This window comes from Haloterrigena alkaliphila, from assembly GCF_017352155.2.
Taxonomy (GTDB): Archaea; Halobacteriota; Halobacteria; order Halobacteriales; family Natrialbaceae; genus Haloterrigena; species Haloterrigena alkaliphila.
This window is the reverse complement of sequence record NZ_CP071462.1, coordinates 1,117,943-1,173,374: the sequence shown is the minus strand read 5'-3', so window position 1 is coordinate 1,173,374 and position 55,432 is coordinate 1,117,943. Positions and strand designations below refer to the sequence as shown.

The 55,432-nt window shown below is 63.0% G+C and carries 54 protein-coding genes, 1 tRNA gene, 2 pseudogenes and 1 CRISPR repeat array (1 of these 58 only partly in view); of the genes and pseudogenes, 21 read left to right on the top strand and 36 right to left on the bottom strand.

All coding sequences use genetic code 11. From position 1 onward, the window contains the following. From J0X25_RS24590 to J0X25_RS24580, 3 genes and pseudogenes are all read right to left on the bottom strand, one after another. Positions 1-76, bottom strand: the start of a protein-coding gene (locus J0X25_RS24590) for a winged helix-turn-helix domain-containing protein (protein WP_207290186.1). 263 nt of this gene lie to the left of the window's left edge; the window shows 76 of its 339 coding nt (coding positions 1-76); the start codon lies at positions 74-76; its stop codon lies beyond the left edge, outside the window. A gap of 513 nt (positions 77-589) precedes the next feature. Beyond that, complete coding sequence (locus J0X25_RS24585) at positions 590-1,276, bottom strand: hypothetical protein (RefSeq protein ID WP_225896766.1); 687 nt, start codon at positions 1,274-1,276, stop codon at positions 590-592. 171 nt (positions 1,277-1,447) lie between these two features. Beyond that, positions 1,448-1,645: pseudogene (locus J0X25_RS24580) on the bottom strand (HNH endonuclease); the annotation flags it as partial. Between the two features lie 207 nt (positions 1,646-1,852). Between J0X25_RS24580 and J0X25_RS24575 the strand changes: the two are divergent. Beyond that, entirely contained in the window at positions 1,853-2,665 is an 813-nt protein-coding gene (locus tag J0X25_RS24575) for a recombinase family protein (RefSeq protein ID WP_207290184.1), read from the top strand. Positions 2,666-4,769: 2,104 nt separating this feature from the next. Here J0X25_RS24575 and cas2 read toward each other — a convergent pair. The 6 genes and pseudogenes from cas2 to cas6 all read right to left on the bottom strand — a co-directional run bounded on the left by cas2 (position 4,770) and on the right by cas6 (position 13,348). Then, positions 4,770-5,041: pseudogene (gene cas2 / locus J0X25_RS39895) on the bottom strand (CRISPR-associated endonuclease Cas2). 331 nt (positions 5,042-5,372) lie between these two features. Beyond that, positions 5,373-7,604 (bottom strand): type I-D CRISPR-associated helicase Cas3', encoded by a 2,232-nt coding sequence (gene cas3, locus J0X25_RS24565; RefSeq protein WP_207290183.1) that lies wholly within the window; start codon positions 7,602-7,604, stop codon positions 5,373-5,375. Continuing rightward, positions 7,605-8,321 carry a type I-D CRISPR-associated protein Cas5/Csc1 gene (gene cas5d, locus J0X25_RS24560; RefSeq protein WP_207290182.1) on the bottom strand — a complete coding sequence of 239 codons (717 nt, stop codon included), beginning with the start codon at positions 8,319-8,321 and terminating at the stop codon, positions 7,605-7,607. Between the two features lie 2 nt (positions 8,322-8,323). After that, positions 8,324-9,319 (bottom strand): type I-D CRISPR-associated protein Cas7/Csc2, encoded by a 996-nt coding sequence (cas7d, locus tag J0X25_RS24555; protein ID WP_207290181.1) that lies wholly within the window; start codon positions 9,317-9,319, stop codon positions 8,324-8,326. 1 nt (position 9,320) lies between these two features. Next, positions 9,321-12,617, bottom strand: a complete 3,297-nt coding sequence (gene cas10d / locus J0X25_RS24550) for a type I-D CRISPR-associated protein Cas10d/Csc3 (protein WP_207290180.1) — start codon at positions 12,615-12,617, stop codon at positions 9,321-9,323. Further along, entirely contained in the window at positions 12,614-13,348 is a 735-nt protein-coding gene (gene cas6, locus J0X25_RS24545; RefSeq protein WP_225896733.1) for a CRISPR system precrRNA processing endoribonuclease RAMP protein Cas6, read from the bottom strand. Before cas6 ends, cas10d begins: the two co-directional genes overlap by 4 nt. A gap of 286 nt (positions 13,349-13,634) precedes the next feature. Between cas6 and csa3 the strand changes: the two genes are divergently transcribed. Beyond that, positions 13,635-14,270 (top strand): CRISPR-associated CARF protein Csa3, encoded by a 636-nt coding sequence (gene csa3 / locus J0X25_RS24540; RefSeq protein WP_207290178.1) that lies wholly within the window; start codon positions 13,635-13,637, stop codon positions 14,268-14,270. Between the two features lie 475 nt (positions 14,271-14,745). After that, a CRISPR array of direct repeats spans positions 14,746-15,289; the repeat unit is 37 nt. A gap of 2,527 nt (positions 15,290-17,816) precedes the next feature. Here csa3 and J0X25_RS24535 read toward each other — a convergent pair. Continuing rightward, positions 17,817-18,113, bottom strand: coding sequence for a hypothetical protein (locus J0X25_RS24535; RefSeq protein ID WP_207290177.1), 297 nt, complete (start codon positions 18,111-18,113; stop codon positions 17,817-17,819). 769 nt (positions 18,114-18,882) lie between these two features. After that, complete coding sequence (locus J0X25_RS24530; RefSeq protein ID WP_207290176.1) at positions 18,883-19,605, bottom strand: DUF8102 family protein; 723 nt, start codon at positions 19,603-19,605, stop codon at positions 18,883-18,885. Positions 19,606-20,489: 884 nt separating this feature from the next. Between J0X25_RS24530 and J0X25_RS24525 the strand changes: the two genes are divergently transcribed. Next, a complete protein-coding gene (locus J0X25_RS24525) occupies positions 20,490-20,657 on the top strand; it encodes a hypothetical protein (RefSeq protein ID WP_226776993.1) in 168 nt (55 codons plus the stop codon). Position 20,658: 1 nt separating this feature from the next. On the opposite strand, the gene J0X25_RS24520 is transcribed toward J0X25_RS24525, so the two are convergent. From J0X25_RS24520 to J0X25_RS24505, 4 genes are all read right to left on the bottom strand, one after another. Continuing rightward, positions 20,659-21,987 (bottom strand): tyrosine-type recombinase/integrase, encoded by a 1,329-nt coding sequence (locus tag J0X25_RS24520; RefSeq protein ID WP_207290174.1) that lies wholly within the window; start codon positions 21,985-21,987, stop codon positions 20,659-20,661. Between the two features lie 469 nt (positions 21,988-22,456). Further along, positions 22,457-22,530 (bottom strand) — tRNA-Lys (locus J0X25_RS24515). Positions 22,531-22,637: 107 nt separating this feature from the next. Then, entirely contained in the window at positions 22,638-23,333 is a 696-nt protein-coding gene (locus J0X25_RS24510) for a DUF7119 family protein (protein WP_207290173.1), read from the bottom strand. Between the two features lie 52 nt (positions 23,334-23,385). Then, positions 23,386-23,532 carry a hypothetical protein gene (locus tag J0X25_RS24505; RefSeq protein ID WP_207290172.1) on the bottom strand — a complete coding sequence of 49 codons (147 nt, stop codon included), beginning with the start codon at positions 23,530-23,532 and terminating at the stop codon, positions 23,386-23,388. 718 nt (positions 23,533-24,250) lie between these two features. On the opposite strand from J0X25_RS24505, the gene J0X25_RS24500 reads away from it, so the two are divergent. From J0X25_RS24500 to J0X25_RS24460, 9 genes are all read left to right on the top strand, one after another. Further along, the gene (locus J0X25_RS24500; RefSeq protein ID WP_207290171.1) at positions 24,251-24,538 is read left to right on the top strand and encodes a DUF6360 family protein; all 288 of its coding nucleotides are present in this window, start codon (positions 24,251-24,253) and stop codon (positions 24,536-24,538) included. Between the two features lie 114 nt (positions 24,539-24,652). Next, on the top strand, positions 24,653-25,147 hold the full coding sequence (locus tag J0X25_RS24495) for a DUF892 family protein (RefSeq protein ID WP_207290170.1): 495 nt from the start codon (positions 24,653-24,655) through the stop codon (positions 25,145-25,147). A 137-nt stretch (positions 25,148-25,284) separates the two neighbouring features. After that, positions 25,285-25,764, top strand: coding sequence for a ribosomal protein S18-alanine N-acetyltransferase (gene rimI / locus J0X25_RS24490; protein WP_207290169.1), 480 nt, complete (start codon positions 25,285-25,287; stop codon positions 25,762-25,764). Between the two features lie 99 nt (positions 25,765-25,863). Then, complete coding sequence (locus J0X25_RS24485; protein WP_207290168.1) at positions 25,864-26,295, top strand: DUF5810 domain-containing protein; 432 nt, start codon at positions 25,864-25,866, stop codon at positions 26,293-26,295. Between the two features lie 20 nt (positions 26,296-26,315). Then, on the top strand, positions 26,316-26,726 hold the full coding sequence (locus J0X25_RS24480; protein WP_207290167.1) for a DUF5809 family protein: 411 nt from the start codon (positions 26,316-26,318) through the stop codon (positions 26,724-26,726). Between the two features lie 38 nt (positions 26,727-26,764). Beyond that, positions 26,765-27,040 (top strand): AbrB/MazE/SpoVT family DNA-binding domain-containing protein, encoded by a 276-nt coding sequence (locus tag J0X25_RS39975; protein WP_207290166.1) that lies wholly within the window; start codon positions 26,765-26,767, stop codon positions 27,038-27,040. A 2-nt stretch (positions 27,041-27,042) separates the two neighbouring features. Beyond that, positions 27,043-27,471 (top strand): type II toxin-antitoxin system VapC family toxin, encoded by a 429-nt coding sequence (locus J0X25_RS24470; protein ID WP_207290165.1) that lies wholly within the window; start codon positions 27,043-27,045, stop codon positions 27,469-27,471. Between the two features lie 61 nt (positions 27,472-27,532). After that, positions 27,533-28,165: an NUDIX hydrolase gene (locus J0X25_RS24465; RefSeq protein WP_207290164.1), complete on the top strand. Its 633-nt coding sequence runs from the start codon at positions 27,533-27,535 to the stop codon at positions 28,163-28,165. A gap of 106 nt (positions 28,166-28,271) precedes the next feature. Next, positions 28,272-28,637 (top strand): rhodanese-like domain-containing protein, encoded by a 366-nt coding sequence (locus J0X25_RS24460; protein WP_207290163.1) that lies wholly within the window; start codon positions 28,272-28,274, stop codon positions 28,635-28,637. Positions 28,638-29,065: 428 nt separating this feature from the next. On the opposite strand, the gene yciH is transcribed toward J0X25_RS24460, so the two are convergent. From yciH to J0X25_RS24430, 6 genes are all read right to left on the bottom strand, one after another. Next, on the bottom strand, positions 29,066-29,359 hold the full coding sequence (yciH, locus tag J0X25_RS24455) for a stress response translation initiation inhibitor YciH (RefSeq protein WP_005553381.1): 294 nt from the start codon (positions 29,357-29,359) through the stop codon (positions 29,066-29,068). A gap of 152 nt (positions 29,360-29,511) precedes the next feature. After that, positions 29,512-31,839, bottom strand: a complete 2,328-nt coding sequence (locus J0X25_RS24450) for a transglutaminase TgpA family protein (protein WP_207290162.1) — start codon at positions 31,837-31,839, stop codon at positions 29,512-29,514. Beyond that, on the bottom strand, positions 31,836-32,984 hold the full coding sequence (locus tag J0X25_RS24445) for a DUF58 domain-containing protein (protein WP_207290161.1): 1,149 nt from the start codon (positions 32,982-32,984) through the stop codon (positions 31,836-31,838). Before J0X25_RS24445 ends, J0X25_RS24450 begins: the two co-directional genes overlap by 4 nt. 2 nt (positions 32,985-32,986) lie before the next feature. After that, positions 32,987-33,961 carry an AAA family ATPase gene (locus J0X25_RS24440; protein WP_207290160.1) on the bottom strand — a complete coding sequence of 325 codons (975 nt, stop codon included), beginning with the start codon at positions 33,959-33,961 and terminating at the stop codon, positions 32,987-32,989. Between the two features lie 237 nt (positions 33,962-34,198). Then, on the bottom strand, positions 34,199-34,393 hold the full coding sequence (locus J0X25_RS24435) for a cold-shock protein (protein WP_207290159.1): 195 nt from the start codon (positions 34,391-34,393) through the stop codon (positions 34,199-34,201). A gap of 96 nt (positions 34,394-34,489) precedes the next feature. Continuing rightward, positions 34,490-34,876 carry a DUF7573 domain-containing protein gene (locus tag J0X25_RS24430; protein ID WP_207290955.1) on the bottom strand — a complete coding sequence of 129 codons (387 nt, stop codon included), beginning with the start codon at positions 34,874-34,876 and terminating at the stop codon, positions 34,490-34,492. A gap of 124 nt (positions 34,877-35,000) precedes the next feature. Between J0X25_RS24430 and J0X25_RS24425 the strand changes: the two genes are divergently transcribed. Next, the gene (locus J0X25_RS24425; RefSeq protein WP_207290158.1) at positions 35,001-35,201 is read left to right on the top strand and encodes a DUF8024 family protein; all 201 of its coding nucleotides are present in this window, start codon (positions 35,001-35,003) and stop codon (positions 35,199-35,201) included. Positions 35,202-35,226: 25 nt separating this feature from the next. On the opposite strand, the gene J0X25_RS24420 is transcribed toward J0X25_RS24425, so the two are convergent. The 3 genes from J0X25_RS24420 to J0X25_RS24410 all read right to left on the bottom strand — a co-directional run bounded on the left by J0X25_RS24420 (position 35,227) and on the right by J0X25_RS24410 (position 38,057). After that, positions 35,227-36,261 carry a 5,10-methylenetetrahydromethanopterin reductase gene (locus J0X25_RS24420; RefSeq protein WP_207290157.1) on the bottom strand — a complete coding sequence of 345 codons (1,035 nt, stop codon included), beginning with the start codon at positions 36,259-36,261 and terminating at the stop codon, positions 35,227-35,229. A 180-nt stretch (positions 36,262-36,441) separates the two neighbouring features. After that, the gene (locus J0X25_RS24415) at positions 36,442-37,254 is read right to left on the bottom strand and encodes a methyltransferase domain-containing protein (RefSeq protein ID WP_207290156.1); all 813 of its coding nucleotides are present in this window, start codon (positions 37,252-37,254) and stop codon (positions 36,442-36,444) included. Between the two features lie 32 nt (positions 37,255-37,286). Further along, entirely contained in the window at positions 37,287-38,057 is a 771-nt protein-coding gene (locus J0X25_RS24410) for a coenzyme F420-0:L-glutamate ligase (RefSeq protein WP_207290155.1), read from the bottom strand. A 141-nt stretch (positions 38,058-38,198) separates the two neighbouring features. Between J0X25_RS24410 and J0X25_RS24405 the strand changes: the two genes are divergently transcribed. Then, on the top strand, positions 38,199-38,570 hold the full coding sequence (locus J0X25_RS24405) for a helix-turn-helix domain-containing protein (protein WP_207290154.1): 372 nt from the start codon (positions 38,199-38,201) through the stop codon (positions 38,568-38,570). Further along, positions 38,567-38,791: a hypothetical protein gene (locus J0X25_RS24400; RefSeq protein ID WP_225896732.1), complete on the top strand. Its 225-nt coding sequence runs from the start codon at positions 38,567-38,569 to the stop codon at positions 38,789-38,791. Before J0X25_RS24405 ends, J0X25_RS24400 begins: the two co-directional genes overlap by 4 nt. 210 nt (positions 38,792-39,001) lie before the next feature. On the opposite strand, the gene J0X25_RS24395 is transcribed toward J0X25_RS24400, so the two are convergent. The 6 genes from J0X25_RS24395 to J0X25_RS24370 form a co-directional block, all read right to left on the bottom strand. Then, positions 39,002-39,754 (bottom strand): maleate cis-trans isomerase family protein, encoded by a 753-nt coding sequence (locus J0X25_RS24395; RefSeq protein ID WP_207290153.1) that lies wholly within the window; start codon positions 39,752-39,754, stop codon positions 39,002-39,004. A 3-nt stretch (positions 39,755-39,757) separates the two neighbouring features. Further along, on the bottom strand, positions 39,758-41,392 hold the full coding sequence (locus J0X25_RS24390; protein WP_207290152.1) for a hydantoinase B/oxoprolinase family protein: 1,635 nt from the start codon (positions 41,390-41,392) through the stop codon (positions 39,758-39,760). Further along, positions 41,389-43,527, bottom strand: a complete 2,139-nt coding sequence (locus J0X25_RS24385; protein WP_207290151.1) for a hydantoinase/oxoprolinase family protein — start codon at positions 43,525-43,527, stop codon at positions 41,389-41,391. Before J0X25_RS24385 ends, J0X25_RS24390 begins: the two co-directional genes overlap by 4 nt. Positions 43,528-43,531: 4 nt before the next feature. Then, the gene (locus tag J0X25_RS24380) at positions 43,532-44,737 is read right to left on the bottom strand and encodes an Nramp family divalent metal transporter (RefSeq protein ID WP_207290150.1); all 1,206 of its coding nucleotides are present in this window, start codon (positions 44,735-44,737) and stop codon (positions 43,532-43,534) included. A 214-nt stretch (positions 44,738-44,951) separates the two neighbouring features. Beyond that, positions 44,952-45,494 carry a ribbon-helix-helix protein, CopG family gene (locus tag J0X25_RS24375; RefSeq protein ID WP_207290149.1) on the bottom strand — a complete coding sequence of 181 codons (543 nt, stop codon included), beginning with the start codon at positions 45,492-45,494 and terminating at the stop codon, positions 44,952-44,954. Positions 45,495-45,602: 108 nt separating this feature from the next. Then, entirely contained in the window at positions 45,603-46,157 is a 555-nt protein-coding gene (locus J0X25_RS24370; RefSeq protein WP_207290148.1) for a metallophosphoesterase family protein, read from the bottom strand. A 174-nt stretch (positions 46,158-46,331) separates the two neighbouring features. Here J0X25_RS24370 and J0X25_RS24365 point away from each other — a divergent pair, with 174 nt between their 5' ends. Next, complete coding sequence (locus J0X25_RS24365) at positions 46,332-47,735, top strand: eIF2B alpha/beta/delta subunit family protein (protein ID WP_207290147.1); 1,404 nt, start codon at positions 46,332-46,334, stop codon at positions 47,733-47,735. A 156-nt stretch (positions 47,736-47,891) separates the two neighbouring features. On the opposite strand, the gene J0X25_RS24360 is transcribed toward J0X25_RS24365, so the two are convergent. Beyond that, the gene (locus J0X25_RS24360; protein ID WP_207290146.1) at positions 47,892-48,035 is read right to left on the bottom strand and encodes a hypothetical protein; all 144 of its coding nucleotides are present in this window, start codon (positions 48,033-48,035) and stop codon (positions 47,892-47,894) included. Positions 48,036-48,110: 75 nt separating this feature from the next. Here J0X25_RS24360 and ddh point away from each other — a divergent pair, with 75 nt between their 5' ends. Beyond that, entirely contained in the window at positions 48,111-49,040 is a 930-nt protein-coding gene (gene ddh / locus J0X25_RS24355) for a D-2-hydroxyacid dehydrogenase (RefSeq protein WP_207290145.1), read from the top strand. Between the two features lie 2 nt (positions 49,041-49,042). Beyond that, entirely contained in the window at positions 49,043-49,579 is a 537-nt protein-coding gene (locus tag J0X25_RS24350; protein WP_207290144.1) for a GNAT family N-acetyltransferase, read from the top strand. Positions 49,580-49,864: 285 nt separating this feature from the next. Here J0X25_RS24350 and engB read toward each other — a convergent pair whose 3' ends face one another. After that, complete coding sequence (engB, locus tag J0X25_RS24345; RefSeq protein WP_207290143.1) at positions 49,865-50,482, bottom strand: GTP-binding protein EngB; 618 nt, start codon at positions 50,480-50,482, stop codon at positions 49,865-49,867. A 173-nt stretch (positions 50,483-50,655) separates the two neighbouring features. On the opposite strand from engB, the gene J0X25_RS24340 reads away from it, so the two are divergent. Together J0X25_RS24340 and arlG are read left to right on the top strand one after the other, a co-directional pair. After that, positions 50,656-51,948: a TIGR00341 family protein gene (locus tag J0X25_RS24340; RefSeq protein WP_207290142.1), complete on the top strand. Its 1,293-nt coding sequence runs from the start codon at positions 50,656-50,658 to the stop codon at positions 51,946-51,948. Positions 51,949-52,065: 117 nt separating this feature from the next. Then, entirely contained in the window at positions 52,066-52,509 is a 444-nt protein-coding gene (gene arlG / locus J0X25_RS24335) for an archaellum stator protein ArlG (protein ID WP_207290141.1), read from the top strand. A gap of 45 nt (positions 52,510-52,554) precedes the next feature. Here the strand turns inward: arlG and J0X25_RS24330 are convergent, their stop codons facing one another. Both J0X25_RS24330 and J0X25_RS24325 read right to left on the bottom strand, forming a co-directional pair. Beyond that, entirely contained in the window at positions 52,555-52,878 is a 324-nt protein-coding gene (locus tag J0X25_RS24330) for a DUF7533 family protein (RefSeq protein WP_207290140.1), read from the bottom strand. Positions 52,879-52,914: 36 nt separating this feature from the next. Next, positions 52,915-53,910 (bottom strand): NOG1 family protein, encoded by a 996-nt coding sequence (locus J0X25_RS24325; RefSeq protein ID WP_207290139.1) that lies wholly within the window; start codon positions 53,908-53,910, stop codon positions 52,915-52,917. A gap of 160 nt (positions 53,911-54,070) precedes the next feature. Between J0X25_RS24325 and J0X25_RS24320 the strand changes: the two genes are divergently transcribed. Next, positions 54,071-54,475, top strand: a complete 405-nt coding sequence (locus tag J0X25_RS24320) for a DUF5518 domain-containing protein (protein WP_207290138.1) — start codon at positions 54,071-54,073, stop codon at positions 54,473-54,475. Positions 54,476-54,517: 42 nt separating this feature from the next. Here J0X25_RS24320 and J0X25_RS24315 read toward each other — a convergent pair whose 3' ends face one another. Further along, the gene (locus J0X25_RS24315; RefSeq protein ID WP_207290137.1) at positions 54,518-54,865 is read right to left on the bottom strand and encodes a four-helix bundle copper-binding protein; all 348 of its coding nucleotides are present in this window, start codon (positions 54,863-54,865) and stop codon (positions 54,518-54,520) included. A 121-nt stretch (positions 54,866-54,986) separates the two neighbouring features. Then, on the bottom strand, positions 54,987-55,136 hold the full coding sequence (locus J0X25_RS24310) for a hypothetical protein (RefSeq protein WP_207290136.1): 150 nt from the start codon (positions 55,134-55,136) through the stop codon (positions 54,987-54,989). Positions 55,137-55,432 lie beyond the last annotated feature (296 nt).

Genomic DNA, 55,432 nt, shown 5'->3' with positions numbered 1-55,432 from the left:
CAAATAGAAATGCGACGATTTGTTCCTCATTGGTGAGGGTGTTTATCTGACGGTATGATTCAATGTCAATTGGCATACAAAGCTACAGATCTGACCTGATCACATTGTAATAAGTATTCTAATACGGGTTATGTTTCTATTTCGTATTAGAAAACCCTCCAGATATCTATCCATATGCCAAAATTGCTAGAGTCCAGTGATCGTAGCAGGCATGCCAGCGGTGGCCTTGGAGTACTGCAGCCGGTTGTTCACTGCCGGCAGTCGTGTTGACGTATCGATCGTTTGCGGCAGGCGATCCATCAAGTGTTCACCGGCTTCGTCGACCTCGGGTATTTCTACGGGCACGAGACGAAAAACGGTGTTGCAAACGAATACCGTGTCCGGAACAACCCTAGCGTTGGTGGGGTGGAACTTTTCAAGTCATGCTTCCTAGAGAGTCAGCTAGAACAACGCTGCTCTAAACCAATACTATACGTGGTCTAATCGGGCGGACACAGATGATCGGCGAAAGTGTTAGGTGTGAATCCGGTTTGCTACTCTGTTAGATTAGGAAACTCCAAGATCACGGGTAAAACAGGTGAAAAAGCTCTTAGGTAAAGTCTCGTTGTAACTCCTCAATATTTGTGTCTACGAGTTCCGCCTTCTGCTCCCAATCCAAATTTTCGAATTGCGCTGCGCTCTCACGGCAGATTTCATCCCACTCTCCTTTCGATTTTTTCTCCCCTTCCAATTCACCACGGTGCATTGCCCATTTTTTCCGGCGCTTCTCCCACCTTGCGTTGCAGAATAGGCAAAGTACCTCCCCTTTATCGTTCTCTAGGACGGTTCTCCCTTTCCCACAATTAGGGCAATGATCCCACGGGGCCGTGATATTCCTACCCGCGTTATACGCCATTGCTGCGGTAACTTCTAACCCGACCTCGTTAAATTCGTATCTATATTTATCGAACCTCTCGAATTTATTATCTAACTTCTCTTCATCGATAGCGGCAGATTTGCTATCCTTGAACTGCTCATCTGAGAGTTTAGCTCCGCAACCTCGACAGAAATCATCATCGTGCCCGATTATCTCACCACACTCAGTACATTGTGGTTCTTCAGTCCCATCCGTTAGTAGTCCAACTATCTCAATATACAGCCCTATCATTTCCTGAGCAGTAGATATCCATCTTCTGATCACACTGCTCTCACCTTCTGATAGACTCTCTAAGACCTCAGAAGAGGCGACCTGAGCAACTTGCTTCTTTGCCTCAAATGCCAAATAGATCGTCTCCATTATAGCATCTTCTGAGCTTGAATCACTATACTCTCCCTTTGAAATCAGTTCAAAGCGTTGCTCGAGTTGATTGAAAGGGACCGTAGCTTGTTGGATCGTCGCATAAGCTTCCTGCTCAGTAGACAGTTGGGCCTTGAACGAAGGCGCAGTCCCGTTTCCATGAATTGCTTCATGACACTTCTTACAGACAGTAACTAGATTCGTTGTTTTGTGGGATCCTCCTTTACTTTTGGGAACAACATGGTGCGCATGTAACTCCGTATTCCCGTCTGGTCCACCTGATGCACCACAGTTTTGGCAGCTATATCCATCTCGTTGATAGACCTGCTTCCGACGTCGATCCCAATCTGCTGGATAGTCTGTAGCCATTCTATCTACCGATTACACTAAGAGTTGAAAAACGTTCTTAACAAATGAACGGTTGTTTAGATAGGATCTGCTCTAATCTCCGGCGAGATCCTCAGTATCTAATACTCGGCTGTCTTCAGAGGGGGTGTCGAGAAGGTACACCTTTTGCACACCCTGACGAATACCCAGGTGGGTTTAAGTTGACTCCGTGGTGACGAATAAGTAGCCGTGAAAGCCGCCATCTATGCCCGCGTTTCGACGGCCGACCAAGATCTAGAGCGTCAGTTGCACGAATGCCGCGACCATCTCGATTCAAACTATCCCGATATCGACGATACCGACGAGTACGCTGACATTGTTTCCGGCGCCGATAAGATCGGTGGGGACGAATACCAGCGCCTCTGGGACGCGATAGCTGCCGACGAGTACGACGTGGTCGTCGTCCACGAGATTAGCCGTCTTTCCCGTCTGGGACCGACCGAGATTCACGAGTTCATCCAGCACGCCCTCGAGAACGAGACTGGCATCGAGAGCCTCGACGTTGGATTGTCGATTCGAGTCGACGATCCGGCGCTCCAGCAGACGGTCTACACGATGATCGCGAACATCATGGGCGATCTCGCGAAGATCGAGCACCAACAGAAACTGGAGCGGATCAATTCGGGTATCCGTGCCGCGCAGCGGGAGGGAAAATGGACGTCGAAGCCACCACGCGGCTTCTACGTCGGTGACGATAGTCGGCTCCACGTCGACCCAGAAGAGTTCCTAAACGTCCGTCACGCCCTCGAGAGAGTCGATAGCGGCGAGAGTAAGCGACAGGTTGCCGCGGACTCTGGCATTCCCCGCTCAACGCTCACAGACCTCTACAATAACGATGATCGTCGGCAGATGTACCTGTACGGTGAGCACGATGATGAGCGTGTAGAGGCGGCGATTGACAACTTTGGACCGCTGCCCACGCTCGATATCGACAAGGACAACCGCGATCTTGACGAGCGGATCCGCAATATTGTACGTGACGAACTGAACATTGACGAATGATCCGAATTCGAGTCCATCGACCGGAGGATCAGTCAAGAAATCGCCACATCCTCCAAAATAGTAGCGACAGTAGAATGTTTTAACTCCGCGCTTGTTTTCTACGTCGCCTTGACCTCGTGTGGAACCTGCACTACCATTGTGTCGTGTTTCAATCCCGTGGTAGGTTTCTACATCGCCTCGACGATCCCCAGATCCTCGTTGAGTGTCACCCCCTAGGTGTTTCAATCCCGTACTGGGTTTCTACATCGTCCTGACATCAACTATTCGCCGACGATTCAGGCTGACCTGAGTGTTTTTCTACGTCGTCTCGACCGACGAACGCCCCGAGCGTATCCCCGACTGAATTCCGTTTCAATCCCGTGGTGGGTTTCTCCGTCGTCTCGACCTCGCCGAGATACGAGAGGTCGGCTCGGGTGTCGTTTCAATCCCGTGCTGGGTTTCTACGTCGTCTCGACCTACGTGGAACAGAACGGTGGCCGCGCGAACTGTACATTTCAATCCCGCGCTGGGTTTCTACGTTGTCTCGACGCGCTCGTAAGCGGCTCTCGAGGCTGGTCGACCGGCAGTTTCAATCCCGTACTGGGTTTCTACGCCGTCTCGACCCCATCTCTTTGGCGGTCTGTGGGTCGGTGACCTTCTCGTTTCAATCCCGTGGTGGGTTTCTCTGTCGCCTCGACCGTTTTCGCATACCGATATCGGCGGCGAGAATATCACGTTTCAATCCCGTGGTGGGTTTCTCCGTCGTCTCGACGGACAGCCCGATAATCCCCCTCGCCGGACTGTACCTGTTTCAATCCCGTGGTGGGTTTCTACGTCGTCTCGACAGGACGGCGAGCACCGGCCCCTCGATCTCGGCCATGTTTCAATCCCGTGCTGGATTTCTACGTCGTCTCGACCTCCCACGAGCGACACGATCGGCCCGTAGCCGAGATAGTTTCAATCCCGTGGTGGGTTTCTACGTCGTCTCGACTTATCGGCCAATCCGGTACTGGCAAGTCCTGGGGGTTTCAATCCCGTGGTGGGTTTCTCCGTCGTCTCGACTGGGGGGGTCTGCAAGCCGACCCGGGTTTCCGGTTGTTTCAATCCCGTGGTGGGTTTCTCCGTCGTCTCGACTGGGGGGGTCTGCAAGCCGACCCGGGTTTCCGGTTGTTTCAATCCCGTGGTGGGTTTCTACGTCGTCTCGACTCAACTCACGCCAAATCTCAGACAGGCAGCCGATCTGTTTCAATCCCGTGGTGGGTTTCTACGTCGTCTCGACTGCAGCGTAGCATGAACATGCGCGTCGCCACCGAGGGGTTTCAATCCCGTGCTGGGTTTCTACGTCGTCTCGACAGAGGATCCGTGGTCCAGCGGACAAGCCGGTGATGAAGTTTCAATCCCGTGCTGGGTGTCTACGTCGTCTCGACACGACGTTCTACCGCGTCACGCGACCGTGTGTGTAGTTTCAATCCCGTGCTGGGTTTCTACGTCGTCTCGACTCGACGGCCAACGACCCGAAGTGACCGAGTCGGAAGTTTCAATCCCGTGCTGGGTTTCTCCGTCGTCTCGACCAAGCGGACGGCGTACTACGTGGACGGCCACGGTGTTTCAATCCCGTGCTGGGTTTCTCCGTCGTCTCGACGACGCTCGTCATCGTGATCGTCGTGCTGAGCCTCACGTTTCAATCCCGTGCTGGGTTTCTACGTCGTCTCGACGTCGAGGAGATCTGCTTTCGGCCACTTCTCGTTGTCGTTTCAATCCCGTGCTGGGTTTCTCCGTCGTCTCGACGTGCCGGCGCCGTCGATCGACCCCGACAGTTGGACGAGTTTCAATCCCGTGCTGGGTTTCTACGTCGTCTCGACTCACAGCGCGCCGGGATCCCATAGCCATGTCTGCCAGTTTCAATCCCGTGCTGGGTTTCTACGTCGTCTCGACAGCAGCGTTCCAGTACGGGGCGCCAGCAGGAGATGGTGTTTCAATCCCGTGCTGGGTTTCTACGTCGTCTCGACAGGGGGTGATTTCGGACTAAAAGCACCTATAACTTCCTCTCTACCGTTGAGAATACAGCGCTACTTCGTAGACTCCCACCGTACAGATACTTCAAAAGGGTCCACGAAGATTGTTCCTAAATCACGTTTGACTGCTCATCTGGAGGTTCATCCCCGATATCGGTTGTCGCATCGAGACACGCATCACATAGTCGGTAGAGCCGGATTCGATCACCGTCGCTCGGATTAAGGTGCTCTTCGAGTTCATCCTCGAGTTCTACGCCTCGCGTTTCGTGATCTCCAATTCGAAAACGCTGTACTGTCGCCAGGCGCCGTACCGTTCCAGCGTTCGGTACACATGCCGCCGGTTAGTGTCGTTGCTTACGTCGTACGTTACGGCAAGTCTCATCGGATCACCTCTAAGGCGTGGTAGTCCTCTAACAGATGACGACCTGACCGCCATCGATACGCACCTGCGAACCCTGCGTCGTGACGTAGACGACCGAGTCTTCGAACATCACTTCGATTTCTTTCATGAGGGTTCCTCCGAGAGTTCGCCCTCTCAAGTCGTTCCTTCGGCTTGATCCGGTGCAAGTATGACCGTCTCGCCCGCCATGCAGTGTCCACGGACGAACCACGCATCCTATTTCGACTTATTGTTCGTGATCGACGGATTGCCGCTGAGGGACACGGTGTTGATCTGCAGGAGGTCAGAGATATCGCTTCGTCAGGATTCACGCTTAGCTGTCCCGTTCCATCATCCAATCAGATATGAGCCGAGCATGCACTAGGGTCGCGTCCTGCCACAACGCGAGTGAGTCGTGTTCTGTAAGAGGGAGTACATTACCGAACGGACCCAAATGATAGCATTCCCTGGCTTCATATGGCCCTACCGGCGTGTATTGAGCGAGTACATCGCCTGCGATGTCGATATGGTCTACGCCTTTCAGGTACCCCTTTGTGATCTCGATCCTACCTTTTGTAAGTCGTCGTGGAAAACATCCCGCTGCAGACTCGCTGTTTGCTTGCTTGCGCCATGTTGCTGCTTGATTGAACGCTTCAATAGTATACGATCGGGCTTCCGATTGCGTGCCGGTGAGTATCATCCGCCCGGCAGCCCGACGATCGATCTTTCGTAGATGGGCGAGTTCGTCGTCCGTCGGTTGACGCCCGTGCGCATCTTTGAACACCGCCGAAAGCCCGATGTTGTTGGACACGAACCGTCCGGTACCGTAGCGGAGTACGTACCCGAGTTGGTACTCCTTGTAGAACTGATCGCTGTCCGTACAGTCGAGAATCAGTGCTGACAGCGATCCGGGTCGGTAGTCGTGCATTTCCTCGAAGAGTGCCCAAGCGCCACCATCACGGTAATGCATCCTGTACGTCTCGAGGGTTTCCTCTAACTCGTCCCATAGCGCGTCCATGTTTACGACACTGTTGGGCAATCGAGCAAGCCGTTCGGTGAAGTGATCACGAACGATCTCCGGATACAACCCTTCCTGTGGTGTGACACGCTCGCGGAGCGGTTCGTCGGCGTACTCCCAGAGGTAGCGCGTATAGGCGGCACAGAGGAGTTCATAGTACGGCGCCGCGGTCGTTTCGCTAATGCTCTCTCGGAACGCTGTCTGAAGGGCATCCCGGGAGATCTGGTCCTGTTCACACTGTGCAAGGAGTTCTGTATGGGCATCCTCAGAGGTAATGACTGCAATTTCCTGAGTATCAATGCCTGCTCGGGCTCGCATCCGGCCGATCCGCTGAATCGCACTGTTCGCCTCATATGCTGTACAAACTAAGCGCCCAATCGCGTCGAAATCGACACCGACCTCGAGCGCACTGTTTCCGACGACGATATCAGCGTCGTCGATCGTCGCTTGATGATTGTCACCATGCCATCCAGACACTGCGCCAACGGTCAGGTCATCGGGTGCGACAGCTTGGAGTGCGTTCGTGAGTATCTCAACTTCCCGTACGCTATCGACGATAGCGACGGTCTGCCCCACATCACCGGCGTGCCATTCTAGGAGTGTACCGGCTTCATCAGCGAGCCATTCACCATTCGAGAACATCTGTCGGGTCTCGATATGGAATGGTGTTTCGGGGAGGATCTCCCGGGTAGCTGGTGCTCCTGTTGCTACGGCTGTCGACACGGCGTCGGGTCCAATAATCTCTGTCGTAAATGCGTTCCCGAGCTGGTCGATCACTTGAGCGTCTGGCGTCGCCGAAAGGAAGACTAGCGTGTCCAAAAACCGCTGGTCGGTCAACTGCATATACACATCGAGGTGGAAGGGCAGCAATCGCTTCCCCCGCGGATTCGATAGGTGGAACTCGTCGACGACAATCGAATCGACAAGCCCGGGGAACTGGCCCGCGTCCCGTGATTTGACTCGGTCCGTCGCGAGCACAGAGAGCATGTCTGGTGTGGTTAGGATTACCGTCGGCACACCGGCCCGCGAGGCTGATCTGGCATGCTCGAAGGCCTCCATAAATACTGTACCGGTCAGCCGCCCGATAGTGTCCTCGCCAGTGATTGAGCGGACCCGGTCGGTCAGGGGAAAGCTGTTGTCACCGGTATCTATCACGGCACCCGAATCGGTCTCTCGAAGCGTGTGTCCATCGCGACGAGGAGGCCACACTGCGCTGTAGTACTGTTCGAAGCGCGCTCGAATCGACTGTACCTGGTCATCGATCAGAGCTCTGGTCGGGTAGGTTGCGAGGACGATCCACCCCTCGCCGGCCTCTCCGCTCCGGATCGTCGGGGCGAGCCACGAGAGCGTCTTACCGCTTCCGGTTGGATTCACGTTTCCGACGACGTCAATGTCGTCGTCCAAAATGGCGTCCCGCATCCGGAGTTGGTGTTGGTCGGCATAGTTCTCTTCTAGCGGGAAGTACTCGTCTGTATGCTTCCCGGGCATATGGGCGCCCGCAAGCGTTCGCGTGGCGCTGAACAATTCGCCAAAATTCGAGTCCGCCATTTATGCCTCAGCAGTATCGAGGAATCGCAGGTCACTGGGGAACGCCTGTGGATTGTCGTCCCCGAACTCGAAATGCGGTCCCGCGAGGTCGGCGCCTGTGATGAGGTCGACCGGGTTCATACGCTCCCATTCTAATCCGCCCTCGATCGTGTAGGTCGAGCGGTCGATATCGAGATCGGCGATCGGATGTGAGAGCTCGAAACTCCCTTCCTGAATCGGGGCTTCGAATGGGTCGGTTGTGACGCGGGCGAGACTGAGTTTCTTTCCGATGCGTGCATACAGAGGCAACTCGTCCAATACTGTATCTCGAGTCGCTTTGTCGTCACAGATCGCGTACGTTCGGAACGTGATTCCGGGATCGATCATTTTCATGTGGCCCGTCTCCTTGAAGTTCGCCGAACCCCGCTCGCTGGCTTGGCGGAACTCATCGGGCTTCACGGCGAACCGACGTGTGGTGTAGGACGGCTCGTTGCTCGCGACCCCGGGGAAGAGATATACCTCGTTCCCGAACTTGGAGGCGTCGCGATGGGTTACGTAGTGGGGTGTGTGTTCGGCGATCCGGAACGCTGACGGGAAAAGACCTAGCGCATAGTACAGCGCTGTGTGCATCACCAGGGGCCGCGTGAGGAAGGTCTCACCCGCTTCCCGCGAAGCGTAGTAGAAACTATCCTGCAGGGTGAGCTCGATGTTGATGCCGTAGATAGACTCCGAAGGCATGGTTAGTCACCGCCGGGTGCGCGACTGACGTAGTCTTCGACGGCGTCAAGCTGGTCGCTCATGACATCGTGAAGTGTTTCCTCATCCCGGAGGGCTGTCAGCACCTCGCCAACCTCTGACTCAGAGACGACATCAAATTCGAGACCGCGAGTCTCGATAATGTGGTCGTAGGCACCAATAATTGCTTCTTTGACGTCGCTTAGTGGCAGTGTCGACGCCTCTACGACGTCACTTGCGTGTGCGAACTCGTCGCCGGTGAGTTCAGCGACCGTCTCACGAGCGACCTCCAAATTCGCCGGTCCTTCGTCGTGCCCTGCGTATACACCGAGGACGTGGTTCGTAACGTTTCCTCCACGCGTTTCGCCGGCACCGTAGTGATTCGTTCGGTCAAGTACTGCAAGCACGAAGAGGACTTCTTCGGGGAGTGCGCTATCCAGCGTGACGATGCTGGGGAACATCGTGCCGGGTCGGACAAAGTCTGGCGTCCACGTGCCCTGTCCTTCAGCAGCTTCCTGTCGTGTTTCATCGCCGGCCGCTGTCTGGGTGTTCTGCTGGAGTGTGACCGAGGCATCACGCAGTGAGTATGCCGAGTTGTAGTAGACGCGACTCCGCTGGCTCACTCCCTGGTTGCCCGCAGCACTTCCGAAAAGCACACTCTCGGGCGTGTTCTGGCGCATGTCGTTAGGGTGCATGCGATCTTCTTTGCACGGTTCGGATTCCCCACCTAGCACGTCGCGTTGCAAGCTTTTCGCGGTCCGTCGCTCGGCGCCGGGCTGTTTGCGGTAGAACAGATCAACGGCTCGCGTCTCAACGGTGTCCTCACCGGGGCGGCCCATTCGAACAGTCATGGTGTTCCCGCGCTCGCCATCCGTTGTGAAGCGGGCGGGCGCTGTTACCTCTCGCAGGACCTGGATGTGGGTCCGGCGGTTCTGGCGCGTGTTCTTAATTTCTTCCACAGTACCACTTGCGATTGCGTCGGTGAATGCGTCGATATCCATGTTAGTTGGCCTCCGTTGTAATTTCGTCGTCGTTGCTGTCGTCTAGATTGTCAAAGAACTCCTGTTCGCGTTCGCGCATCGCCGCGTTGTAGCCGGCGGCGAGGGAGTTTTCTTGGCGGCGCAGCTCATAGAAGTCGCTGTCACAAATGCCGTAGAAGACATCATCAACGAACGTGCGCGCGAATGAACGAGCGGGCTCCCGAATGTATTTCTCGTCGGCGTATTCGGGGTTGCCATGATTCTGCCGCGCCCGTCGCCCATCGGCCATCACTTTTCCGGCGACAATTTCGACGAGTTCGTCGCGGGTTGTGTTCCGCGTCAGCGAATCCGAGAGGGATTCACACGCTGTTCGGAACAGGCGGCCGTACTCGTAGTTTGATGCACCTTTGCCGGGACTGACGATCTCGAAGCCGTCGTCCGCGAGGTCTATGAACGTGTTTCGCATGTGTGGGTGGGTAAGCGTATCCAGCACGCGGGCGCCGAACTGACCGGGTAGATCCGTGAGTTGATCTGCGGTTCGCCCGGTGAGTGTCGTTTGTGCGCCCGGGAATGGTTGTGGGAGCCGTTCAACCAGCGTCTTGAGTCGTTGTAGGTCGTAGTCATAGCGCCGGTTCGTCAGGTACAGCAACGCACTCTGACGATACAGCGCGGCGCCAAGTTGGGTGGTAATGGTGAGCGTCTGAGGGGTGTCGACGGGGGGTGACTCCGCGTCATCCACTTCGCTCTGCTGATAGAGGACATCCTGCGCCCCGGTTTCGTAGGGGGCGAAATGGCGCTGCAGGGTGTGTTCATCGGGCCCCTTGAGATCACGTAGCGACGCGATCGTCAGATCTGTCTCGAGGTGACGATCGACCGGACCAGGAACGCCCTCGCAGTGGACGGTGCCGTTGAACTCGTCGAAATCGGTCGTCGGGAACGGTGAATCGGTCAGGAGGATGCGTGATCCGGTGAGCCACGCAAAGAGCACGCTCGTATAGATAGCAACGATCCAGCGGGGCACCCGTGTGAGTTCGTTACTACTGTTCGGGCGTACCGGCGTGTCGAGGCGAAATACGCCGACCGCGTTCCCGCCCGTGTAGCCGCTGTCGTAGTTCAGGATGTCCTGTTGGAAGTCCTCGATATCGTTGTCCAAGACCTCTAACACGATTTTTCGAGCGTCTGATCGGTGTTCGGGCTGCCCCGTCACGAGCGCTGCCGCCTGCTGTGCGATGGCACCGGAGTTCGTCGTCAAATGCGAGTGTAGCCGCTCTGCAATCGCGACATCTGCAGGAATATGGAAGTAGTCCGGTGCCGTGAACACGTAGAGTTCGTCCTGATCGGTGTCCGGACTGTGAGTCGCGTTCCGGAGTGTCAGCTCCAAGTTGCACATTTCACAAACGACGCTATTCGGGCTGTCGTGTTCTGGCGAGACCGGTTTCTGGTGTGTGAAGGTAAGCGACCGTCCGATCTGGCCCTCCTTCGTTTTGAACTGTGAGAGCGCTTTGCGCTCTCCGACGAGTTGGTCGTTGCACAATAGGCAGACACGTGGTTGCGAACCCCGCGTATACTCGTCGTATTTTTCTCCGAACGCAGGGTGCGGATATTGCTCGCCATCGACAGTGAGGTATCGTCGCACATAGTAGGAGAGAGCCGCTGGCAGGTTCCCGAGGAGTTCGGTCTGGAACTGTTCGTGCTTGCGCTCCGGAGGCCATTCGTCGTCCCATAGGTCACCGCGGGCGTCATCCCAGTGGGACTGCCATTCGTGATAGTAGTTGAAGACATCGTCGTACGCGGTGTCGAGAATAGTACCTAGTGGCTGTTCCATCCGGTCCTCGTGGTCCAGATAGCACAGAGAAATGACGACGGTTTCGACCCGCAGTTGTTTCGAGAGGACACCGCTCAAGAGATCATCACGGATCGACTCGGTGTCTGTTTCGAAATACTCAGCGAGTGCTTCGACGGCTGCCCCGGAAAGCGACTCCTCGGTGATAACGGCATCGTCTAACTCCTGGAGCAGTAGCTCGCCTGCTTCGGGCACGTTCATCGCTGTTGCAATATCGCGTCTCGCAGCCCGGGTATCCTCAGGGGTTAGTCCGGTGCGTTTGTCGTAGAGGAGTTCTCGATACACCGTTCCGAGGAAGATCCCCAGCGTCTGAGCTTTTACGTGGTTCTTTGGTGGAGCGTCAATGAGCCCCGACGCGACAGAGAACTTCACGGCCCGCTCGTAGATACTGTACTGGTCCACTTCGCCACTTCCCCGGGTGACGCGGTCTTTGACATCTGCTTTGACGGCCGCGAATATGTGTTCGATATCCGCAAAGAGGTAGAGGAGTGGTGGCACGGAGAGGTACCCTCGGGCCCACTGCCCGTCGTCTAAGCTACTTCGCAGCGACTGCTCGCTCGCGAGCGCAGGATTCGAATTGACGATCGCATCCGTGAAGTCCGGGGCAAGCTGTTCGAGTTCGGTATCGATAGCCGCGTCATCAGGCACCGCATAGACGGTTTCAATTCCAGTTTCACTGTCCGTGTCGGCAAGATAGAGGGCGCCTTCGGTGAAGAAGGCGAGCAAGACCGTCTCGTCGGACTCGATCTGATCGGCAATATAGCGGTTGAGTAGATTCGTCGCGATGCCTTTCGTGTCGCCGAGTTCGTGATAGCGGAACGCGACGGCCTCGGATATCTTCGCTATTTTTCCCTCGATTCGCCCGTGGGAAGTTGGTGAATCGAGGCCCGCAGCGGCGTCCATCAGGCGAACCCAGTGTCGCATTTTCCCAAAGAACATCCGGCTGGTGGCGCTCCGGTGGCGCCCGCTCTGGGTTTCGGCGGCGAGAGCACTCGCATGGTAGTCTTCGATGTCGGGATGATCACTACCGACAGGAAGGTCAAGTGTCTCGACAACTCGCTTGATTTCAGCCTCGGTGACATCCTTGTCTTCAGACTCGACGCCGCGGGGCTGCTCACGACGGCGCTGTTGACCGGGGCGGTCCTTGTGGACGTCGTGGACCGCAGCCAGACACATCGCATTGAAGAGTTCGCCGTCCGAAAGCGCGTTATCGGGGTCGAGTTGCCGGAGCGCCGCGTTTACGCGGGCGGCGAAGGCTGGACCGGTTAGGAGGTGCTGGCGGAGACTCTGATCGGTAAACGGTTCGTTGGTTATACGACTCGTATGTGTGCGACTCTTCGCGGGCAGCAGGTCATATCCCGCATCGAAGAGGCCCGGTTCGATACGCCGCCGGAAGTCGAGATAGACCTCTTCGGAGGCGGTGAGTTCCTGTGTATCGTCGCTCGCCGTCACTTCCTCGATGATATCACCGATCATGAGTTGATTTTCACCTCCGTATAGCCACAGCCACGCGCAACGGAACTCCCAACGCCGCCGAACTCCGCAAACGACGCCAATGCCGTCGTCGCTGTCCGAACTGCCTCGCTCGCGTCTTTGAACTTATACGTACACGAGCCGAGGAATCCCTGCCGGAGAATCGGTTTCCCATCCTCGCCGCGGTTGACCATTATCACGTCTGTGTCGTAGGCGTGCTCGTCAGGCTTCTCGATCAGGTTTGCCTCGAAGTCCTCGCGTACGAGTCCGAGCTCGAGTTCGTTTGCCTGCTCCTCTGGCACGGTCTTGTTCCACTTCCGAAGGAGCGAGCGGAAAACGGTCCCTCTCGCGGGGAACATAGCGGTAATCTCGTCTGCTTCCCGGATGCAGGTCGGAGTTCGAAATCGCATCTCGATCTCGAAATCCGGCGGAAGGTCGTCGACGACAGCCGCTGCGTCGGTTAGTAGTTCCTCATGCGTCGCGTTCGTACTAGCGAAGTCCGCAACGACGAACTCTCCGTCGGCTAACTCCAACGAGTCGCCACCAAAGACGAACGCTTCTGCGAGTGCCTCGAATACTTCTTGATCATCAGCGTCAGTCACCCCGAGACGCAGGTCGTAATGTTCATCCTTGTCGACCTGCTTGTGGTGGCGGCGATCACTTCCCGAAAAAGAGCCCAGTAGCCCACTGTTGTGGAGACTGCCAATAGACGAATCGTGGAGCCGTTGGCTCACTGTTGACGAGGATTCGTCCAGCGAAGATAGCAGCGCTCCGTACACCTGATAGCCGTTTGAGGTTGGGACAGGGAAACTATCCCGCGGCTCGAGTGTTAAGTCAACGTGGCGCATATTCTGCACCCGATTCGGATAGTCTCTGTCGTTTCACACGGCTACTTGGGAACGCATTACACTTGATTCTTTTCGCAGTATTGAGATGTTTTTGGTAGAGTGGTATCGTTGGTTGTCGTTTGCATTTCGGTGCAGCAAAACTGTTTTGCAAGTACACTTCCGATTTATCTGCATGCGAACGTATATCTCAACTATCGGATATCACAGCACACGTGTGATGCGGCCGATACTGAATAACGGTATTGACGCCGATGACACCGTCGTGCTACTCCGTCCGCTTGAGGACGAGAAGGAGCAGAGTAAGGATGCGATCCAGGATGTCCGACAGACAGTCCGTGAACTGGGACCAGATACGACAGTTGTGACCGAAGCAATCGATCACGATTCGTTCGAAACAGCAGTACTCGAATGCGTTGATGTGATTGAAGCCGCCAATGGACAGGTTATCCTCAATTTTGACGGAGGACCACGCGAGGTGTTTCTCCCCTTTACTGTCGCAGCCATCTCACGTCCGAATCTAATCGACCAAGTGTTTCAATTTCGAGATACCGATCAGAAAGTGCGGGAACTGTCTCTCCCGAACCTTATGGATCGTGTTCCAGAGGTTGCCGACGAGACATTACAGGCAGTGGGTGAATTGGATGAGGAGGCAACACTACCGTCCATCGCCGAGTCAACCGGAAAGGCCCGGAGTACTGTCGGTCGCCATCTCGACAAACTCGAGGAAGCAAACCTTGTCCGGACCCAGAAAGCAAAGAAAACACGAGAAGTGCGGTTGACGCTCGGTGGACGACTTCGTCTCCAGTGATCCAAATTCGTGGACCTCTTTATACCTGTGTATAGCAAGGATTCACGAACTCTATTTGAGTTCTCACGGCAAGAAAAAGCTTTATTTGGCCTCTTAGGGGTATTTCACCGCCTGTCGAAGCGAGGGAGAAACCCAGCACGGGATTGAAACTGTACGACGGTGACGGTGACGCCGATCACGACGACACGTCGAAGCGAGGGAGAAACCCAGCACGGGATTGAAACATGGCCCGCGGTGTGATGTACAACGTGGCCGGAGACGTCGAGGCGACGGAGAAACCCACCACGGGATTGAAACATGGCCCGCGGTGTGATGTACAACGTGGCCGGAGACGTCGAGGCGACGGAGAAACCCACCACGGGATTAAAACAACATGGTTCTTGACTGGTTGGGATGTTGGCTCAGTCGGGACGACGTAGAAACTCGCCACGGGATTGAAATTGGTTCGTTTTACCCGCCCCGGCGTAATAGTGGTTGTCAAGGCGACGTAGAAACCCAGTACGGGATTGAAACGGTCCATCACAACCCGCTCGCGTGAGAGTGCGTTCGTCGAGGCGACGTAGAAACCCAGTACGGGATTGAAAATCGTCGAACACGAACAGATACGGGACCGCGTCGTCGGGTCGAGACGGCGTAGAAACCCACCACGGGATTGAAACTCAGCGTACGCCAGTCCAACGCGCTCGTGATCCGTCGAGGCGACGGAGAAACCCACCACGGGATTGAAACTGGTGTCCGGTGGCGAACAAATACGCCCCGCACCGTCGAGGCGACGGAGAAACCCACCACGGGATTGAAACATGGTCGTGTTCGAACACGCCGCGGACGGCGTGGGCCGTCGAGACGACGTAGAAACCCAGCACGGGATTGAAACCCGCAGGTGCACGGGCAATCGCAGTTCTCGACGGTCGAGGCGACGTAGAAACCCAGCACGGGATTGAAACATGGTACTCGGCGCTCCGGTCGTCGCTATCCACTACGGGTCGAGGCGACGTAGAAACCCAGCACGGGATTGAAACAACGACATCGAGTCCGGGCACACCGTGCTCATTGGTCGAGACGACGTAGAAACCTCCCACCGGATTGAAACATCACAATCGCGTCCGACCGCTCACGCGAAGCGGGTGTCGAGACGGCATAGAAACCCACCACGGGATTAAAACGACCTGCACACGTACGACCAGACGGTCGGCGTCGACGGGTCGAGACGGCGTAGAAACCCACCACGGGATTGAAACCTCGGACGTGCGCTTCTCGGCCCCGGCCTCGGTACATCGAGGCGACGTAGAATCCCACCACGAGATTGAAACGAGGTCCCGGACTAATCCCAATTATGTGGATAGAGTCGAGACGACGGAGAAACCCACCACGGGATTGAAACTCATGGTATCGACGCCACTGGTCGGCTTTCCGAGAGTCGAGGCGACGTAGAAACCCAGCACGGGATTGAAACGAGGCGATCGCCAACTACGCGAACGCGGTGGAAGCGTCGAGACGACGTAGAAACCCAGCTCGGGATTGAAACGTCGATCGTCGTGTTCGACCACATCTCGATCATCTGTCGAGGCGACGTAGAAACCCCCCGGGATTGAAACAGTGTGACCCCCAAGAGGGTCGCGAGGCGCTGAGTCGAGACGACAGAGAAACCCGCCACGGGGTTGAAACATGAACGTCGCCAGTCCGACGCCGGTCTCGATGAGGTCGAGACGATGGAGAAAACCCATCTCGCGATTGAAACAAAGCCCGGCGCCGCGCAGCGGCGCCCGGAACGTGGAGTCGAGACGACGGAGAAACCCGCACAGGATTGAAACGCAATTATGCTTACGCTCCCACCGCGCCGCGCCCGGTCGAGGCGACGGAGAAACCCAGCACGGGACTGAAACCAAGAGAGGTCTCTCAGGGCGGCTGAGCGGGTTCAGGCGTGTCGAGGCGACAGAGAAACCCACCACGGGATTGAAACGAGGAAGCGATTACGCCCGCGGGGATCTGGTTCGTGATGTCGAGACGGCGTAGAAACCCAGTACGGGATTGAAACGCGTTCTGTCTCGCGTGTGTATTATCGTCATCTCGACCTCGAGACGACGTAGAAACCCAGCACGGGATTGAAACAAGCGGTAGACCGGCATATCCCAGCGGTCGACCGGTCGAAGCGAGGGAGAAACTCACCACGGGATTGAAACATGCAGTCGGTCGAGACGGTCAACAACTGGGTCCAGTCGAAGCGAGGGAGAAACCCACCACGGGATTGAAACTCGAAGTTGACGAGGTCGTCGAAGAACTTGACGTCGTGTCGAAGCGAGGGAGAAACCCCCAATGGGATTGAAACGGGGAATCCCTCTAATGTCGTCTCGTCTCATTGTGCTGTCGAGACGACGGAGAAACCCACCACGGGATTGAAACCCGATGGATTCGGCGGTCGTGAAAAATTTCGACACGGGGTCGAGACGGCGTAGAAACCCAGCACGGGATTGAAACTTCCGCCTCGGGCACTACGGCTCCATCGTCGTCGGTCGAGACGGCGTAGAAACCCACCACGGGATTGAAACTTCCGCCTCGGGCACTACGGCTCCATCGTCGTCGGTCGAGACGGCGTAGAAACCCAGTACGGGATTGAAACCGTGTGAGCCAGTCGACGTCCCGATGCATGATTTCGCTCGAGACGATGTAGAAACCCAGAACAGGATTGAAACTCCATCTCGAGGATGCCGCCCAGGTCAAATGCGTGTCGAGACGGCGTAGAAACCCAGCACGGGATTGAAACACCATCGGGTACTCGAGATCGATCGGATACCGCCGCGTCGAGACGGCGTAGAAACCCCCCACGGGATTGAAACACCGAACGACAGTTCTGGTTTCCCTCGAACGGCATCCGGTCGAGATGGCGTAGAAACCCAGCTCGGGATTGAAACTCCGCCACCTTGTCCTTTCCACAGCCGACGAGATCGCGTCCAGACGGCGTAGAAACCCACCACGGGATTGAAACATCCGGTGGATCACCCACCCGGTCGCGTCCGAAAGTCGAGACGACGTAGAAACCCAGCACAGGATTGAAACATGGTCACAGCCCTCCGAGTAGCTGGCCGATCGCGACGGTCGAGACGACGTAGAAACCCCCACAGGACTGAAACACAATGTCCAACATCTGCTGAGCCGGCGGCTCAAACAGTCGAGATGACCTATAAACCCAGTCCGGGATTGAAACAACATCGGGAGCAGTTCGAGGATCGTCTCCGTTGTGTCGAGACGCCATAGAAACCCAGCACGGGATTGAAACTCACCGTCACGATGGTCAAGGACTCCGGGAAGACGGGTCGAGGCGACGTAGAAACCCAGCGCGGGATTGTAACACCATTGCGGTCGAACGCGGTGTTTCGGAAATGTTCGGTCGAGGCAACGGAGAAACCCAGCATCGAATTGAAACGTGTCGGTCGCCGAGTCCCACGTGCTCGAGGTCGCGTCGAGGCGACGAGAAACAGGGTGTTCAACAGGTATAGACCTTCACAATGAAAAGAAATTGTTGTTAACTACTGGAAATAGTTTATGAATTCAGTCCTCGGGGAAATGGATATTCGTTACGGTGCCTGGGAACTGTTGATCTTCATAGGTGCCGTAAGCGTGGCCCACCGTCTGCTCGTCAAAATCGAACACCAGGACGTACGGCGCCTCATCAGGACCAACCGAGTCGAGATACATCTCGTTTTGTTCCAGGTTGTACGTTGGTGACCCGAGGACCGTCAGCTCCGGCCTGTCGTCTCGAGTTTCAGCTTCTGGCTCGTACGAGCCCTGCCTCTTGAATAATAAGTACTCGATCGCTCTCGCGAAAGTTTCTTTTTCTTCGCTCATACCAAATTTCTGTGAGGTGGGATGGGACATCCACTCTCTATACGGGAGGGAAGATCATTAGTCAATTGGCTTTAACAAACCCTTGGAGAGATCACCCCTGTGCCGTCTCCTGATTGGGTATTTACAAAGATAATATCTATACTGTGATTCTGACAATTCTGGCGCGGAGGTACACCATCTTAGTAGCTTCCTCAGAGGGCGGCTGAAAATGATCCGCGTCGGCCTGTTCGGCGAATATTGGGAGGTTAGAGCCGTCGCTGGGTTTCGAGGGCTAATGTACCCGGACAGAACCCGTATAGACGGAGTTAGCCGGGTGGAAACCCTGCCGCGATCGCCCCGGGAGCGGGTAACATCGTCCCGGATCACTGGGTCGAGCTATCAGCGCCCGATTCTTGGGAACTCACCCGGACATTCCACGTATAGTATTCTTGGAGTAGCGTCTCGTCCGGTCGTCCTCAAGGACGAAGTCGGGAAGGTCGACATTGTCGGAGCCTGGATCCTCGCGTATCTGGTACTCGTTCACCACGTCGTTCTTTGTCTCGTCCCGTCCAGATAGCGGATGTCGGCGAACCGGGCGAGCACGCGGCTCACCGTCCGTCACGAACACTCGAGTTCATCCGCAAGGTCTCCGGCAGTAGACGACGTATTGAGAGCGACGGTTAATGTTATCTCACGGACGCTGTAGAATGATCTGGACTTTCGAGTACTGACCCGCAGAGGGTTGCACCGATTGCTTTCTCTCGAACTACCGTTATTCCTCGCCATCACCCTAATCTCTCTCGACCTGAAAAGTCATCGGGGTGGACGGGCTTTTGGTGTCTTCTAGCCTCTCTAAGTCGCTCGGGTCGAGCTCCCCAGCCCGTGCCAAAACACCGATTTCGGCCGGGGTAAGATGATCACCATCTTTCAGCCGTTGGGTGAGGCTTTCGACGTCGGGGTTGTATTCGATATCGATTGAGACAGTCACGTCAGTCGCTTCGCCAGCCCCCCGTTCCTGCGTCTCACTATTTGCACCGTGAAGGATTCCACGTTCTAAGAGCTCTTCAAACCAAGCTTCGTCTTGTTGGAGGCCAAGATAGACAAATGCCACTAATGACGTTATGCTGTCTTGGAGTTCTTCCTCGTCGAACTCTTCTTGGAAGATCCTTTCTCGCTCTTCGTCGTCGAGGAACTGATCGAGATAGATGAAGTCCTTGAGACCATATCCAACCCGCTCACGGATTTCCTTCTTCCGATTTGATTCGGATTGTGGATGTTGGTACTCACGGAACCCCCAGAGATATTCTCGATCCGGATGCGAAAGAATTCCTCGCGGTTCCTTCTTCAGTTCAACCCCGTCAGAGTGTATCTCTATCTTTGTAAATCCGCCATCATCTCCCGCGTGCTCCTCGAGAATGTCGATTATCTTAGTTTCATTCTCAAGAAGGTCCGATAGAGTCTCGTGTCCCTCGGCGCGCTCAAGCAGGTCATCTGGTACAATTGGCCCGTCCATTTCGTAGGTTTTCGACGAACTACTACTTAACACGTAGGCATTTAACGGCTCCGCTCGTTGTATCTACTGTACCGTACGAGACAACGATGCTCGAGAAAGGATCCCGACTAACATCGGTGTGCCCGATACTGGATCCCACCTCTGATCGAGTACGCAGCTCAGAGGGAAATAGAACATACGAGTTGGGGAGATCAACGAAGACAGGACACAATGACGGAGCAATGAAATTGGACTGCTCGGCACCTGCGACCCAGTTCCTTTGGCCGGGATGGCCGCAGGTGCTCGAGACAAGTACACGGACCAGTGATACCGAGGCCCGTAGTGCCATATTTCGTCGCAAAAGTCTAAACTGTTGTGCAGAGATTCGTCGGTTTTCGACTCGGGATCATGCAGTCCGTTCAAACTTGGACGAAGAATGGATCTAACACGATTCACGACACACACTCACCAATACGAACTACACCAATCCCGACACGCTGGTAGCCAATTACGGAAACAGACAAATCGGTGTTTCTGTAGGGTACGTTGCCACGATCTCCTGCCTCACGGATGGAGATATCTACGTTTCCGCCACCGATGTTTCCAGTTGGCTGGATCCTGGATAGAGGAGTTACCGCAGCCGTGTAGCCACCGTCAAGGAGCCCCCAACATCTGTTCGTCGTGGTGCAGTTTTCGGACAAGGTGTCGATACTGGCTGAGTCATCCGACAGGGTCGGATCAACGACGAATCAAGTGCACGGATACTCCGCAACGTAAGGCGTGGAGTGGGTTGACTTGTTGGTCAGCTCGAAGAGCTCTAGTAGCAGTTACCCATCCTTTGCCTTCCTTGCGACGATGGCCTGGCTTATCGCACCACCTGAATAGGACACCTAAGGGTGATCGGGATGAATAATGGACCGGCCACCAACGGGTCCACGGAGCCCACCGATGTCAACAAGATCATCGACGAACACCGCGAGCTATTCGAACGGCTCGCGGACTCGGACCTACCGATAGCTCCCTACTTCGAGAACGCGCTGAACCATCTTGAGGAAAGCGAAAACGGGGACTGAACTACTCGTTCAATAACACACGACGTAACGCTGGGTTCTCGCTGATGAGCCGGCGGGCTTCCTCCAGATCATTGAACTGGCTTTCGTCGGCTTCTCCAGCAGCTGTGAACATGTCGTCTTGGAGATTATCAACGTCTTCAGTCGCCTCGAAGGAAAGGGCGTGATGGCACCAGACACAAAAGTCCTCGTGGCGCGGTGTCTCTCTGTGACACCGCGGACATTCCACAGGACCGACCTCGTTCTCGTCCTCCTCCTCATCAACCTCAATACCGTGAAGCTTGGCGTAGGCTCGCTCATTCGATTCGGCGCCGAACCGAGCTAAGTAGCGGGCGGTATGTTCGCTACCACGTTTTCGCCCTTGTCGATCCTCAATCCGAGCTGTCGACATACCAAGCTTGATCAGCCACCGTGTGTTTGATTTCCGGAGATTCGTCGGGTGTACGTCCTTTGTTACGCCAGCCCGCTTTGCCGGCCCCTTGAAATAACCGTACCAGGTACTCCGAGACGGACGTCCTGGGCTATCAAGTTTCGTCCACAGGTAAGCTTGATCGTCGTCACCAGTGGGGTGTTCGTTTAGCCATTTTTGGAGATACGGAACCGACATAATGAGATGCACCGGTTTCTCACCTCTCTTGCCATCCGAATGGATCCCGACCGAGTGATCCGAATCAAAGATATCGCCGATTCGGAGGTTCCAAAGTTCTCCCCCTCGCAGACCCGCCTCGAATTGAACTGCGATCAGGGCACGGTCACGAGGGTTCCGACATGCATCCAACATCGGCTGGATGTCTTCCTCGAACCGCAGTAGATCACGCTCCGAAGGAACTGGGTTGAAATCGTTACTCGTTCCCGTCGGGATCCAGTGGAGACTTTCTGGCGGCTCATCTCTCTTGAGCCGATAGCGGCCAAATGAGCGTAACGCGGTCCGGTAATCCTGGTTGGTATGCTCGTTCGTATACTCGTTGTGGATCCATCTCACAATTGCTTCGGCGGCGGCACGATACTCAAGGGCGAGACCGAGGAGACCATGCTCCTCAAGGAGCCTATCTACATCATCGTTGTTTTCGACACCAGCATCAACGGCTTCGTCGTTGTCCTCGAAATCTTCGATAGAAGGCGGCGTCGAAACTTGCGCCATTCGTGTGCAATGCCGTAGAAGCTTCAGGTGCCTGTGCTCCCCAATTTGGCTCGGAGTGAGACGAATGTTGTCGGACATTTTCAACAGGTGGTGCCTGTCTACGTCGAATTGAACGTACCGTCGATCCTCGCCACTCCCCTCTAACCGCTTCCGCAAGGTGTCGACTTCTTCGCGTGGATCGGCGTTAGCCATATTACTCCCCAGAACGTCTTGGCTTGTATGCTTCCACCTGAAATCCGGCCCTTGGCTTTTCTGAGCGTCACTTCGTCGAGAGCGAACGCGAACCGATCGGTTCGATTGCAGCGAACAGCGAGCTTCTAGAGTTCGAGTCCGAACCGTCGTTACTGTCATAACTCACTTCGTGAGCAACAGCTACGTTCACTCCTCGTGTGAATGAGTAGCGCAGAAGCATGCTGGGCGCGATTTGAACTACTCCGAGACGTTCCGGTTCGCTCGCTGCGCTCGCTCGCGGACTGCGACTCGTCTACTTCAAATCGCTATAGCCGCTTTGCTCCTCACGAAGTTGTTCGTCGCACAAGCGGGCCGGGCGCGATTTGAACACACGGTCGGACGTGCTCGCTTCGCTGCGCGCGCCCTCCCTGCGTTCAAATCGCTCCGGATCCGTTACCTGTCGCTCACGAAGTTGTTCGCGACAGGAAAGCGGGCCGGGCGCGATTTGAACACGCGACCGTCTGGTTAAAAGCCAGACGCTCTGCCAGACTGAGCTACCGGCCCTCTGAATGCTACTTCCGGCGAACGATGGTTAAACGTTTCTTTCTTCGTCGATCCGACGCCGTCAGGCGACGCTGTGTCGTTCGATTGGAGCCGAATCGATCCGACAATCAGTCGAAGTACTGTTCAAGGGCTTCGCTGACGAGTTCCCCTGGTTCGACGCCGTCGATAGATGCGCGACGTCGGAGATTACGGTACGTCGCAGGGGAGAGTGTCAGCTCAAGTTGGCCGAGGACGACGCCGTGATCGGCCAGTGCCTGTTCGATCGGGGTGCCGTCGTTGGTGGCACTGGCGACGCTGCGGACCTCGCGGACGGTGAGCTCGCCGTCGAGGGTAGCCCAGGCGAGAAGATGGCGCGCTTCGCCGCCGACGCGAGCGATGTGTTTGGCGGCCGTCGGCGCGATCTGCCCGAGCGCGACCTGTTTGCGGACCGATCGCGGGAGGTCGTGAACGCGGGCCCACTTCCGAATGAACGAAACCGTCGCGTCGCCGCCCGCGCGTTCGGCCGCAGCCTTGTACGATCCTTCGCCGCGAACGAGAGCGGCACAGGCCGCGGCACCGCGCAACATGTAGAGGTGATCGTCGTTAGTCGCGCCGCTGGCGAACTCGCGGACGGTCTCGGCCGCGTCCGCGAGGCTCTCCGGGTCGTCGGGATCGAACTGGACGGCCTCACGGGCGCGCGTCCCGGCAACCGATTCGTCGCCCCGGATTACTGGTTCTCCGACGGGCGATTCGCGGTCCGTCGGAATCGATCGCCTCTCTGCGCGACGGCGACGCGAACGGTCTCCGGGCCGATTGTCGGTCATTATCCGCAGTACGGGCTTGAGTGCCAAAAAAGGCGCTACCGTGGCGAACCGCTCACTCGTTTCGCTTCTCGGCGAGATGCTCCCAGATTTCCGTGCAGCCGGCCCCCTCCTCGATGTCGTCGAGGTGGGCATCGTCGCGTTCGTCCGCTTCCTGCTCGTGGTCGACCGCTTCTGGTTTGCATTCGGCCGCGTCAGTCATGGATACCCTTTCGAACGGCGAGCGTATAAGTATCGCCACGGCTGCAAGCGATACCCGTGCTCGGTCCTACAGGTTAGTGCTGCCGCTATCTCTGACACGTCGAACACTCGAGTCACACCGTAGTCCGGTGATTTTCACAGGTGCGGCCGTCATGGATCGAGTGTTGTCCGTCGAACTCGTCGCGAAACGGGAGTGATCAGGAACGAGGACGATCGAACGAACGCGGAACATCTCGAGGCACTGCAAACGCGGCGAGTCGCTGGAGCCGGATCCGGGCGTGAACGGTCGCCTGTGGGTCGAGCCGAGCGGTCCCCTCGATCGGGAGACGAGCCGCGACGGCAAGTTCGCGCCGTCGAAACGGACTCTCGTCGGGGTCCGACAGTCGACTCGAGCGCAGTGATGGGCTGCGGTGGACAGTCCCGAGGGGAAGTCGGAACGCGCGAACTGCCTGTACAGTGATTCGAACGCAGTGTCTGTGGCGGATGCCGGATACTCGTCGCTGCGCCCGATACTCGCGGCAAAAACGGCCGGTAGGAGGGGCACCGAGAAATCGGGTCGCGTCACCGGATCGGGCTCCGAGACCTGGTCGATCACGGTCGTCGTCTCGCCCGTTCGCCGGGGCTGTCGTGTCGGCTGTACGGCTCGAACCGGTCGGATCGACGGATCGCCGTCGGCTCCTGTCACGGCGCCTAAGTAGCCCCGGTGCGAGCGTCGATGTATGTCAAACCGACTGATCTCGGTCACCGGGTGGACGACGCTGGACTACGTCGAAGCCGTCGCGACGGGGCAGGACTTCGAGTGGGAGTCGGTCGCCGTCGTGAACGCGACCGCCGATCGAGACGATCCTGACTGCGTGCACCTGCAACTCGAGCTCGACAACCGCTCGGAGGAGCACCTGCCCCAGCACATGACTGACCTCGAGCTGGCCCCGGAGCAGGCGCGGGCGCTGGCGACCGACCTCGAGAAACACGCCGACCGCGTCGAGGACGTGCGGGCGGAGGAGTGACGCGAGCGCGAGACGGCGAGCGAGGGATCGAGGAGCGACACTGAGGCGCTCGAGCGCGCCTGCCGTCGCAGGCTGGCGATTTTTTCGCGGCGCTGGCGAACGCTCGCCTGGATCATGAGCATGGAAACCATCCAGGATCTGTTCGAACACGGCCTCGAAGACATCTACCACGCCGAGCACCAGTTACTCGACGCGCTCGAGGAACTCGAGAACAACACCGAGCGCGAGGAGATCGCACAGGCGTTCGCCGACCACCGCGAGGAGACGGAAGGGCAGATCGACCGCCTCGAGGAGGTCTTCGAGATGTTCGGCGAGCCGCCGGAGAAGGAGGAGTGTGAGGGCATCGAGGGGCTGCTCGAGGAGTACGAGGAGTTCACCGCGATGGATCCCTCCCAGGAGGTCATGGACTACCACAACATGGCGGCCGCGGAGAAGACCGAGCACTACGAGATCGGTGCTTACGGCAACCTGATCCCGCTGGCCGACCAGCTTGGGATGGGCGACGCCGCCGACCTGCTCGAGGAGAACCTCCGGGAGGAACAGGACGCCCTGGAGGAACTGACGGAACTCACCGAGGAGTTCGAGATGGATGCGATTCCCGCGGAGTGATTCTCGTCGTCGACGACTGATATCGACGACGACGACCGCGCCGAGACGGATACCGACGGCGTCGACACGTAACGCGGTGTGGACAGGTTTGGCGGGACGACGCTACTTCTTTTATCGCTCGGCCGCAAGGGACGGGTGTGACAACGCCGGTTCCCGGGGCGGGCGGTGACGACGGGGTCTCGATCCGTCCGGCCGAGCGCGCGGATCTGCTCGCGGTCGTCCGGATCGAGAACGAGTCGTTTCCCCAGCCCTGGCCGTACGACGCGTTCGACCAGTACCTCGGCGAACCCGCCTTTCTCGTCGCCGTCGAGAGCGGCGAGGTCGTCGGCTACGTCGTCGGCACCGTGAACCGGAACTTCGGTCGGTACCTCGGCCACATCAAGGACGTCGCCGTCCACCCCGAGCGGCGCGGGCTGGGCGTCGGCACGTCGCTACTCCGCCGGGCGCTGGCGGTGCTCGCCGCCCACGGCGCCGACACGGTCAAACTCGAGGTCAGACGGTCGAACGACCGTGCGAAGCGCCTCTACCGCCAGTTCGGCTTCGAACCCTTCCGGCGCGTTCCCGGCTACTACGGGGACGGCGAGGACGCCATCGTGATGATGCGCAAATTCGAGTGATTGAGTGGCGCTCGGCCGTTTCCCGTGGTCCACAGGGCGGGACGCCGGTCCACGAGGCGGGACGCCGACGTTTTACCGCGGGCGCCCGTAGCCGCGCGCATGGGATACGCTTGCCCCGTCTGCGACGCCGAACAGGCCGACGCGGCGCACCTCGCGAACCACCTCGCGATCACCGCCTCGCTGGGCCGCGAGGACCACCGCGAGTGGCTCGAGGAGCACGCCCCCGACTGGAGCGACTGCAACCCCGAGGAGCTGGGCGAGATCGTCAGCCGGTACGCCCCCGAAATCGAGACGCCCGAGTTCGACGAGGCGGGACACGACCACGGCCGACCGGGCGGCCTCGAGGAGGGGCTGGCCCGCCAGAGCCGCGGACTCGGTCGCGGTTCGTTGACCGCCGAGGCCGAGAGCGCCCTCGAGGAAGCGCGGGAACTGACTCGGCAGATGCAGGAGCCGACCGGCGACGAATCGGAGAGCGACGGCGAGTCCGCCGACGACGGGACCGACTCGCCCGAACGCGAAACTGGTAACTGACTACCGCGAACACTCGAGGTATGCACACTGTCGGGACGTTCGCGCCGACGTCGGCCGCTGCGGCCAGCGAGCGCTACGAGGAGGTCGGCCCCGCGGCCCAGACCGTCGTCCGGGAGGTCGCCAAAGCCATGGAATTCGACCGCGAGGAGTACGACGACCGCGTCACCGGGGCGGTCGTCGAGACCGCCCGCGACGCCCTGTTCGCGAGCCTGCTCGAGGTCCGCGTCGGGACCCGCGAGGAGTTCGAGGACTGGCGAGCGGAGTACGACGGCGAGGTCACGGTCGTCGGGAGCGAGAACGTCGAGCGCGTCGTCTGGCACGCCGGTCCCGAGGACGCGGCCGTCGCCGCGACCTTCCAGAACGAGGAGGACGCGGCGGTCGCGACCCTCCGACGGCAGGCGTTCGGCCAGCTGTATCGGGAACTGGTATAGGCGGAAAGATTTTCCCCGTTCCCACTGTAGTGGGATATATGAGCGTAGACGGTGAGGATCGACGAATCGACGAAAAAGGCCGAATAACGATACCTCTACGAATTCGCGAGCAACTGAATCTAGAGTCCGGTGAACAAGTTCGTATCGAAGTAGACGAGGGAACAGTTGTCGTTCGGCCGCGCGTGTCTCGGTCAAAATTCATCGAATCGATGCAGGGATGTATCACTGCCGAGTCGAAAGCAGACGACGCACCGGATGTCTCTCCGGAGGATCTCAAAGCCGATTGGACGTCTGATCTCCCGAAGGAATCGTAACGATGCACTGTTTCGACGCGAACGTTTGGATATACTATTTCGATCAAACACTCGCCGAAAACGAGGTCGTAACCCCCGTACTAACTCCCATTCTCGAAGACGAACCGTTGTTCACGACCACCGTTCTCCAGATGGAAGTCGTTCACTATCTCCACACGCAACACTCGCAGCCGAATAAACTGATAGCCCAGTTTCACGGTCTCGAAGACGTGCTCGTAGCGGAACTAACGCAGCGAGACGTCGAGACGGCGACGGACATCCTTCGGGAGTACCCGCACAGTGGAATCGGTGGTCGCGATGCGACGGTCCTCGCAGCGATGGACCGACACGACGTATCCCGTCTGTGGACCCATGATAGCGGGTTGAAACGAATCGGTACTGAGCTCACGTGGCTCGACGTCACCGATCCGGTCGAGACAGAGCCCCAGTAAGCTGCTCGAGCGAACCGCCGAACGGCAGCTATTACCGGCTCGAGGCCGACAGCATCCCTCGATGACGGCATCCGACGAGTCCGACGAACTCGACGCGTCCGGCGTCCCTGCGGAGTGGGCGCTCCGCGAGGAAGTGACCGAGTACGAGACGCCCTGGTACGACGGCGGCTTCGACCTGCTCGAGCAGCCCGACGGCAGCGAGAAGCGGTACTACTGGGCCGACCTGCCGCCGGCGGTCGTGATCGTCGCCCGGATCGACGGCGGTCTCGTCACCGCCATCGGCGATGATAGCGGCGAGACGACCTCCGGGGACGACGGCAACCACCTCCTGTTCGTCGAACAGTTCCGGCCGACGATCCGCGAGACCCACCTCGAGCTCCCCGCCGGGATCGTCGAGGACGGCGAGTCCTACACGCGGGCGGCGACGCGCGAACTCGAGGAGGAGACCGGGTTTCGCCCCTCGAGCACCGCGCTACTCCAGGAGTACGCGGTCGCGACCGGCGTCCTCCGCCACGACCGGGGCGTCGTCTTCGCCGAGGGACTCGAGGTCGGCGAGCGCGAACTCGATAGCAACGAGTTCCTCGAGGTGACGACGGTGCCCGTCGAGGAGGCCCTCGAGCGGGCCCGCGAGCAGCCGGCGAACGACTCGACGCTGACGGCGCTGTTGCTGGCGAAGGAGGACGGACTGCTCTGAGGCGCCGCCGACCTCGGTCGCCGACGTCGGCGGTCCGTACGATCCGCGACGCTGCCAGCGGGAATGACCCGTGGTCTTATTCTGTCCGCGTCCCAATCCGGGTGTGATGGACGGCGAAATCTCCCCCGACGAGGTCAAGGACCTCCTCGAGGACGGCGCGGACGTCCGCGTCGTCGACATCCGCGACGAGCAGAGCTTCGAGTACAGCCGCATTCCCGACAGCGAGAACATCCCGTTTCACGAACTGACCAGTCGCGTCGACGAACTCGAGGGCGAGGAGCACATCGTGACGGTCTGCCCCCACGGCAAGGCCAGCGTGCAGGCGGCCCAGCTCATCGGGTCCTACGAGGGCACCGCCGACGCGACGGTCGAGAGCATGGAAGGCGGCCTCGACAAGTACGGAATGAAGTTCGGCCTCGTCGGTAGCGAGGACGACGCGGACGAATCGGCGAACGCCGAATCCCCCTTCTGACGCGTCGACCGGGTCGACGCCGCGCTCACTCGAGTAGTGGGGTGCGCCGGTGGCGAGCGGTCGCGGCGAAAGTGGGGCGAGGCCCCCGGTAGCTGGTGATCGTGTGGGTGCGATCGGGATCGAAACGCGGTCGGTGAGTGGTACCGCGACGGTCCGATCGCGGGCGAGACGGCGACGGTCGCGAACGTCTCGATCGGCCGGATGCCATCGGAACGAGGATCCGACACGCCGCCGAGTGAGACGTGTCCCCGCTCACGGATAGCTCCGTTCGCTCGAAGAACAGGGACTTTTTGTACCGAGGCGCGGCTGGTCGGTCCCGTTCGTCGAACCGGTGGCTCGAGAGTGGTGAAGAACGGAGTCGCTCGCGAGGCGATACGCGCCGACGGCCGTGGGGTTCGGAAGTCGTCTCAGCGCATCGGCGGGCTGAGTCAGGCGACGTTGAAGCCGCGGTCCCGAAGGAAGTCCTCGATGCGGCCGGTGTGATTGCCCTGAAGTTCGATCTGACCGTCCTCGACGGTCCCACCGCAGGCGAACTTGGACTTGAGATCCGACGACAGACTGTCCAGGTCGACGTCCTTCGGATCGAATCCTTCGACGATCGTTACCTCTTTACCGTATCTGCGCTCGTCAATGCGGATGTTGAGTTGCTGTTGTCCCTTGGCCACGTCCTCGCAGACGCAGAGTTCCTCGGGCAGCCCGCACGTCGAGCAGACTTCCGACATTACGTTCCATGGTACGAATCGGCCATATTAAACACTATCGGGACCTACATGCCGTCGTGTGGTTCTTTTTGAGTGACCGACGGGTCTGACGGGTTGCTGGAACGAGTTACCGGAGCAACCGCAGGACGAGTCGCGGTTGCTCCGGAACTGACCTACAGCAGTCCGTCTGAGTTCCGCCGCCGACCGACCACCGGAAGTCGCTCTCGGGCGAGATCGTCGACGATCTCGATGGCCTCGTCGGCCTCGGCTCGATCCACGCCGCCGCCGTAGACCGCCCGTTCGTAGCGCTCGAGCACCGCCATCGCCCGCGGATCGAGCGACCGCTCCGGCTCGTCGGCCAGCGACTCGAGGTAGCTTCGGATCGACTCCGAGCGGCGGCGCGGCCGGTACTCGTCGGCCAGCAGGCGCTCGAGGCGACGCGTCGCGCGCTCGACGTCGCGGTCGGGATCGTCGGTCGGCCGTTGCCAGTAGCGGCCGAGTCGGCGACGCAGTCGCCTCGTCGCCGCCGTCCGGTGGACGCTCGCGACGACTCCGACGAGGACGACGAGGGCGATGGCGAGCGCGTCCTGCGAGTTCGACAGGAACTCGACGAACGCGGACCAGTAGCCCTCGTCGTCGTCCGAATCGCTCTCGGAACCCGGCAACTCGGAGCCGGTCCCCGGCGGGTCGCTGCCGTTTCGGTCCGACCCGTTGGTCCCGTTCGGGTCGTCGGAACCGGGGTCGGTTCCGTTCTCGGCGGGATCTCCGTTCTCACCGGGATCGACCGGCTCATCCGGATCGCTGGGTCCCTCGTCGTTCGGTTCGGAGAGCGGCTCGTCCGCGCTCGAGTCGGTGTCGACGTCCTCGTTGCCCGCCGAGCGCGCCTGCTCGACGCGGTCGGTGTGGACGTCCGCACGCGAGGAGGCGGGCGTCGGATCGAAGCTGACCCAGCCGTGGTCGGGGAAGTAGACCTCGACCCAGGCGTGGGCGTCGGTCCCGCGGACGAGGTACTCGTCCTCGCCGATCTGCTGGCCGGTCGTGTAGCCGGTGACGTAGCGGGCGGGGATATCCTCCGCGCGGAGCATCTGGACCATCGTCGTCGCGAAGTAGACGCAGTAGCCCTCCTCCATCTCGAGCAGGAATGCCTCGGCGACGTTCCCGTCGGGGCGGTCGACCTCGAGCGAGTACTCCTTCGACGTCCGGAGGTGTGATTCGATGGCGACCGCCTCGTCGTACGGGTTGTCGGCGTCGGCGGTGATCTCGTCGGTGCGCCGCTCGAACTCGCTCGAGAGCCCTTCGGGCGTCTGGAAGTAGTCGAAGTCGCTGGCGAGTCCGTCGGGGTAGTTCGTCCCCGCGACGCGCAGTCTCTGGGCGTCGGGGTCGATGACCGCGCTCTCGACGGCGTAGCTGTCGCCCTCGAGGACTGGCGTCGCGGGCTGAATCCCCCCGTACCGGGAGACCTCCGTGTGCTGGGCGAGCTCGCCGTCGACGGCGATGGGGTGGGGGGCCGCGGGCATCACGCCGAGGTCGGTTTCGGCGGTGACGATCTGCTCGACCCGGTCGTACTCGCCGGGGGGCTCCGAGAGGGCGTCCAGTGACCGCCTGTGGTCGCCCGTTCGGACCCACTCGTCGCCGGTGAACCGGTCGTAGACGCCCGTCCGCCAGTACGACGGCCGTTCGGACTGAACCGTAAACCGTACTTCGGGTGAGAGTTCGACCGATCCGCCGATTCCCGACCGCTCGGCGGTGTAGTCGATAGTTCCCTCGAGCGTGCCGGGTTCGGCGCTGTCGAACTGCGCCCGTCCGGTGCCGCCGGGGACGAACGTGATCGACAGCGAGAGGACGATGATCAGCGCGAACAGGACCGCCAGCAGGTCCGCCTGCGCGACCGACCCGCCCCGTCGCTCGAGTTCGCCGAAGCCGACGGCGCCGATGGCTGCCAGCGTGCCCAGCAGGGTGATCGCGGTTTCGGCGTCGCCGGTCAACACGAGGAAGACGAGCGCGGCACTGCCGGGGACGACGGCGAGTCCGTACCGTCCCCGCAGGGCTAGATACCACGAGAGGAAGACGGGTGCGGGGGCGAACGCGAGCGCCCAAACGCCCGCCTCGACCATGCGCAACAGCGGTAGGCCGCTCACCAGCGCCAGCGTGTCCGTGACGAGCGAACCGCTCGCCGAGAGCGCGACGCCGACGCCCACCCCGCTGCTCTCGAGGTAGTAGGCGAAGCCGACCGTCGCCGCGACGACCGCGAGGACCGCCGCGGTCCGGGGCCGGATCGTCCACGCGAGCAGCGTCGCCGCGACGAGCGTGACGCCCACGAGCGCGAACAGCGAATCGGTGCCGCCGACGACCCGGGTCACCTCGCGCAACACGCTCACGTACGACGCCGTCAGGACCAGCACGCAACAGCACGCGAGCAGCCGAAACGTGTCGGGCCCGATCGCGTCGGTCGACCCGACCGCAACCGTCCGATCGCCAGCGTGCGTCTTCGAGTTGCTCACGCCATCACCCCCGGCTTCCCGCCGTCCGGTCGGCGTTGATCCGTCGATCCGGCGTCTCCCGACTGTCGTCCGTCGTTGCGACCGGCGGCGAGTCGGTCGAACGGGACCGCCCGTCCGTCGACGATCACCCGCGTCCCCTCGGAATCGGCCCGGACCAGCACGTCCGCCCGTTCCCGCCGCCGATCGTCGAGGTCGCCGCCGTCGTAGGTCGCCAGCGCCGCCAGCACGTCGCGGTGGTGTTCCCGCCCCGCCCCGGCCCCGAACTCCCGTTCCGGAAGCGAGACGCCGACGTCCACGCCGGCCTCGAGCAGGTAGGTCGCGACGCTCGCGGCGGCCGTCGCCAGTTCGTCGTCCCGGGCGGTGGCACTCTCGGCGGCGACGGTGACGGAGCCGGTCTCCTCGTCGGCGGTGTACTCCGTGACGACGAGGTCGGCGTCCGGCCGTTTGGCGGCGGACTTCCAGTGGACGTCCCGCAGGGAGTCGCCGCGCTGGTACTCCCGCAGGTGGTCGAACGCCTCGCGGTCGCGACCCTCGATGGCCTCGAGGAAGGCCTCGAGTTCGTCGTCGGGGCCGGCTCGGAGGTCGCGGACGATCGGATAGCCGATGACGGTCCTCGTCTCGTCGTACGCGAACCGACGCTCGACGAGGCCGAGGACGTCGCTGACGGTGATCGTCAGGGGGCCGAGCCGGTGTTCGCCGCGGCCCTCGAGTCGGACGTCGTAGACGAATCGGTCGTCGCCCTCGAGCGTCGTTATCAGGACCGGGCGTCCGTCGCCGTCGATTTCGACGGTTCCGGCCGTTTCGGTGGCGACTCTCCCGCCCGTTTCGGCGCCGCTCGTTCCGCCCGTATCGGGTTCGAGAACCGTACAGCCGTCGGCGACGGCGTCCCGGACGGTCGCGGCGACGGCCGATCCGGTCTCGATTTCGACCTCGACCCGGCGCCGCTCGCCGACGAAGCCCGCGGCGACGGGGGTCCGCCTGACCGTTGGACGGTCGATCCGGACGGTCGTCACCAGACCGGCGGCCAGCACGACGACCAGCGGCGCCACGATGGCGTTCAGCGCCCGGGGACCGTACTGCCAGGCCAGCGCCATCGCGGCCGCGACGACGGCGACGGCCGTCCAGCCGCGAAGCGTCAGGCGCATGGTCACTCGACGGGGACGTGCTCGAGGGCGTTCTCGACGACCGTCTGCCCGTCGCGCTCGCGGTCGTTCGTCTTGATCCGGTGGGGGAGGACGACGGGGGCCTCCGTCCGGAGGTCGTCCGGAATCACGTAGTCGCGTCCGTCGGCGGCGGCCCGCGCCTGCGCGGCCTGCAGGAGCGCGATCGTTCCGCGGGGGCTGACGCCGATGGTGGCGTGTTCGCGGGTGTACCCTGCGAGTCGAGTCGCGTACTCTCGGACCGGTCGCTCGACGCGAATATTTGCGACGGTCTCGCGGGCGGCGACGAGCGTCTCGCGGTCGGTGACCGACTCGAGCGACTCGATCGGGTGGTCGCCGACCGTCCGGCCGAGGAGTTCGACCTCCTCGTCGGGCTCGGGGTAGCCCAGCCGGAGTTTCTTCATGAACCGGTCGAGTTCGGCCAGCGGCAGGTCGTAGGTGCGATTGGGCTCGGTCGCGTTCTGGGTCGCGATGACCGTGAACGGGTCGGGCAGCTCGCGGGTGTCGCCGTCGACGGTGACCTGGCGTTCCGCCATGGCCTCGAGCAGCGCCGACTGCGTTTTGGGCGGTGCGCGGTTGATCTCGTCCCCGAGCACGATGTTCCCGAAGACGGGGCCGGGCTGGAACTCGAACTCGCGGCTCTTCTGGTTGAAGACGTTGACGCCCGTGACGTCGGTCGGGAGGAGATCGGGGGTGAACTGGATCCGCCGGAACGAACAGTCGACGGAGGTGGCGATCGAGCGGGCGAGCATCGTCTTGCCGACGCCGGGGACGTCGTCGAGCAGGACGTGGCCGCGCCCGAGGACGGCGGTGACGACGTGTTCGATGGCGTCCTCGTGGCCGACGATCACCTCGGCGACGTTGGCTTCGATATCGGCACAGAGCTCGGCGACGGTCGATACCTCGAGGGACTCACTCGTCGTTGTGCTACCGGTCGGCGGGGGCGGATTGGCGTCAGTCATGCTCGAATACGTCGGGAAGCGGGGACCGGTCGATTCACGTATCAGTCCGTTATCCGCGGCTCCGGAATATATTTGTTGTGTCAAACCAGGCAGCTGACACCCACCGGGCGAGGAGACGTCCGACGCCGCGCGCGGGTCGGCGTCGACGACCCGTCGACTCGACTGCGTCGCGGGCGACGGCGAACGCCGTCGCTACCCGGCTAACGGTCAGAGAACGATACCTCTCCACGGATCCGCTTACAGGCGCTCGACGTTCGTCGCGCGCGGCCCCTTCTCGGCCTCCTCGATGTCGAACTCGAGTTCCTGCCCCTCCTCGAGGTCAGGCCCGCCGATGTCCTCCATGTGGAAGAACACGTCGTCGTCCGCGTCCTCAGTTTCGATGAATCCGTAACCGCCAGTGTCGTTGAAGAATGCGACCGTACCTTTCGCCATTGCAGTTCTATAGAACCGCGAAGAAGACATAAAGCTTCGGGAGGGCACTCGCTTGCAGGCCTCGAATACCGGTCCCGCAGGCGCTGTCGGAGCCGATTACCAGGGTTTGCAGTCTGGACAGACGAACGCGTCGTCGGCACGCCAGACGCGGTCGGTCTCGCCGTCGCAGCGAGCGCAGGTGTACGAGCCCCAGGCGTACGTCGAGAGCCCCGTGTCGCCGGTTGCGGGTGCCGTCGGCGAGGTTCCGTCGGTTGGCGCCGTCGAATCACCGTCGGCGGCATCGGCGTTGGCATCGACATCGGCGTCGGCATCAACATTGGCGTCGGTAGCGTTCGTGGCGTCGGTATCGACAGCCACATCGCCGTCGCCCGAATCGGCGCCGTCCGAATCGATGGACGCTCCGCTCCCGGGCGAGCGCCGTTCTGCTGCCTCGTCCGTCTCGGCCGACGGCAGGAAATCCGAAAGCGTCGAGTCGTCGGTCACGCGAGAGCGTAGAACCGCCGGCGGCTTAGTCGCATCGACCGCTCGTGTTGGGCGCGCCGTCAGGGTGACCGGATCGCGACGCGGGACCGGCACGGCCAAGTATCATCGGTGACAACCCCCACGCATGGATACCGTTACACCGCTGAACGTCGTCGTGGACAACCTCACCGAGATGGTCACCCTCTTCTCCGACGTCGCGATGGGCGAGGGCCTCGCGCCGCTGCTCGTCCTGGTCGGCGCGGTCCTGATCGTCTTCTCGGTGGCCGTCTTCGGGGCCCTCACGCTCGGCGCCGTCGTCAGCCTCTTCTCCCCGAGCTCGAGTTGAGTTCGGCCCGCTCCCCGCTCCCCGCTCACGCGGCGTCGCCCGTCGCCTCGGCCAGCGCCTCGCTCGCGCGTTCGATCGCATCCTCGAGGTCCGGCCCCAGCGGCGAACCGACGACGATGCCGTCGACGTGCTCGAGCGCCGCTTCGAAGCGCTCGGCGACCGTCTCGGTCGTCCCGGCGATGCAGAACGCGTCGATCATCTCGGGGGTAACGTGGCCGAATGCCTCGTTCAGGTCCCCGCGCTCGAGGGCCGCGCTCACGTCGCCAGCGGCCTCGCGGTCGATACCGTGGCGCTCGAGGACGGGGTCGGCCGCGCCGCCGACGATGAACGCGACCGGCGGCCGTGCGGCTTCTCGCGCCGCCGTCTCGTCTCCGGCGACGCTCACGCTCGCGAAGGCCAGCGACTCGAACTCCCCAGCCTCGTCGGGCCGTTCCGCTAACCCCTGCTCGATCTGGCTGACGGCCCACTCGAGGTCCCGCGGGTGCGCGGCGTTGATCAGGACGCCGTCGGCGCGCTTGGCGCTCATTCGGAGCATGTGCGGGCCTTGCGCGCCGACGTAGACCGGGATCTCGCCAGCTGGCTCGAGGTTCAGCGAGGCGTCCCGCGCGGTGAACGCCCCCTCGTGGGTGACCGTCTCGCCGGCCCAGAGGTCCCGCGCGAGTTCGAACGTCTCGAGGACCCGCCGAAGCGGTCGGTCGCGGTCGACGCCGAGATTGGACAGCGAGGAACGGTCGCCGGCGCCAACGCCGAAGACGGCCCGGCCGTCGCTGATCTCGTCGATCGTCGCCACTTGTGCGGCGAGTTTGACGGGGTGTGTCTCGTAGGGGTTGACGACCCCTGGTCCCAGCCGAATCTCATTGGTCGCGTCGGCCATCCGCGAGAGCACGACGAACGGGTCGCGGTTGAAGTAGTGGCTGCTCGCGAACGCGACGTCGAACCCCTCCTCCTCCGCGAGCGCTGCCAGTCCGGCGACGCGATCGGGCGGGTGTTCGGGCGTGAGTTCGATGGCCCAGGTCGCGTCGTCGCTCGAGCCGTTCGCGCTCGAGTCCGTCCCGCTCATTCGCCGATCCCCCGCGTCTCGTGCTGGCCGGAGGCGCTCGCGCCTCTCTCGGAGCGCCTCGCTGGTCGCCCCGGTCTCGCGTCTCGATTCATGTCCGCAGGGTCGGCCAGCGCGGTGAAAAGCCCACCGTCACCGGCGATGGTGGCCGACGTCGCGGTCGTCGGGGACGGGAGCAGAAGGTCACTCGGCGCGCGCCCGGAAGAACAGCGCCGCGCCGCGGCGGTCGAACTCGAGCGACGAGAACCCCGCTTTCCGGAGGTGATTTCGGAGATCATCGACGTCGAACGGCTCCGCGCCGACCGCCCGTCGCGCGACCGCCCGAACCGGCGCCGCGTCGAGGACGTACTCGGCGACGATCGTCGTCCCGACGAACCGACCCCCGGGTCGCAGGACGCGGTGGGCCTCCGCCAGCGCCGCGGCGACGTCCGGGAGGACGTGCAGCGCCCAGCAGCAGGCCACCCGGTCGAAGGCGTCCGCCTCGAGCCACAGCCGATCGGCGCTCATCCGCGCGAACGCGATATTGCTACTTCCGTCTCGAGCGGCGTACCGCCGCGCTCGCTCGAGCATTCCCGCGGAGATGTCGACCCCGAGGACGAACCCGGCGTCGGCCGCGACGTGCCGGGCGACTCGGCCCGTGCCGCAGGCGACGTCGAGCACGGTCGGCGCGTCGGGGTCGTCCGTGATCGTGGTCTCGGCTCCGGTCTCGAGGTCGAGCATCGACGCGATCATCGAGCGGTCGTCCCGCGGCGCGGCCGCCCCGCCGAGGAAGCGATACAGCGGCCGGAACCAGATCGGCGTCTCGTAGATCGGCGCCAGTCGATCGAAGAACGTCTCGTGCGACGACTCGCCCACGCCGTCGGGGACCGGGAAGCGCGGAATCCCGTCCGCGATCGGGATCGTTTCCCCGCAGTCGGGACAGGATAGCTCACCGCCCCGCCGCGACAACCGCTGGCCGCAGCGGCGGCACCCGTACGCCGGATCGGTCGCGTCCATCGCCGCGGCGTACCACCGCGCCGGCCTTCAGTTCACCCGTCGAACTTCCACTCCCGAAGCGCCTCGCGGACGAGGTCGTCCTCCACGGCGCGGAAGAGTTCGTCGCTTCCCTCGTGGTCGCCGAACGCCCAGTCGCGGACGGCCACCGCGGGGACGCCGCCGGCGCCCTCGCCGGTCACGAGGTTCGCCGCGGCGGCGAGTTCGTCGACCACCGACTGGACGGTGACGCCGAGTTCGTGTCCGTCGCGGTCCGCCTCGCCGCGCCAGTCCCGGCTCGCGGGCATCCCCGCCCAGCCGATGGCGACGCCGGTCTGGCCGTGGCGGAACGGCCGCCCGCAGGTGTCCGTGACGACCACCGCGACGTCTTCGACTCCGCGTTCCTCGAGTCCCGCGCGGATCCGCTCGGCGCTCTCGCTGGGCTTGCGGGGGAGCAAGAGAATATCGTGGTCGGGCACGTTCGAGCGGTCGATCCCCGCGTTCGGGCAGATGTGGCCGAAGCGCGTCTCGGCCAGCAGGAACGGCGCGTCGATCAGCAGTTCCGCGCTCTCGTCGAGCACCGCCTGCGCGAACCGCGGGTCCTTCTCCTCGCCGGCGATCTCGGCGATCCGGTCGGCGATCTCCTGTGCCCGGCCGCTGACGGGGTACTCCTCGAGGTCCGCCGTCCGGCCCTCGGCCTTCGAGACGATCGTGCTGGCGACGGTGAGCACGTCGCCGGCCTCGAGGTCCGCCCGCTCCGCGACGAGTTCGGCGATGTCGTCGCCGGGACGGACCTCGGGTAGGCCCGTCACTGGGTCGAGTTCCATACTCGGGGATGCGGAGGCGCCGGCAAAAGGTTGATCGAAACCGATGGAGAGCGGTCTTGCCTCCATCACGGGCCGCGCGGGACCGCAACAAAGACACAAACGAGGAAAACAAACATACTCTCCAAATACGAAAACAGACATATGCCGATCGATATCGATACCTTCGAACGAGAGACGGAGTTCGAAGCGGAGCGGACTCAGGCGGAGCGAATCGTCTCCTTTCTCGTTTCGAACGACGAGAAGGCGTTCAGGCGTCAGGAGATCGCCGATTCGACGGGGATCGATCCGAACGCCGTCAGCGCGGTCCTCAGCCGATTGAAGGAGCGGAATCTGGTTCGACACAAGCCGCCGTACTGGGCTGCCGGCGATCCACAGCGCATTCGTTCCGCCGTCGATCTGCGTCGAAGTCTCGAGGCACTCGACAACCAACTCGGTGCGGAGGATATGGACGCGTGGCGGGAGGCCGGCGCCGATGCATGTCATCCGAGCGAGCGGAGGGAGGACGAGGGATGAAATACGAACGCGGAGACGTCGTCGAGGCCGGCGATCCGTTCAACGAAGAGAAGCCGCGTCGGCCGTTCGCGATCGTCAACACGACGGCTCATCCGTTCGACGGTGACCAGTACGTCGCAATCACGCTCACGACGCGAACGTGGTACGACGAAACGATTCCGCTCACTGACGGAGATTTTCTCGACGGCGGATTGCCGAAAGACAGCTCTCTCGTTCCCTAGGAGGTCGTCTCACTGTCTCACGACGATATTCTCGACTGGTTCGGCCGGACTCGGAGCGCTCCGCTAGACGACGCGGTCGATCGACTCGTGGGGTATCTACGGGAGTGAACGCGAGCGGGTATCGCCCAGTGCTCGAGCGCCTCGTTCGTGACCTGGCTCGTTCGTGACACCGGTTCTCCCCTCGCGAGGTGATCCTCTGTCGTCCGGCGACTACGACCGCTCGCACTCGAGCAGCGTCCCGAGCCCGTCGAGATCGCCCTCGAGCCCCGAAACGCCGCAGACGTCCCACAGCGACGCGCCGTTGCTCGTGATCACCGGGACCCCGAGTTTCGACTCGAGGCGCTCGATCGCGGCCAGCGACCGGTAGTTCGTACAGGAGACGAAGACGGCGTCGAGGTCGTCGGCGGCCGCACCGTCGACGTGATCGAGCACCTGCCGGACCGCGTCGTCGGGTGTCAGTGCCCCGATCGCCGTGTTCGCCTCGAGTCCCCGGCCGTCGATCGACGCGACGTCGAATCCGGCGGCCGCGAGGAACTCCCGTTCCTTCGCGTCGAGCGCGGCGGTGTAGGGCGTGACGACCGCGATCCGGTCGGCCTCGAGCGCCTCGAGGGCGCGGACGACCGAGCGGGCGGTCGCGACGGCGGGGACGCCGGCCGCGTCGGCGAGTCGCTCCTCGAGTTCGGCGTCGAACCCCGGCCCGTGGATGAGGCTGCCGGTCGTGCAGGCGTAGGCGACCGCGTCGACGTCGGCGTGGCCGAGCAGTCGGGCCGCCCGCGCCGCGTCGTCGCTCATCGCGTCGAGTTCGTCGACGGTCACCGACTCGAGTTCCATTCGCGCGCTGTGCACGGTGATTCCGTCGGGGAGCGCGCGCCGAAACTCCGGTTCGGCCGTCGCGTTCGAGGAGGGGACGATCAGTCCCAGCCAGCCGCCCACGTCGGCGGGCTCGTCCGTATCGGACGCCATCCGTTAACTCTCCTCCTCCGCGGGTTCGGTTCGCTTTCCGGACGCTCGGTCACCCTCGAGCGCCGCCTCGTCCCGCTCGTCGGGGTCGCCGTGGCCGCCGCCGCCGGGCGTCCGGACGGTCACGGTCGTCCCGCGCTCGACGTCGACGGTCGTCTTCGCGGCGACCGCCTCGCCGTCGATCAGGTTCTCGCCGGTGGCGCCGTTCTCGCCGCCCGCGACGCCCTTCGGCGCATGGCGCCGGCGCTCGGTCAGCAGCGACACCGTGGCCGGTTGCTCGACGGTGACCGATCGCTCGAGTCCCAGTCCGCCGCGGTACCGGCCGCGACCGCCGCTGTCGGGCCGGAGCGCGTAGCGCTCGACCCGTAGCGGGTACTCGTTCTCGAGGGATTCGATCGGCGTGTTGAGCGTGTTCGTCATCCCCACCTGGACGCCGTCCATCCCGTCGCGGTCGGCTCGAGCGCCGAAGCCGCCGCCGATGGTCTCGTAGTAGGTGAAGGAGCCGTCGCGGGCCCCGATGGTCAGGTTGTTCATCGTCCCCTGACCCTGCGCCGGCACGCGGTCGGGCGCCGCTCCCGCGAGCGCGGTGAAGACCACGTCGGTCACGCGCTGGCTGGTCTCGACGTTGCCGCCGACCACGGCGGCCGGCGGCTCCGGGTTCAGCAGCGACCCCTCGGGCGCGTGGACGCTCACGGGGTCGTAACAGCCGTGATTCGGCGGGATCCCGGGGTCGGTGATACAGCGCACGACGAAGTAGACCGCGCTCTCGGCGACCGCCACCGGCGCGTTGAGGTTCCCCGCGACCTGGTCGGCGGTTCCCGCGAAGTCGACGTCGATGGCCTCGCCGTCGACCGTCACCGCGACCGAAATCTCGACGTCCTCGTCGGTCACGCCGTCGCCCTCGAGGACGTCCGTCGCCTCGTAGGTGCCGTCGGGCAGCGCCGCGATCTCGCTCTCGATCCGCTCGCGGGAGTAGTCGATCACGGCGTCGAACCCCGCGAGGACGGTCTCGCGGCCGTGTTCGTCGAAGAGGGCGGCGAGTCGCTCCTCGGCGCGCTCGTTCGCGGCCTGCTGTGCGCGCAGGTCGGCCTTCCGCTCGCTCGGGTTCCGGACGTTCGCGAGGACGAGCGAGCGGACGTCCTCGCAGGGCTCGCCGCCCTCGACGAGTCGCGTCGGCGGGAGCCGCAGCCCCTCCTGGTAGATCTCCTGCGCGCCGGCCGGCATGCTCCCGGGGGTCATCCCGCCGACGTCGGCGTGATGGGCCCGCGAGACGGCGTAGCCGACGATTTCGCCGTCGGGCGCGATCGGCGACACCATCGTTACGTCCGGCAGGTGCGTCCCGCCCGCGAACGGGTCGTTGAGCACGAACACGTCGCCGGGCTTCGGATCGTGCTCGAGGACGGCCTCCACGGCGGCGGGCATCGCGCCCAGGTGGACCGGAATGTGCTCCGCCTGGGCGATCATTCGCCCGTCGGCGTCGAACAACGCCGTCGAGCAGTCGCGGCGCTCCTTGATATTGGGGGAGTAGGCGCCGCGGATCAGGGTCTGGCCCATCTCCTCCGCGACGCTCTCGAGTTGGTTGCGCAGCACCTCGAGGGTGATCGGGTCGATACCGTCGGACTCGGTGGCGTTCTCCGTCATCGGTCTCCCTCCTGACTGTCGGGGTCTCGCGTCATCGCGAGCGTTCCGTCCGCGAGGATCTCGCCCGCCCACGCCGGCGGGACGACGGTGGTGCTTTCAGCCTGCTCGAGGATCGCCGGCCCGTCGACCGTGGCTCCCGACGGCAGTCGGTCCCGGTCGTAGACGGTCGTCTCGAGCGGCTCGGAACCGGTCTCGGGGAAGTAGGCGTCCCGCGTCCCGAGACGGGCCGCGCTCTCGTCGGCCCCTTCGTGGCGGATGCTCGGTTCGGTCCCCGGGATGGTCGCCGTCGCCCGGAGGTTGACGACCTCGATCGATTCGTCCATCGCGTAGCCGTAGGCACGCTCGTGGGCGTCGTGGAAGCGCTCCGCGACCGCCGCCGGGTCGAACGATTCGTCGGCGGGAACGGTCAACTCGAAGCTCTGGCCCGCGTAGCGACAGTCGGCCGCGCGCTCGACGCGCGCCGCGTCCCGGTCGGAGGCGTCCGCGAGCACGTCCGCGACGAGGTCGTCGTAGACGGCCTCGAGGTCCGCTGGCGCCGCCTCCGCGAGATCGACGCCGACGGTGCGGACGGCGTCGTAGCTCTCGTCGGCCGCGAGCAGGCCGAAGGCCGAGAGCACGCCGCCCGGCCGCGGAACGACGACGCGGTCGACCTCGAGCGAGCCGGCCAGCGACGCGGCGTGCATCGGGCCCGCGCCGCCGAAGGCCACCAGGGCGAACTCGCGGGGGTCGTGGCCCCGCTCGACCGTCACCGAGCGGATCGTCCGCGTCATCGTCGCGTTCGCCACGCGGTAGACCCCCTGCGCTGCCTCGAGCGCCCCGTCGAGACCGGCCTCGTCGGCGAGTCGCTCGAGGGCCTCGCGGGCGGCGTCGACGTCCAGCGTCATCTCGCCGCCCAGCGCGGTCTCGGGGCCGATGTAGCCCAGAACGACGTTCGCGTCGGTGACGGTGGGATCGGTGCCGCCGCGGCCGTAGCAGGCGGGACCGGGATCGGCGCCCGACGATTCGGGGCCGACCCGGAGCGCGCCACCGGCGTCGACCCAGGCGATCGAGCCGCCGCCCGCGCCGACGGTGTTCACGTCGACCATCGGGGTCCGGATCGGCAGGCCGTCGATCTCTGCGTCGGTCGTCCGCTCCGCCCCGCCGTCACGGACGAGGCTCACGTCGCTCGAGGTCCCGCCCATGTCGAAGGTGACGAGCCCGGCGAGGTCGGCGTCGTCCACGGTCGCGGCCGCGCCGACGACGCCCGCCGCAGGACCTGACAGCGTCGTCGTCACAGCGTGTTCGCGGACCGTCTCCGGGTCGGCGATGCCGCCGTTGGCCTGCATGATCCGCGGCGCCGGAATCCCCGCCGCCTCGGCCTCGTCGACCAGCCGACCGACGTAGTCGTCGATCGCCGGGCGAACGTACGCGTCGACCGCCGTCGTCGACGTGCGCTCGAACTCGCGGAACTCCGCGAGCACCTCGTGGGAGGCCGAGATCGGCACGTCGAGTTCCTCGCGCAGCGTCTCGGCGACGACGCGCTCGTTTGCGGGGTCGGCGTAGGCGTGGAGCAGACAGATCGCGACCGCTTCGACGTCGCGCTCGCGCAGCGTGGCCGCGAGGTCGCGGATCTCGGCTTCGTCGACCGGCCGCTCGAGGCCCGCGCCCGTCGTCCGCTCGTCGACCTCGAAGCGCAACTCGCGGGGGACCAGCGGCTCGGGTTTCTCGGCCTCGAGGTCGTACAGATCGGGCCGGTCCTGCCGGCCGATCTCGAGGACGTCCCGGAACCCCTCGGTCGTCACCAGCGCCGTCCGCGCCCCGCCGCGCTCGAGCAGGGCGTTGACCGAGACGGTCATCGCGTGCGCGAACTCGTCGATCTCCGCGGGGTCGATTCCCGCGTCGTCGCAGGCCTTCCGGAGGCCGTCGAGGACGCCGACGTGCTGCGGATCGGTGCTCGGCACTTTCGCGGTGACGAGGTCGTCGTCGACGGAGAGGGCGACGTCGGTGAACGTGCCGCCGACGTCGACGCCGATCCGGGTGGCGCCGTCGGACGCGAGCCGGCCGCCGTCGGTTCGCAGTTCGTTGCCGTGCAGTTCGGTAGTCGCGTTCACGGTGGTCGCGTTCGAATTCGCGTCGTGTCCGTTTGAATCGTTCATTCGATCAGAGAAGTAACACGTCGTAGAGCGTTCGGAGGCCGATACCGACGACGACGAGCGTGACGAGGCCGCCCAGCACGTTCTGGAGGGGGCTGTTCGTGTACTCGCCCAGCAGGTCGTCGTTGTTCATCGCGTAGATGAGGAAGACCGCCAGAATCGGCAACAGGAGGCCGTTGGCGACCTGCGCGAAGACGATGACCTCGACGGGGTTGTAGTCCAGCGCGGAGAAGACGATGCCGACGCCGAGGATCGTCAGCCAGATCGCCCGGAATCGGGTCGACGTCAGGTCGCGCTCCCAGCCCAGCGCGCCGGCGGTGGCGTAGGCGCCGGCCAGCGGCGCGCTCATCGCACTCGTAAAGCCCGCCGCGAAGAGGCCGATCGCGAAGAACGTCAGCGCGTAGCCGCCGAAGACGGGCTCGAGCTGGTCGGCCATCTCGCCGACGTCGGCGATCTGGGTCCCCTCGGGGAACACCGCGGCTGCGGTGACGACGATCGCGGTGGTGATGAGGCCGCCGACGGCGACCATCGCGATCGTGTCGGTGCGACACGCCGCGAGGTCGTCGGCGTCGTCCCAGCGCTCCTGAACGGTGCTCGCGTGCAGGAACAGGTTGTAGCCGACGACGGTGGTCCCGATGAGGCCGGCGATCAGGTACGCCGACCCCTCCGGGATCGTCGGCACGAGGCCGCCGCCGAGCGCGGCGAGATCGGGCCGGACGATGATCGCGTTGAGCACGAACGCCAGCCCCATGACGATGACGAGGCCGATGAAGACCCGCTCGATCAGCTTGTAGCTCCCCGTCCACAGCAGGCCGGCGGCGACCAGCCCCATGATCGGCCCCCAGACGTTCTCGCTGACGCCGGTGATCGTCGCCAGTCCGGCGGCGCCGCCGACGATGTTGCCCGTCTGGAACGCCGCGGTGCCGATACCGATCGCGCTCACGACGAGCGTGATCGTAACGCCCCTCGCGATCGGGTTCGAGAACTCGTTTCGAAACGCTTCACCCAGTCCCTCGTTCGTGATCAGGCCGAGTCGCGCGCTCATCTCCTGGAGCACCATCGTCGCCAGAATCGAGAACGCGATCGTCCACACGAGCAGGTAGGCGTACTCCGCGCCGATGACGCTCGCGGTCGTGACGGTCCCCGGTCCGACGAACGCCGCCGCGACCAGTGCGCCCGGTCCGATCGACTTGAGTCGGTCTACAACACCCATGATATGTGTCCACATCCATCCATATCAGAAACGAGCAAAAGGGTTGTTAAGAACCGAACACACGACGAATCGCGTCGCTCGAGCGGCGCCGGTTCGCGTATGAAGACGTATGAACTCGTGTGACCGTACGAATTCGTGTGACAGTCAGTCCGTCGGCCGCGAGTGACGGTCGGATTCGAATCAGTCCGTCGGCGTGGTGGCGGTCGGACTCGAGTCAGTCCGGGCGCTCGGTGACGATCACCTTCGAGACGCCCCGGTCGATCTCGATCTCGGTGGGCATGTCGACGGTGCTCCGCTCGATGAATCGGGTCATGAACCAGCGGATAGCCTCCGAGGGGAAGACGATATGGTATACGTCCCCTTCCTCCCGGCGCACCTCGAGGAAGCCGCAGAACGAGAGCCACTCGAGCAACTCGCCGACGCGCTCGAACCGCCCGGCGTACTCGCGGGCGTGGTAGTCGGAGACGCGATCGGCCGCCGCGACGAACTCTGGGTCGGGATCGCCGCCGCCGTAGCAGTGCTCGAGGAAGGCGTGGAGGAAATCGACGTCCAGCAGGACGTGCTCGCCCGACGTCAGCATCTGGTAGTACTGTTCTAAGTTGTCGCTGGGCCGGCCGCTCGCGGCCTCGAAGTTCGCCGCGTAGAACGTCAGCGCCCGCCGGACGACCTCGCTTTGTCCCGTCTCCGTCTCGGCCAGCAGCGTCTCGAGGGCCGCGCTCGAGTCCTCGTCCAGCGATACGGTAACGCGTTCGGTCATGCCGTCACGTTGGCCGCGAGACGGGTATAGTTACGGATTCACGGGGGACGCACGACGAGCGGGGAACGGGTCGGCGAGTGACGAGACGGCGGGGCGTGAGGACGACGGCTACTCGGTTCGATGCTCGACCTCGAGCGTTCCGTCGCGGACGGTGGCGACGAACATCGTCTCGTAGGTCGTGGGAGCGGCACCGGTGGCGCTGCCCGGATTGAGCACGCGGACGCGATCGACACCCCCTCCCCGGTCGCCGGCCGAGCGATGGTCGTCGATGTCGACGGTCGTGTCGACCACCTGGTGAGTGTGGCCGGCGACGGCGACCAGCGTCGGTTCCGCGTTCGCCGCCGTTTCCTCGCGAGCCGTCTCGACGACCCGTTCGCGCCACTCGCCGGACGAGCCGTCGCCGTGAGTGACGACGAACGTCACGCCGTCGACCTCGACCGTGGCGGTCAGCGGGACGTCGAGCGTCGCCGGATCCACGTTGCCCCGAACGGCCGTCAGGTCGCCGTCGGCGAGGTCGACGATCCGCTCGTAACTCCCGAACGACTCGAAGTCGCCGGCGTGGATGGTGTGGTCGGCCGCTTCGATCTCGGCGACGACCCACGCCGGGAGCGCGCGCTCTCGAGTGGGCACGTGCGTATCGGAGACGATCGCGATACGGGTCATAGGTGAGCGTAGCATCTCGAGGTCGAAAACCGTAGCGCAGGAGCGGTATCCGGCGACCGTTCACTCGAGCTCCCCGTTACCGGACCGAGACAGCCCGTGCTGTCCGTTTCCGGCACCGTCCCGCCGACGAACGGGTCCGAAAACGACACCTCTCGCGTTCCCGTCGACTCTCGTATGTGCGCCGATACCGATGCCGACGCCGACACCGACGATTCGAACCACGTCGTCACCGCTTTGCTCCGTCATCGCGGCGACGTTCTGCTGTTGCGCCGCGGCGACGCCGTCGGGACCTATCGGGGCCAGTGGGGCGGGGTTTCGGGGTTCGCGGAAGGGCAACCCGACGAGCAGGTTCGCGCCGAGATCCGCGAGGAGACGGGTCTCGAGCCGGACGAGGACATCTCGATCGTCCGCTCGGGGCGCCCGGTCGAGTTCGAGGACCCCGACCTCGGGCGTGACTGGGTCGTGCATTCGTACCTGTTCGACGCCGACTCCCGCGAGATCGAACTGAGCGAAGAACACGACGAGTACGAGTGGGTCTCGCCGACCGCGATGCTCGACCTCGAGTCCGGACTCGACGCGGTCGACGCGCTCGAGGCCGAGGCCGAAGCCGAAATCGGCGAGACGGTGCCCGAACTGTGGACCGCTTACGAGCGGGTCGCGCCGACCGTCCGCTCGATCGCGGCCGACGACGAGCACGGCGCTGCGTATCTGTCGATCCGGGCGCTCGAGGTGCTGCGCGACCGTGCGGGCGTGATCGTCGCGGAGAGAGCTGATTTCGGCGCGGCCCCCGCGGACGAGTGGGACGAACTCGCCGAACTCGCCCGTCGACTGCTCGAGGCCCGGCCGTCGATGGCCGTCCTTCGGAATCGAGTCAACCGGACGATGGCCGAGGCGACGGATTCCGTCGCAGACGGCGACCCCGCTGCCGGGGCGCCGGCCGTCCTCGAGTCCGCGCTGTCGAACCTCGAGCGCGCGCTGGGGGCCGACGCGGACGCCGCGGCCACCGCCGGTGAGCGCATCGACGGCGCCGTTGCAACGCTCTCGCGGTCCGGGACCGTCCTCGAGGCGCTTCGCGGCGGCGACCCCTCACGCGTGTTCGTCGCGGAGTCGCGCCCGGCGCGCGAGGGGATCGACGTGGCCGAGGAATTCGCGGCGGACGACGCCGTCGACTGCCCCGTGGCGGTCCACACCGACGCGGCCGCGGCGCACGTGCTCTCGAGCGAGGACGTCGACCGGGTCGTCGTCGGCGCCGATACGGTGCTGCCCGACGGTTCCGTGGTGAACAAGACCGGTACCCGCGCACTGGTGCTCGCCGCCACTCGCGAGGGCGTTCCTGTGACGGTCGTGGCCGCCACCGACAAGATCTCGACCCGCGAGGAGGTAAATCTCGAGTCCGGCGATCGCTCGGCGGTCTACGACGGCCCGGCGTCGCTCGACGTGGTGAACCCGACGTTCGACGTGACGCCCGCAGACTGCGTCGATGAACTGGTGACCGAGCGCGGGGCGCTCGAGTCCGCGGACGTGAGTGACGTCGTCGAGGAGTTGCGGGAACTCGAGGGCTGGCGCGAGATGTTCTAGGTCACGCTCCGTCCGTGGGGTTTTTGCGTGACACAAATCTATTATCGGTAGGTGGCGATGACGAAGAGTTACCCCCACTCAGCCCCTTGTGATGAGACTTTTCACTGAGCCACCACCGTTTCACTCATAGATAGGTCTCACCGATACGGCTCTTCATCACTCACCGAACCGATCAGCGTTGTACCTGTCGAGACGATTCGAGAGATCACGCTTCAACTCGTCTCGATACCCCTGTACCTCCTCGTGAAGTTCGGCCCCGCTCCACGACCCAAATCCCTGCAGTTTGTCCTGGTCCGCCATCACCAGAATAGTACGTCGCGTTCGGGATAGGCGTTCGCCCAAACCTTCAACCCCGATTCGAGCGTATCGCCCGCTATGGAATTCGAACTCGAGCGACTCGGGGTGCACGAATCGGTCGAGGCGGTGTTTCCGCCGTCGGAACTCGCGGACTACCTCACCGATCTCCCGGCCACCGTCGACGTGATCGGCGACGACGAAATCGCGGCCCGCGACGCGGTCGTCACCCTCGAGTATCACCCGGACTGCCTCGAGTGTGCGTGGGTCCACTCCATCCAGTCAGGCGTCGATCGGTTCCCGTTCGACGAGTTCGAGTCCAACGGCGTGGTGCTGACGAACAGCACGGGGATCCACGGGCGGAGCGTCGGCGAGACGGTCGCGGGCTACCTGCTCTCGTTCTCGCGGCGCCTCCACGACCTCGTCGCGAACCAGACGGAGCGTCGCTGGGAGCGCCCCGCGTGGGACGACGGGTTCACGCTGCCCGGCAAGACCGCCTGCGTCGTCGGCACCGGAACGCTCGGCCGCGGCGTCGCCGAGACCCTCGGCGGACTCGGTCTCGAGGTGCGGGGCGTTCGCCGCTCCGACGAGTCCGTTCCGGGCTTCGACGAGATCTATACCGACGATCGGCTGCTCGAGGCGATCGAGGGCGTCGAATTCGTGATCGTCACGGTGCCGCTGACCGAGGAGACCCACCACCGATTCGACGGCGAGGTTTTCGAAACCATGCGCGACGACGCCTACTTCGTCAACGTCGCACGCGGCCCCGTCGTGGACGAACCGGCGCTGATCGACGCCCTCGAGTCCGATTCCATCGCGGGCGCGGCGCTGGACGTCTTCGAGGAGGAGCCCCTACCCGAAGAGTCGCCGCTGTGGGGGATGGACGAGGTGATCGTCACGCCCCACTGCGCGGCCTACACGCGAGACTACTTCCGCGACGTCGGCGATATCGTCCGCGAGAACGTCTCGCGACTCGGGACCGGCGAGGCGTTCCACAACCGCGTCGTCTGACCGTGGCACCGCAGGTGACGATCCGGGAGGCGACCGTCGACGACGCCGAAGCGATCAGCGACGTGCACGCGGCCGCGATCCGCGAGGAGGGGAGCGAGGGCTACACCGACCGGCAGGTCGAGGCGTGGCTCGCGAACGTCCACCCGGAACGGTACCCGCTCGAGGAAGACGGCTTTCAGATCGTCGTCGCCGAACGCGAGGGCGACGATGGCGACGGCGGCGATCCCATCGGATTCGGCCTGCTCGACTGCGAACCTCCCGACGTCGACGACGACCGGACCGGCCAGATCGGCGCGGTGTACGTCCACCCCGATCACGCTCGCGAGGGCGTCGGTACCGCGATCCTCACCGACCTCGAGTCGGCCGCACGGGAGGCGGGCCTCGAGACGCTCGTCCTGACGGCCTCGCGGAACGCCATCGGCTTCTACGAGCAACGGGGCTACGAGGGGGTCGAGACGGTTTCGCTCGAGATGAGCGACGACGTGGCGCTGGCGTGTTTGCGGATGCGGACGCGATTGAAAGACGGACCGTCGCGATAGGACGGAACGTGTCTCGCTCGAGTGGCCGGGCGCACGACTCGAGTATCGCGAGAGTCGTGCAACCCGGGGAAGGGCAGGCTGTTCTCCAACGAACACCGCGAGCGACCGAAGGGAGCGAGCGGGCCGACGACCGATGTGAAGTGAACGAAAGCGCGGCGCTACGCGCCGCGTATAGACGAGCGGCGCGAGCCGCGAGTCGAGTGAACGGAACGGAGGGAAGAGGCTTTTCATCGAAGTTTTGCCGAGGGCGCGGCTTCGCCGCGCCCGCAGAGCAAAAGTTCGGTTCTAGAAGAATTTAAACAGATCGTCGCGATTCTGCTCGTGCAGGTGCGTGCGGACGGCTTCGTTGAGACTGCTGACCTGGCCGTTCTTGGCGGTGATCGGGGCGATCGTTTCCTGCCACTGTTTCCACGGCGGGAGCAGGCCGAGGCGGTCGCAGAGGTCGTTCAGACGCTCGTCGCGGTCGTCGACCTTGTCCATCTTGTTGACGGCGACGACGGTGGGGATGTCGAGGTCCCGGAGGAAGTGGAACATCTCGACGTCGTAGGGAATCTCGTCGGGACCCGAGTGGCGGTCGATGATGTCGATGACGCTCTTGCCGTCGACGACCAGGATCCCGACGAGGACGTTCTCGGCGTACTCCTCGAGGTAGCGGACGATGTTCGTCTTGATCTCCTCGCGGTAGTCCTCGTCGACGCCGCTCATGAAGCCGAAGCCGGGGAGGTCGGTGACGACGAAGTCCTCGGCGGCCCAGTCGTAGTGGTTGGGCTGGCGCGTGACGCCGGGTTTCCCGCCGGTGTCGAAGCTGTGGCCGGTGAGCTCGCGCATGAGCGTCGACTTGCCCACGTTCGAGCGACCGACGAGCGCCACCTCGGCGTCGCGGTCGGGTCGCGTGTCGAACATACGCCGTCGTAGGGGAGTCGCGGGTTTATACGCACGGTACTTGCCCCGCGAGCTAGACGACCGTCACGAGCAGGAGGCCGACGACCGTCGACGCGACCGCCAGCGCGGCGATACCGACGAGTACGCGCCGAAAGCGCCCCAAGTTATAGTCCCGGGAGTGCTCAGCCCTTCACGTGCGGCTCGTTCAGTTGACAGTGCCGACGGGCAAGCGGGAGACGATCCTCGAGGCGCTCGACGACCGAGAGATCGACTACGTCCTGACCGACGAGGAGAGCAATCGGGGGTATACGGCGGTTGTCTACTTTCCGCTGCCGAACGCGGCGGTCGAACCCGTCCTCGACGAACTGCAGGACGCGGGCGTCGACGAGGACGCCTACACGGTCGTCGTCGACGCGGAGACGGTCGTCTCGCGGCGCTTCGAGACCCTGAAGGAGGAGTACGAGAACGGCGACGTCGAGACTGACCGGATCTCGAGGCAGGAGCTCCAGTCCGAGGCCGACTCGCTGACGCCGACGTTCGCGGTCTACTCGATCATGACGGTCATCAGCGCCGTCGTCGCGACGGCGGGCCTCTTCCTCGATTCGCCGGCGGTCGTCGTCGGCTCGATGGTGATCGCGCCGCTGATCGGGCCGGCGCTCGGACTGAGCGTCGGCTCGGTGATCGACGACGAGGAACTGTTCCGGGAGAGCCTCTACTACCAGATACTCGGCATTCTCCTCGCGATCGCTGCGGCCGCGGTGTTCGCCTGGACCGTCCGGATGACCAACATCGTTCCACCGGGGCTCAACCTCAGCGAGGTCGGCGAAATCTCCGAACGACTCGCGCCCGACCTCCTCTCGCTGGCGATCGCGCTGGGCGCCGGCGTCGCGGGAATCATCAGCATCGCGACGGGGACCGCCGTCGCGCTGGTCGGTGTCATGATCGCCGCGGCGTTGATTCCGCCCGCCGCGGCGGCCGGTATCGCCATCGCGTGGGGCCAGCCCTCGGCCGCCATCGGCTCGACCGCGCTCGTGTTCGTCAACGTCCTCTCGGTGAACCTCGCCGGCCTCGTGACGCTGTGGTGGGCCGGCTACCGGCCGGAGAACCTGTTCTCGCTCGGGGAGACGGAACAGCGCGTCCGTCGACGGGTGCTCGGACTGGCCGTGATCGTCCTCGTCTTCGCCGTCTTCCTCGGCGCCATCTCCTACTCGTCGTACACCGTCTCCACGTTCGAGCAGAACGCCCGCGAAGAGACCGCAACGGTCCTCTCGCAAGAGGAGTTCGAGGCGTATCAGATGCTCGAGTTCGAGGTGGTCATGGACGAGAACTACCCGTTCCTCGGCCCCGAGCGCGTCGTCATCACCGTCGGTGGGCCGCCCGGGGAGGCGCCGCCAGAGTTGGCCGATCGGTTACACGAGCGGATCAACCGCCACACCGAGGAAGAGGTGGCCGTCGAAATCAGATACGTCGGCCTCGTCGAGCGCTGACCGTCACCAGCGACTCGCGTCGTCTGGTCCCCATCTGCCCTTCTCCGCGGCCCTCGCCGACGGCCGGTAGGACTATGCCGCTCCGAGACCGTCCTCCCCTCGAGTCGTCCGTCGCCGATGGTCAGAGTCTCCCTCACCCACGTCCTGTTGTTCATCGCGGTGATCAGCGTCTCGACGATGTTCGTCGGCGTCGTCGTCACGGAGACGGGCCTGTACGCCCAATCTGCCGCGGACGAGAGCGATAGAAAAGTCGCAACGATCGACGCCGAAATCGACGTCGTCAACGATGCCGAGGCCGGGTCGACGTACAACGGCAGCGAGGTAACGCTGTACGTCAAGAACGTCGGCGGCGGCTCCCTCGACCCGGCCGACGTCGACCTCGTTCTGGACGGCGAGTACGTCGAGCCGAACGGGACGACGGTCTTCGGGTATCCGGACACCGCGTGGCGCGAAGGGTCGGTGCTCGAGCTGACGGTCCCGGCGTCGCTCGAGCCGGGCGATCACCGCGTCCTCGTCGAAATCGACGGCGCACGGGATCGGCTCGAGTTCACCGTCGCGTAGTAGCAGAGCTGCAATGTGGCGGCCCCCGCCTCACTGGAGCCACAATTACCGACCGCGGAGTCGCTCGAGCAGGCCGACCGACGAGCCGCCGGTGCTGGCGTCCGCGTCCGAGTCCGAACGCGAGCCGTCGTCGCCAGCGTCGTCACCGCGGGTGCGACTGAGCCGTCGGCGGATCCACGCTCGGGGCCCGCCGATCCGGTTGAGCAGGTAGGTCGGGAAGTACAGCGCGAGCGCACCGAGGGTGAGAAAGCCGGCTCCGGCGACTGGACGGCCGTCCCAGAGGAAGTTGACGCCGACGACGAACATCGGGCCGGCCATCGAGAGGCCGGCGGCGGTCTGGAGCATCCAGAGGATTCCGGGCCCTCTCATGGCGTGCTCGAGTCGAAATCGGGCCGTCGACCCACGTTACCCCTCGAAGGGGAGTTCGGGCTCGTAGTCGACCGCTTCGATGGCCGCCTCGAGCACCGTATCGACGTCCTCCCCGGTCTCGACGCTCATGGTGTAGTCGGCGTTCAGTTCGTCGAGGAGATCTTCGTCCCAGACCTCCCGGCGATCGACCTTGTTCGCGACGGTCAGGACGGGCACGTCCTCGAACTGGGCGACGATCGAGTCCCGGAGCTCCAGTTGCGAGGCGAGGGGGTAGCCGCACTCGCCGCTGGGATCGATCATCACGAGCATGCAGTCGGCGAGGTGCTCGATGGCGCTGACCGCCTGGGACTCGATCTCGTTGCGCTCTTCGGGCGGACGGTCGAGCAGCCCCGGCGTGTCGACGAGCTGGTAGCGGAGGTGCTCGTGCTCGAAGTGGCCGAGGCCGATCCCCTTCGTCGTGAAGGGGTAGGAGGCCGTCTCGCCGCGGGCGCTGGTGACGTCGTTGACGAACGAGGACTTGCCGACGTTCGGATAGCCGGCGACGACGATGGTCGGCTCGTCGGGATCGATCTCCGGCAGATCCCGCAGGTCGTTGCGCGATTTGTTGATGTAGCGCAGTTCGTCGTCGACCTGTTCGACGATGTCCGCCAGTCGGGCGAAGGCCTGTTTTCGGTGTTTTCGCGCGGTGTCAACGTCGGTCTTGCGCAGGCGGGGCTGGTACTCCTCGTGGATCTCTCGGGCCTTCCGGCTGGCCCACATCACCTCCGAGAGGCTCTGGCGAAGTTCGTCCACGTCGACGATCGCGTCCGCGAGTTCGTAGTAGAACGGATGCACGTCGTCCTCGTACGCGAAGTCCGGCCACGCCGTGACGACGTTCTCGAGGTTGTCCGAGATGATGTTGGCCGCCGTCTGCAGCATCGACTGCTGGGCCTCGAGGCCGCCTTTGGCCTTGCCGGCCCGCGCTGCCCGCGAAAACGCCTTGTCGATCAGCTCTTCCGACGTGGGCGTCGTCGGAAGGTCTTCGAAAATCATACGCAGGGCTAGGACGCGCTCTCTTAAAAGGTCGTTCGTTATCCTGTGACCGGTACTGGTCGCTAGATTCGCCGAGCGACTGCGGCGACCCCGCCCCACTGATCAACGGTCGTAGTATACGCGCCGCGTTCTTATCGTCGCTCGGCGCCTCCCGTCTAGTATGACAAACTGGCGCGCCGTGTTCATCGGCTTCCTCGTCGCGACCGTGCTCGGACTGTTCGGCCTCGCCCTGCCGGGGATCGGCCAACTCGCCGCGGGCCTGATCGGCGGCTTCGCCGCCGGTTACATCGCCGGGGGCGGTCTGGGCAGCGGCTTCTGGCACGGGCTACTCGCCGGCGCTTTCGGCGGAATCTTCGCCGGCCTGCTGCTCGCGTTCGTCGTCGGCATCGCCGGCTGGGCGCTCGGCCCCGTCGGCGGCGCCATCTCGGGCGCTGCCGGCCTCGGCATCTTCACCGTCGCCGTCGTCGTCTCGGTCGTGATGGCCCTCGAGAGCGCCATCGCGGGTGCGATCGGCGGCGCGCTCAATTCCGGCCGTGCGGGCCGGAGCGAACCCCAGCGGTATTGAGCGGCGACTCGAGGGCGGTTTTGAATTCCTTTTTAGTTCGAATCAGGCCGACGCCATCTCGCGACAGCTCTCGGCGCACTTCGGGAGGATCTCCGCGCAGGCCTGACAGTGGTCGTCGTCGTGTTGCTCGCACTCCTCGGCGCACTCCTCGCAGAGGTCCGCGCAGATCTCGCCCAGTTCCTCGTGGTAGCCGGAGTTGCGGGCCATGAACCGCGCGTGCAACGAGGCGACGTCCGCGACGTCCCGGCAGAGCCGGACGCAGCGGGCCATCCCCTCGCCCTCGCCCGCGCACTCGTCGGCACACCACTCGCAGACCTGAGCGGCCTCGAGGCAGTTGTCGATACACTCCTGCATGTGGTCGTCCGCGTGGTCGATCTGTTGAAGCGCCATCACTCGGTTTTCCGACGCGCGTCGGCATCAAGATGTGACGGGCGCCTGCAAGGGAAAACCGACCACTCGGTGGCGATACCCGCAGCCAACGGGTGCGTCGTCGATCGAGTTCGCCGCCCGCTTACCACTGGCGGCCGTCGCCCTCTCGAGTCGACTCGGCCGCCTCGTCGCGCGCCCCGTCGGTCGCGATGCCGGGTGCGGGGGCCGGTTCGGGCTCGCGGTCGGGGCCGGAAAACCCGCCCCCGGTCGGGGCGAAAAACGCCGCCAGCACGAGGGCCCGTTCGGAGATCGGGTGGGCGGTGACGATTCGGGCCGCGAACGGTCACGTCGAGTGACCGTTCTCGCCGCTAATAGGTAGGTCTCGAACCTGCCGGCTCATTACGGTATCCTCCCTCGTGGCCGTACGTGGTTCGGATCGACCCGGCCCGTCAGTGCGTCGTCGCGCTCAATTTTGCACCGAAGTGTACCATAGAAAACCTTTTACCATCCGTGCGGGGCTGACAGAACTGAGACGGTGGTCCTCGACGCCGTCGGACCCGACGATCCCGACTCGTTCGGCGGTCGGAG

What these genes read in the sequence shown, in the direction of transcription:
- J0X25_RS24585 (WP_225896766.1), bottom strand. Translation starts at nt 1,276, where the DNA reads ATGGAGACGATCTATTTGGCATTTGAGGCAAAGAAGCAAGTTGCTCAG.
- cas3 (WP_207290183.1), bottom strand. Translation starts at nt 7,604, where the DNA reads ATGGCGGACTCGAATTTTGGCGAATTGTTCAGCGCCACGCGAACGCTT.
- cas5d (WP_207290182.1), bottom strand. Translation starts at nt 8,321, where the DNA reads ATGCCTTCGGAGTCTATCTACGGCATCAACATCGAGCTCACCCTGCAG.
- cas7d (WP_207290181.1), bottom strand. Translation starts at nt 9,319, where the DNA reads ATGGATATCGACGCATTCACCGACGCAATCGCAAGTGGTACTGTGGAA.
- cas10d (WP_207290180.1), bottom strand. Translation starts at nt 12,617, where the DNA reads ATGATCGGTGATATCATCGAGGAAGTGACGGCGAGCGACGATACACAG.
- csa3 (WP_207290178.1), top strand. Translation starts at nt 13,635, where the DNA reads ATGCGAACGTATATCTCAACTATCGGATATCACAGCACACGTGTGATG.
- J0X25_RS24535 (WP_207290177.1), bottom strand. Translation starts at nt 18,113, where the DNA reads ATGAGCGAAGAAAAAGAAACTTTCGCGAGAGCGATCGAGTACTTATTA.
- J0X25_RS24530 (WP_207290176.1), bottom strand. Translation starts at nt 19,605, where the DNA reads ATGGACGGGCCAATTGTACCAGATGACCTGCTTGAGCGCGCCGAGGGA.
- J0X25_RS24525 (WP_226776993.1), top strand. Translation starts at nt 20,490, where the DNA reads ATGAATAATGGACCGGCCACCAACGGGTCCACGGAGCCCACCGATGTC.
- J0X25_RS24520 (WP_207290174.1), bottom strand. Translation starts at nt 21,987, where the DNA reads ATGGCTAACGCCGATCCACGCGAAGAAGTCGACACCTTGCGGAAGCGG.
- J0X25_RS24510 (WP_207290173.1), bottom strand. Translation starts at nt 23,333, where the DNA reads ATGACCGACAATCGGCCCGGAGACCGTTCGCGTCGCCGTCGCGCAGAG.
- J0X25_RS24505 (WP_207290172.1), bottom strand. Translation starts at nt 23,532, where the DNA reads ATGACTGACGCGGCCGAATGCAAACCAGAAGCGGTCGACCACGAGCAG.
- J0X25_RS24500 (WP_207290171.1), top strand. Translation starts at nt 24,251, where the DNA reads ATGTCAAACCGACTGATCTCGGTCACCGGGTGGACGACGCTGGACTAC.
- J0X25_RS24495 (WP_207290170.1), top strand. Translation starts at nt 24,653, where the DNA reads ATGAGCATGGAAACCATCCAGGATCTGTTCGAACACGGCCTCGAAGAC.
- J0X25_RS24485 (WP_207290168.1), top strand. Translation starts at nt 25,864, where the DNA reads ATGGGATACGCTTGCCCCGTCTGCGACGCCGAACAGGCCGACGCGGCG.
- J0X25_RS24480 (WP_207290167.1), top strand. Translation starts at nt 26,316, where the DNA reads ATGCACACTGTCGGGACGTTCGCGCCGACGTCGGCCGCTGCGGCCAGC.
- J0X25_RS39975 (WP_207290166.1), top strand. Translation starts at nt 26,765, where the DNA reads ATGAGCGTAGACGGTGAGGATCGACGAATCGACGAAAAAGGCCGAATA.
- J0X25_RS24470 (WP_207290165.1), top strand. Translation starts at nt 27,043, where the DNA reads ATGCACTGTTTCGACGCGAACGTTTGGATATACTATTTCGATCAAACA.
- J0X25_RS24465 (WP_207290164.1), top strand. Translation starts at nt 27,533, where the DNA reads ATGACGGCATCCGACGAGTCCGACGAACTCGACGCGTCCGGCGTCCCT.
- J0X25_RS24460 (WP_207290163.1), top strand. Translation starts at nt 28,272, where the DNA reads ATGGACGGCGAAATCTCCCCCGACGAGGTCAAGGACCTCCTCGAGGAC.
- yciH (WP_005553381.1), bottom strand. Translation starts at nt 29,359, where the DNA reads ATGTCGGAAGTCTGCTCGACGTGCGGGCTGCCCGAGGAACTCTGCGTC.
- J0X25_RS24445 (WP_207290161.1), bottom strand. Translation starts at nt 32,984, where the DNA reads ATGCGCCTGACGCTTCGCGGCTGGACGGCCGTCGCCGTCGTCGCGGCC.
- J0X25_RS24440 (WP_207290160.1), bottom strand. Translation starts at nt 33,961, where the DNA reads ATGACTGACGCCAATCCGCCCCCGCCGACCGGTAGCACAACGACGAGT.
- J0X25_RS24435 (WP_207290159.1), bottom strand. Translation starts at nt 34,393, where the DNA reads ATGGCGAAAGGTACGGTCGCATTCTTCAACGACACTGGCGGTTACGGA.
- J0X25_RS24425 (WP_207290158.1), top strand. Translation starts at nt 35,001, where the DNA reads ATGGATACCGTTACACCGCTGAACGTCGTCGTGGACAACCTCACCGAG.
- J0X25_RS24420 (WP_207290157.1), bottom strand. Translation starts at nt 36,261, where the DNA reads ATGAGCGGGACGGACTCGAGCGCGAACGGCTCGAGCGACGACGCGACC.
- J0X25_RS24415 (WP_207290156.1), bottom strand. Translation starts at nt 37,254, where the DNA reads ATGGACGCGACCGATCCGGCGTACGGGTGCCGCCGCTGCGGCCAGCGG.
- J0X25_RS24410 (WP_207290155.1), bottom strand. Translation starts at nt 38,057, where the DNA reads ATGGAACTCGACCCAGTGACGGGCCTACCCGAGGTCCGTCCCGGCGAC.
- J0X25_RS24405 (WP_207290154.1), top strand. Translation starts at nt 38,199, where the DNA reads ATGCCGATCGATATCGATACCTTCGAACGAGAGACGGAGTTCGAAGCG.
- J0X25_RS24400 (WP_225896732.1), top strand. Translation starts at nt 38,567, where the DNA reads ATGAAATACGAACGCGGAGACGTCGTCGAGGCCGGCGATCCGTTCAAC.
- J0X25_RS24395 (WP_207290153.1), bottom strand. Translation starts at nt 39,754, where the DNA reads ATGGCGTCCGATACGGACGAGCCCGCCGACGTGGGCGGCTGGCTGGGA.
- J0X25_RS24390 (WP_207290152.1), bottom strand. Translation starts at nt 41,392, where the DNA reads ATGACGGAGAACGCCACCGAGTCCGACGGTATCGACCCGATCACCCTC.
- J0X25_RS24385 (WP_207290151.1), bottom strand. Translation starts at nt 43,527, where the DNA reads ATGAACGATTCAAACGGACACGACGCGAATTCGAACGCGACCACCGTG.
- J0X25_RS24380 (WP_207290150.1), bottom strand. Translation starts at nt 44,737, where the DNA reads ATGGGTGTTGTAGACCGACTCAAGTCGATCGGACCGGGCGCACTGGTC.
- J0X25_RS24375 (WP_207290149.1), bottom strand. Translation starts at nt 45,494, where the DNA reads ATGACCGAACGCGTTACCGTATCGCTGGACGAGGACTCGAGCGCGGCC.
- J0X25_RS24370 (WP_207290148.1), bottom strand. Translation starts at nt 46,157, where the DNA reads ATGACCCGTATCGCGATCGTCTCCGATACGCACGTGCCCACTCGAGAG.
- J0X25_RS24365 (WP_207290147.1), top strand. Translation starts at nt 46,332, where the DNA reads ATGTGCGCCGATACCGATGCCGACGCCGACACCGACGATTCGAACCAC.
- J0X25_RS24360 (WP_207290146.1), bottom strand. Translation starts at nt 48,035, where the DNA reads ATGGCGGACCAGGACAAACTGCAGGGATTTGGGTCGTGGAGCGGGGCC.
- ddh (WP_207290145.1), top strand. Translation starts at nt 48,111, where the DNA reads ATGGAATTCGAACTCGAGCGACTCGGGGTGCACGAATCGGTCGAGGCG.
- engB (WP_207290143.1), bottom strand. Translation starts at nt 50,482, where the DNA reads ATGTTCGACACGCGACCCGACCGCGACGCCGAGGTGGCGCTCGTCGGT.
- arlG (WP_207290141.1), top strand. Translation starts at nt 52,066, where the DNA reads ATGGTCAGAGTCTCCCTCACCCACGTCCTGTTGTTCATCGCGGTGATC.
- J0X25_RS24330 (WP_207290140.1), bottom strand. Translation starts at nt 52,878, where the DNA reads ATGAGAGGGCCCGGAATCCTCTGGATGCTCCAGACCGCCGCCGGCCTC.
- J0X25_RS24325 (WP_207290139.1), bottom strand. Translation starts at nt 53,910, where the DNA reads ATGATTTTCGAAGACCTTCCGACGACGCCCACGTCGGAAGAGCTGATC.
- J0X25_RS24320 (WP_207290138.1), top strand. Translation starts at nt 54,071, where the DNA reads ATGACAAACTGGCGCGCCGTGTTCATCGGCTTCCTCGTCGCGACCGTG.
- J0X25_RS24315 (WP_207290137.1), bottom strand. Translation starts at nt 54,865, where the DNA reads ATGGCGCTTCAACAGATCGACCACGCGGACGACCACATGCAGGAGTGT.